Raw genomic sequence first — 45,418 nt, forward strand, 5'->3', positions numbered from 1 at the left:
CGGTAGAAGGCTATGTAGGACAATTATTGGTCTGCTTACGCCTTCCCCTTGCTAATCCAAAAAACCCTGGCCGCATCGGCCAGGGTTTCCGTTTACCATTTCTCGCTCATGATCTCCGCGCGTTTCCGCTCATACTCCTCATCCGTGATGAGCCGATCCTGCCTCATCCGCCCGAGCCGGCGCAACCGCGACTCCACGTCCTCCCGAAAGGGCTCGCGCTCCGGCCGCTGATCCAGATCGACTTCCCACTGCGGCACTCCGCGAGCGCTGAAGAAATTGACTGCATGCATGATGGTAATGCCGATCGCCACGAGGAGCCATAACACACCGAACCAACCGAATGCCCGCATAGGCAATATCGTCGTAATCCCGATAATAACGAAAATACCACCAACGATCATCCCTAACAGGGAAGCACCCTTGCTCGGCTTCACGCGACCTCTGACAAACATTTGCATCCCTCCCTTTTCCTACTTACACCCTCTATACGGGACGCCCTAAGAAAGGTTGCACCTTCGAGCCGCCTGCACGCCTACAACCGAGCCAGCACCTCCATCAGCCGCGCCGGCAAAGGCTCCCGCAGCAGCAGCTCCACCGCCCGGCGGTCCGCCCCATTCTGCTGCACGTAAGCAAGCAGCTGCGCCAGCCGCCTTCGCTTCGCGCTCCACCAGCGCGTACGCGACGTACTGCGTCTCCGGGCTACCCGCCCAGATGCCTCCCCCCACCGCCGAGCCTGAACGGTCGGCATCCGGCACAAACCCCTTCGTAAGGAACGCGAAGCTGCCGATTAGCTCCACCGGCGGATCCTCCGCATGGATGGCCAGCCCTTACCGCTAACCCGTCCAACAACCCATTTTGGTGAGCACCTTGACATAAATATTCCTTTACGAGTATATTCGGAGTATGAACGCACTTACATTCAGCGCTCTAGCCGAGCCGAACCGTCTGTCTATTGTTGAACTTTTGCGCAAAGGCCCCCTTCAGGTGGGGGAAATCGCCGATCGACTGGAGCTTCACCAGCCTCAGGCCTCCAAGCATCTCAGGATACTTAGCGATGCCGGCCTAGTCGAAGTGCAGCCGGTCGCCAACCGCCGGATTTACAAGCTTCAGACCAAGCCGCTTCGCGAGCTGGACACATGGCTCGACGATTTCCGCCGTTTGTGGGAAGAGCGATTCGACCGTCTGGACGATTACTTGCTCGAACTGCAAGCCCAGGAGAAACCTCCGGGAAACACGGAATAACACAACGCGGCAGCTGTACGCCGGTAACCGGTACGGTCCAACCATCACAAGAGAAGGGAGGTCGTTCTTATAGACCTGCGTGGACGCACGCAAAAAGGACATCAGCATCATGCTGATGTCCTTCTTTTTGACGCTGTAACTCGTCTGGAATCACATTTATTGAAGCTTCGGCAGCAACTCGTCCAACTGCTGAAGCGTAATGCTGCAGCCTTCGATCATGCCTACCTTTACCGTCCACTGCAAAGCCTCTGCCGTCTGGAAAGCGAAGCGGAGCGCCAGCTTCGTCGTACTCGCATCCAGCTCGCTAAGCGTAATCGTACCCAGCTGTTCCGGAATATCTTCGGTTGGATTAGCGTCGGCATCGGCGAACAAAGCGGTGTAAACGATTTTCTCCGGCTCGACGATCTCCTGATAAATCGCACGAACCCAATGCTCCTCTCCTTCCGGCGAACGCATGCAATAATGCCACATCCCGCCCGTACGCAGATCGATCTTGCATACCGGTATCGTGTAGTCGCCCGGCGCCCACCAGCGGGACACATACTCCGGTTTGGTGAATGCGTCGAACACCAGCTTCCGAGGCGCTTTGAAAATTCGCTCAATCACGAAATCCTTCTCATTCACCTGATGCGTCATATTGCCGTTGGCACTAGTAGTCATCACAAATTCCTCCCTTTTATTCGGTTTGGTCTTGCTTACGAATCGAATATACCCCAACGGGAATATTCGTGTCAAGGCTCCCGACGAATAAATATTCCTTGACAAGAATATTCCGTCCGAGGTATATTCCACTCATAAATAGTGGACGTAAGGAGATACATGTATGAACAAACAAAAAGCAAAAACGATCGCTTACTGGGCAACGACGATCTTAGGTCCATTCAGCTTTGTCATTGGCGGAACGTTTTTCCTCCTCCACGGGGAGCAGCAAATTTCAGTCTTGGAGACGCTGAACTACCCGGAGTATATGCTGACGATTCTCGGGTTTTGGAAGCTGACCGGCGCCATCGTATCCGTCCTTCCCCGTCTGCCTCGGCTAAAAGAATGGGTCTACGCCGGCTTCTTCTTCGAGCTGTCAGGGGCCGCGATCTCGCACGCCTACTCGGGAGCCGACTTGTTCACCATCATCCAGCCGATCGTATTCCTCATTCTCGTGATGGCTTCTTGGGCGCTTCGTCCGGCCAGCCGCAAGCTGTAGCAGCAGCTTACAGCTTGCAGCATCGCAGCACAAACAGCATCCCCGCGCTTGTCGTCAAACCGAGGGATGCTGTCGTTGCCGTTTCATGCGGCTTTATTTAGTTTACCGTCACCGTCAACAGCAAAATATCGCTGAAAAAAGACTGAGGCACATACAGCTTCTCGCCGATAATCACTGGAGCCGTCCCAAGCTGCACCGGCGCCATTTTATTGCGGGAGTAGCTGTCCTTGCCTTCGTACACGGCCGTCCATTGCGCGCCCTTGCTAAGCTCCGCCGAGCGCGTCGCCTCGACCCAAGTAACCGTAAAGCCCAACTGCTCGCCAGCCAGCCGCAGCGGCACCAAGGCTACGCCGTCGGACGACTTCTGCAGCTGATCCGCGGCAAGCACGATTTCCAGCTTCGCCACCTCCGAGCCAGTCGGCAGCGCGACTCGGAACTCCGGTGTGCCGGACACCCCGGGGGCGATGGAATATTTCGGGAACACAAGCACCGCCTCGCCGCCTTGCACATAGAAGCTTTGCGTATCGGAGATGCCTTTGTAGCCCATGTCGCCTTTAAAATATTTATCCGGATTCGCCGCGATTTGCGCACTCACTTCCTTATCGAGAATCGCTTTATAGTCGGCCCCGAACAAGTCGCTCAGCTCGATTTTTTTCGCTTCAGCCGTGTTCGTGTAGTTATATGTGTCCACGCGCGGCATGCCGGTCCCCGGCGTCTGCAGGTAAGTCGTGACGGTAAAAGAGATCCGATCTTTGTCGGCCGCTCCGCCGTCAGCCTTCACATCCGCTTTGACGAACAGCTCGTATTGACGCACCGGGAAGTTGTTAGCCACCGCATGCTCCGCCGTCGTTTTCGCTTCCGCCTTCGACTTCTCTATATCCTCCGAAGCCAGACTCTCAATCGCCGCATTCAGCTCGGCTTGCTTCTTCGCATCCTTCATGCCCGACAGCACCGGAATCGTCACATTCAGCTTCAGCTCCGGCGTCTCGGACTTGATCTCTTTAGACCCGAACTTCACGGCAGCTGCAGCAGCGTTTGTTGCGGGAAGCGCTACACGGAACTCCGGCGTACCGGTCGACCCTGGCGCGATCGAATATTTCGGGAACACCAGCACCGCCTCATCACCTTGCACATAAAAGCTTTGCGTCTCGGCGATGCCCTTGAAGCCCATATCGCCTTTAAAATAAGGATCCGGATTGGCAGCAATTTGCGCATTCACTTCTTTATCGAGAATCGCCTTGTAGTCGGCGCCGAACAGCTCGCTCAACTGCACGGGTTTCGCTTCCGCCGCATCCAGCACGTTATATGTATCCACTCGCGGCATCCCTGTTCCAGGTGTAGCCAAGTAAGTTGTCACCGTAAAGGACAGCCTGTCTGCGTTGTCGACCCCGCCGATCGATTTTACATCGCCTTTGACGATCAGCTCATACTGCCGCAGCGGGAAATTGCCGGCAACCGCATGCTCCGCCGCTTCCTTCGCCTCTTTCTTCGCGTTATCCAGGTCCTCCATGGCGAGCCGCTCGATCGTGTCGTTCAGCTGCGCCTGGTAACGCTCGTCCTTCATGCCGGATACGACCGGGATTTCCATATTGATTTTCAGCTCCGGCGTCTCCGATTTCAATTCCTTCGCCGTCACTTGGATGCTGCTGAGCTTGGCCGAAATCGGCATTACCGCGCTGATCGGAACCGCCGTCACCGCACCATTCCCCGCCGCCACATCCGCAAAAGCCCATTGCGCGCCTGACAGCAGTACCATACCCGCAACACCCAGTGTCAACAGCTTGAACGATTTTTTCATTTCGTATCTCCTCCTCTAATCCTTCTCTCTTTATCATTTCTTGGAAAATATCTCATCCACGGTTCAATTGTAGCAAGCGCCCTGGGACATTTGGTTACAAAGGAGTTACAATGTTTTTCATTTCCAGCAAACGGTTCGTCGGCTCTTGTTATCGGGTATAATGGAGGGGACAAGACAAAATCCCACATGATCAGATCAGGAGGCTATGGCAGATGCTGAAGCGTACGGTAGGGAGACTAAGGCATAACAGCAGCGTGGTGATGTTCGGGGCGGCCAGTTTGGGCCATGTGACGCAGGAGGCAGCGGACGCATCGATTGCGCATGCTTTGGCGCATGGGGTGAATCACTTCGACACGGCGGCGAGCTACGGAGAGGCGGAGCTGCGGATGGGGCCTTGGATGCCTCGCATTCGCGAGGAGATCTTCCTGGCGACGAAGACAGGCGAGCGGGGAAGGGAGGCGGCGACAAGAGAGCTTCACCAGTCGCTTGAGCGGCTGCAGACCGGGTTCATCGATCTGATCCAGCTGCATGCGGTCGGCGACATGGCGAACTTGGACGCTTGTACCGCCCCGGACGGCGCTCTGGAGGCGCTGGTGGAAGCCAAGGAGGAGGGGCTCGTCGGCGGCATCGGCATTACCGGACACGGCCACGCGGCTCCGGCGGTCCACCTCGAGGCGCTGCGCCGCTTCCCGTTCGACACAGTGCTGCTGCCGCTGAACTACTACATGTACTCGCTGCCGGACTATCGCGAGGGAATCGACCAGCTGCTCGAGGAAGCCGAACGGCAAGGCGCCGCAGTCCGAGCGATCAAGGCGATCGCGAAGGGCCCCTGGGCGCCCGGCCAAACCCGGACGCACGCCACATGGTACGAGCCGTTCGAGCAGCAGCAGGTAATCGACGCTTGCGTCCACTTCGTGCTGTCGTTCCCGGGCATTGCCGGGTTCGCTACCGCAGGGGACGTGGGGCTGTTCCCGCGGATCGTCGACGCCGCCGAACGTTTCGGCTCGATGACGGACGAGGAGGCGCAGACGATATTGCGCGGCATCAGCGGCTACGGGAGCCCGTTCGATGCTCCTACTTCGATTGCTTGAATTTCAGAATACAGCCATAGCAGCGTTATGAAAAACACCTTATTTCGCCGAAACAGGCTCTCTGCGCCAAAATAACGATCTCGCAGTGGCTGTCGATTCATTGGGGACACACCGTTTTATTCTACTTCTGTACAGTCCTCCGTTAATCGACAGCCTCTCGCATCACCTTATTGCACGGCTTGCTCTCCGCTCCACGCACAGGCGTCCACGAAAGCGCCGAACAGCGCGGCGCTCAGCCGATCGCCCGCCTCCATCTTCTCCGGGTGCCACTGCACCCCGAGGACGAATCGATGCGTCGGCGACTCCACCGCCTCTACGATCCCGTCTGCCGTCCGGGCCGTGATGAGCAACCCCGGCGCCGCCTCCTTCACCGCCTGGTGATGAAAGCTGTTCACCCGCTCCCCTAGCCCGCCTGCGAGGGTGGCCAACCGGCTGCCGGCTTCAATCGCGATGTGATGCGTCGGATAGCTCGCGACGGCTTTCTGGCTGTGCTTGAGCGGCGAGGGCGAGCATTGCGAGTGAATGTCCTGGTACAGCGTTCCGCCCAGCGCGGCGTTCAGCACTTGAATGCCACGGCAAATGCCGAACACGGGCTTGTCGAGCCTGACGAACTCGCGGATCAGCGCCAGCTCGGCCGCATCCCGCTCCGGCGTAATGTTGCCGAGCCCCTGAATCGGCTCCTCGCCGAAGTGAATCGGATCAATATCGGCCCCTCCCGACAGCAGCAGCCCGTCGAGCACGGCAGCGAGCTGAGCCGCGTCCTCCGTAGTGCCGCCCGAATATGGCAGCATCAGGGGCACCCCGCCCGAGCGCGAGACCCACTCCGCGTAGTCTTGCTGCAGGACCGATTGTTTGTCCAAGCTGGAGGGGGTGATCCCGATCAGTGGTTTGGCCGAACCGGTAAGCTTCGCCATACGTCGCATCCTCTCTTCCGATTTCTGATACTTCATTATAGAAGGGGACGAGCCCGGCTTTCAATAGCTTCGACCATCGAACGCCAAAAAGGAGCCCGTCAGGCTCCTCGCAATGCGCTATATTCGTGGCAGATCCCATGCTTGATCAGCCCTTGAGCTTGCTCGCGATCGAAATCATCCGTTTCGCTTGATAGCGAATCGCGCCGAGCACCGGCTCATCGATTTCTCCGCTATCTTTGGCCAGGACGCTTGCACCGTAAGGGTTGCCCCCGCTCTGGAACAAAATCGGGTCCGTATACCCCGGAGCTACCACGATCGCGCCCCAGTGGTACATCGTCGTGTATAGGGACAAGATTGTCGCTTCCTGACCGCCATGAGCATTGCTTGCGGACGTCATCGCCGAAACGACTTTGTTCGCCAGCTTGCCTTGGAACCAGAGACCGCCGGTCGTGTCCAGAAACTGCTTCATCTGCGAAGCCATGTTGCCGAAGCGAGTCGGAACGCTGAACAAAATCGCATCCGCCCAGTCGAGGTCGTCGAGCTTCACGATCGGAACGTCCTTCGTCGCCTCCACATGCGCTTTCCATGCCGGGTTGGCCGCAATCGCCGCTTCCGGCGCCAGCTCCTGCACACGTGCCAGCCGTACTTCGGCTCCCGCTTCCTTGGCCCCTTCCGCAGCGGTCTGCGCCATTTTATAGTTCGTGCCGGTCGAGCTGTAATACACGATTGCCAAATTAACGCTGCTCATTGTGTAGCATCCTCCTCGGGAAGTTGGGAATTCAACCGCGTAAGTATTTCCCATCGAGGACGGGTTATGTATGGCATACTGCGGACACAGAGGACCTTGATTGGTATACGTCTGAGCCTATTCGCCGTGCTTTTCGCGAGCGGAGTCTCCCTTTCTCGCCTTCCACTACTCCCTAGTCCGGAAAATTCGGACTAGGGATCGCCTCGCCGCCCGAAGAAGCCCCGTAGTCCGAATTGGCCGAATTGGAGAGGCGTTTTCCAGAGGGGGTGTGCGAAAACGGCTTCGCAAGCGGGAAAAATCGGACTAGAGCATGTTTTCTCCTTCGCTCCTGCCACGCAGTCAGGAAAATCGGACTACAGACAACGATGCTGCGAGGCGGCACCATTGATGCTGATGATGAGGCAACTTCTCAGATCAAAAAAACCGCCCTGCTCCCAGGACGGATACGCTCCAACCTAAACACCCGCTGCCATCGGCGCGCGCTCTTCCACCGCTGCTGCCTGCGGCTTCTCGCCCAGCTGCCCCCGGCTCAGCTCGAACGGCAGGCAGAGCGGCACACCGGACCGCGGATCGCGCAAAATATCCGCCTCGATGCCGAATACGGTCCGCAGCACATCCTTCGTCACTACTTCCTCCGGGGTTCCTTCCGCCACCACTTCACCTTGCACGATCGCCACGACATGGTCCGCATACCGTGTCGCATGGTTCAAGTCGTGCACGACCATGACGATCGTCCGACCCTCATCCTCGTTCAGCTTCTGCAGCAGCTTCAGCACTTCGAGCTGGTGGGCCATATCGAGGAACGTGGTCGGCTCGTCGAGGAACAAGATGTCGGTTTGCTGGGCCAGCGCCATGGCGATCCAGGCCCGTTGCCGCTGTCCGCCGGATAGCTGGTCCACGGGACGGTCGGCGAACTCGTCCAGGCCGGTCACCCCGATCGCCCAACCAACCGTATCTTTGTCTTCCTTCGTAAGCGAGCCAAAACCCCGTTGGTGCGGAAATCGACCGTAAGACACGAGTTCACTGACAGTCAGCCCCTCCGGCGCGATCGGATTTTGCGGCAGGATTGCCAGTTGCTTGGCTACATCCTTGGTCGTCTGCTGGTGGATCGACTTGCCGTCCAGGTAGACGCCGCCCTTCTTGGGCTTCATGATGCGGGCCATTGTCTTCAGGATAGTGGATTTGCCGGAGCCGTTGGCGCCGACGAGCGCCGTAATTTTGCCGCTAGGAATCGCGAGCGTCAAGTTCTGCACGATTACGCGCTGCTCATAGGCAATATCAAGCTCTCGGGTGTACAAACGGTCGTTCATTCGGTTTCTTCCTTCCCATGGGGTTCATCTATAGTTTCTGCAAAGAGGATACTTCATATTGCGGGTAAGCTTTCGGGATTGCAATTTCACAGCCGTAAATGTGAACCTCGTGCGACTGCCGGACTGTAGCCTCATAAACTTCCGCAACCGGGCTCTTCCCCGCCGCAGCCTCCACTTCGAGACGGACTCGGAACGACCCGTCCGCTTCCACCCGAGTCGTCCCCGACCTCGGCCGTTCCAGCCAGCCCCAGCCGTGTGCCGCCAGCAGCTCCCGGTCGACAAGCTGCTCCTGCGGCCCCAGGCCGCCCCAGCCTCGCAGATGAGGCGCAACTGCCGACGCGTCGCCTTCCCGCTTCACGATCGAGCGGACCGCCTCCGGGGTCAAACGCCCCCAGTATCGGCCGGCCGGGAACTCGATCGCCGTCGCAGCCATCCGGTGACCGCCGATATGGCTGACGCGCCATACGCGGAGCGTGCCTTCCGAACCCGTGGCATGTTGAACATACATATCGCGGAACGCTTGGTAGCCAAGCTTGCCGCAGCAGGCGTCGTGGCTGCCGTGCGTGCAGACGAACCATTCCGTCAAGCCCGCCCCCTCACGATCCATGCGAAATGCATCGAAGGCGTCCAGAGAGTCTGGCCCCAGATAAGCGGCGATTACCAGACCTGCCTGCTCCGTTGGCACCGAGTATGCGAGTCGCTCGTAGCTGGAGAAGGGGGCAGCGGGCTTCTTATAAAATATAAGCCGGGTCCGTCCTGCCGACGGCGGGTCGAAATCGGATGCAAAGGCCAGCAGCCGATATTTCACGTCCGACGGTACCTGAGCCTTCAACCAGGCAGCCAATCCCGCCGGAAAATGCTTCGAAGCTGCAGCGTCATGCTCCCAGGGAAGCGGCACCTCGACCAGCACATAGCGCTCATGCGATGAAGCCGTCCCGCCGAGATCTTCCCGGAGGGACGAAGAAACCGCCGCGCAAGCTTGCTGGGACGATGGAGGATCAATCAGCACTGAAATCCACCTCTTCTCGCTAATGTTGCTCTTAGTATAGCTGCAATCGGCTAATGTCCGCATCCATGAATTATCGCGATAATGAGAATCATTATCACGATAACAATATAGTACTATGATAATTTTTTCCCCGCCCTTTGTCAACCACGCAGAAGAAGGCCCTCCGAAGAGAGCCTTCCTTAAATTGCCCGAATTACAGCGTGATTTCAACCGAGTGCGTGGCCGCACTGACGCTGTTGATCGTCAGCAGCTTCGTCGTGCTGTTGTATGAATACTGGCCGCCGCTCAATGTAACGCCGTCGAGCTTAACTGCACTGACCGAAGGCGCGTATACTTGCGGCGAACCCGCGGTAGTGAGCGTGATCGTACCGGTCCAGGCGGTAGCCGAAGTCTTGCCGATCGCGATGCCGCCTCCGGCGGTCATACTCGCCAGCACTTGCGTGCCGTCGGTGAGCGTATTGCCGCTGATCGACGAGTTGACGGCCGCATAGCGCTCGTACCCGCCGCCCGTCAGCTTGCGGGCCATACATTGCGTAGCCGAGCAGCCGATCGTCAGGTTGCTCGCCGTTGTGACCGCAGCGTTCGTCGGGTTGACGAACACTTGGTCCGAAGCGCCGGTCAGCGTGATGACGAGACCGGTAGCCAAACCGTTCGTCGCCGTGCTGACCGTGTAAGGCGCTGCCTTGGCGATCGTCGTTCCGGCAGCCGTAAGCCGCACATAGTCGAGCGGGATGCTGTACCCGGTGCTGGAGCCGTTTTTGCCGGTCGCGGTCAGCTTGAGCGTATGCGTGCCGGCCGTCAGGCCGCGGTTCAAGTAGCTGCGCTCATCGGTGTCGACATAGCTGTCGTACAGATCGATGCCGGTCTGCAGCTGCACGCCGTCCAGCTCGACCTTGATCGTGCCGCCGCCCGCTACCTTAATAAAGCCGAGGCGCAAGTCATAGTTGCCATTCGAAGGAACGTTGATGTTGTATGTGATATAGTCGTTCACAGCTGTCGCCGCATAAGTGACGCCGCGATAGAACTTGGTCATGCCCGGGATGACCGGATCGCCCGAAGTGGCTGCTGCCGGCAGCAGCGTCTCGGCTTCGATGATGCCGGTGCGGTCGACCTTCGGACGGATCAGCGTCACGAACGATTCCGACGTAACGGTCGATGAAGGTTTGATGCTGCCCCATGTCCCGTACATTTCCGCGCCGCTATACTGCGTGTACGTGCGGGTAGCGCTGCTCGGACGCAGCAACTGAACGGCTGCCGACGCTCTCGCTTTCTCGATGACGAACGAGGAAGGCAGTGCCGAGCCTACGGTCAGCGGAGTGCCGCCTGATGTGAACACGCCGCCCTTGTCGGTGTGGAACAGCATCTCCGGCGTGCCCGCCGAAGCAAGCGCCACGTTGTCGACGATCAGGTTGTAGTCCGGCTTGACGGAGATGATCCGCCGTTTCCATTGGCTCACGTTCGGCGTTGTCGTGTAGGAGGCGGTGGCGTCGCCGATCCCGAGATCAAATACCGGCGAGGTGAAGAAGCCTATCGTACCTCCGCCAGACTTGTTCGATTGGCCGGTGCCGTTCACGAGCATCGTGTTGTGCCCGATCGAGCCGGTCGTCATCGCGGTAGTCGCCGCGCTGGCGTTGTTGAAGTACCCTGGATCGGTCAGCAGCCATTCGCCGCCGGCATTCAGGATGAAGCTATTGTCGTCCTGCTGGTTGTGGCCATAGTTCGAGTCGTCGGAGTAGAAGGCGAGCATCGTATCGTTGTCGGTCCAGCCCGTGCGGAACGATTGGTAGCCGATATCCGTGTAGCTCACAGAGAGCGGCATGCCCGCTGCAGTCGGCGTCGTCAAGGCGCCGGAGTCGTTCAGGTATACGAAGCGGCCCCAGTTCGCGGAGTCGGACAGCTGCTCCTTGACATAGTAGCCGGCAATCCCGTCCCCAGCGTTGGCGAGAATGAGCGCCGGGAGCGCAATGTTGCCCGCCGTGTCGGAATCGCTGAAGTTCGCGTTGCCGGTTCCTTGCGGTCCATTGAAATGAACGAGCCATTTTGCCAATCGACCCCCGATGAACGGATGTTCGAACGCGTCGTCTACACCGGTCACCCGTCGAACGAAATCATCGGCCGCGAAAATCGAGTTCAAGCCTACGCCCGTATAAAGGAAGCCTTCGCTCTTGCCCGAGCCGTTGAGCGTATTGAGGTAAGTGAGATGAATATTGTACGCCTGGCCCAAATAGCTGTCATAGGAATCACGCTCGCCGAGCCCGACGACGGCAGCCGTGGCGGTAGCGCCGGACACCGCATAGTAAATATTTTGATCGACGTAGGTCTCCAGATCTTTTTTCATCAACCGAATGCCCTTCTCATACATCGCCGTGAGCAGCTTCTCGCGCTCGGTCGGGGTGAGGAGGTCATACACCATATCATAAACCGCCGCTACGCCCCGCACGATATAGTTCGAGTCGAGACAGGAGAAGCCGCTGCCGCCGCCGAGACATGGGTATGCCGGATCGCTCCAAACATCCCAGTCGGCCAATGCCAAAGCATAATCGCGTGCTTTCTCTCCGTAAGCGTTGTCCTGTGTAACCACATAAGCGAGCGCCAGCGTCTCCATCCGTCCCTGAAGCTGGGAGCCGACGGCCGTCCAGAACGGATAGTGGCCCGACGTGTAGCCCGGCGGATTCTGATGCGGCTTCGGCTGCACCGGAGGCAGCGGATAGGTGACGGATACGCCGCCGGCATAGCTCACCGTATAGGACGACTCGGCCATATAGATGTCCGCTTGATCCTCCACCTTGCTCCAGATCGAGGCATAGGATTCCCCGTATTTATTCGGAGCGGTGTCCAGCGCCTTCGCTCTCAGCCCCGGCACGTCAGCCGCCGTAAAATACAGCCGCGGGTGGCCGGTCACGACCGGTGTGAAGGCGGGCGATGGCGCCGCATATTTCTGACGGACCGAGAAATCGTCGAAATACGACGTTGCCGTGCTCGCGGCCGGCGTGTACGCCATGACCATGAGATAGTCGGTGCCCGCCGGAGCCGTGCCGGAAACGGTAAGCTTCTCCCAAGTGCCGGTTGTGGTGCTGCCGATAAACTGAACGCCTACTCTAGTATCAGAAGCGTGGCCGACGGTGCTCTGGAAAAACTCCAGGTACAGTTGCCCCGCACCGGACGTATTCCGCACCCAAGCGGTCGCTTCATAAGTCTTGCCGGCGGAAGCGGGCAGCTTGATCGTCTTCATCCCGTAGGCGGCGGACGTGCTGCTGTCGACGATTTTCAAGCTCTTCGCGCCGCTGTGGGCGTAGTCCGTGCTCGCTGAATAAGTGCCCGCTGAATAAGTCGTCCAGTCGAGCGGCATATTCGCGCCGTCCGCATTCTCGATGCCGGCGTTGGCGATTTGCCCGACTTCGTCGATGCGGCGCATCGAGACGGCGTCGAAATAGACGACGCCTACGTTCGTCTTGGACGTATACATCATGATGCTGACCGTCGACGTACCTGCCGGCGCGACTCCACTCACCTTCACGTATTCCCAATCTCCAGTCGTCTTAGTAGTGGCGAACTGAACGCCGATACGCGTATTCGAGCTGTCCCAGAACTCAAGGTAGAGCTGGCCGGTTCCCGATTCCGCATAGACGGAAGCATACGCCTCGTATGTGGAGAACGAGTGGGCGCTTACTCTGTCGCTGACCATTCCGTAGGCGCCGTTATTGGAGGCGTCGTTGATCTTGAGGCTCTTCGTGCCGTCGATGCTGCGGGTCGTCGAGATCGATTGCTGCGTTCCCCACGTCCCCCCGAAGACGCTCCAGTTCGAAGGAGGAGAACCTGTCTCGAAGCCGTTGTTCGCGATGGTCACTTTGGCGGCATCACCTGCCGACGCCTCTTGCGGCGACACGGCCAGGGGCACGATGACGGCTGCGGCGAGAAGGGCGGTCATCGCGATTTTTTTATACATGTTTTTTACCGGTTTTAACAGCAGCACAAAAAAAACCTCCGATCATATGGATGATTGCAGGCCTGACTGGATGCTTCGGACCGAATTCCCCGTCCGGGAAAGTTTATGAGCTCCCCCCTTTTCCATTTGTTTGTGGGTCTTTCCTTTTTCTTGCTCCATTATTATATCACAAGCCCTTTGCAGCCGATGAGCCAAAATGGAGGGCGGACAAGGCCAGAAAAATAACGTTCCGCTTATGAATTTTCTCAGACGGGAGTCATGCAAGATCTCTTTTCCCCCCGATAGTCCCGTGCTAGAGTAAGAGAAGAACAATCCATTTGGATAAAAGGCAGGGTGGATGGATGACAAGACCGAATATCATATGCATTCTGATCGACGACATGGGTTGGAAAGACTTGGGCTGCTATGGCAGCTCCTTCTACGAAACGCCGAACCTGGACCGGCTCGCGGCGGAAGGGATGCGCTTCACCGACGCCTATGCCGCCTGCCCCGTCTGCTCCCCGACACGGGCCAGCCTCATGACCGGCCAGTATCCTGCCGTCGTCGGCATCACCAACTTTATCGGGACCAACCGTGCTCACCCCAGCAAAGGCAAATTGATCGACGTGCCGTACTTGAAGCAATTGCCGCTTGAGAAACGAACGATCGCCACCTCCTTGCGCGAGGAAGGCTATCAGACGTGGCATGTCGGGAAATGGCATTTGGGCGAGGAAGCCTACTACCCGGATCGGCACGGCTTCGACCTCAACATCGGAGGCTGCGGCTGGGGCTTGCCGATGAAGGGCTATTTCAGCCCCTACGGACTCACGACGCTGGAGGATGGACCGGAGGGGGAATATTTGACGGACCGCCTGACGGATGAGGCGATTCGGCTTCTGCAGGAACGAGACGCCGATCGGCCGTTTTTCCTGAACTTGTGGCACTATGCCGTGCATACGCCGATCCAGGCGAAGCCGGACGATGTGGAACGGTTCCAACAGAAAGCGACCGTACTGGGGCTGGACCAAATCAATCCATTCGAGGAAGGCGAGCTATTCCCGACAGAGCACAAGCGGCATCTGCGGGTTACCCGCCGTCGGGTGCAATCGGACCCGGCTTATGCCGCAATGGTCTATAATCTCGACTGGAACGTCGGCCGGCTGCTGGACGCACTCGAGCGGTCCGGCGCATCCGACAACACGCTAGTCGTATTCACGTCGGACAACGGCGGCTTGTCGACCTCTGAAGGATCCCCAACCTCGAATGCGCCGCTTCACGAAGGGAAAGGGTGGATGTACGAGGGCGGGACGCGGGAACCGCTACTGGTGCGCTGGCCCGACGTCGTACCGGCTGGCGTGGAGTGTTCCGTGCCGATTACGACTCCGGATTGGTACCCTACTTTTCTCGAGGCGGCCGGGATCGATCCCGCCGATTCCGGGACCAGGCTCGACGGCGTAAGCCTGCTCTCTCTATTGCGCCAGCCTGACGCCGCTTTGCAGCGTGACGCGATTTTTTGGCATTATCCTCACTACGGCAATCAAGGCGGGACGCCCGGCTCCTCCGTCCGGATGGGCGGCTACAAGCTGATTGAGTTTTTCGAGGACGGGCGGTTAGAGCTGTACAACTTGGCCGAGGATCTGGAGGAGCGGCACAATCTCGCGGCTGCGATGCCGGAAGTGGCCGCCCGCATGCAGCGAAGGCTCGCCCAGTGGCGAGCCTCGGTGGAAGCTTTGATCCCGGAGCCAAATCCGGATTGGCCGAGCAGCTGTAGTTGAGTCAACTGCCTGTTTAACGGCTCGTTCGCCTTTACATCGATGATGAGCCTGTTCCCGTCGCACGTGGAGCAGGCTTGTTCGCATTCGCCGCCCCGCTCGCCGGCGCAAGCAGCCCGCGCAGCATGAACACCGCGAGCAGCGCCGTTGCACAGCCGAGCACGCCGACGATGACGAAGCCTTGGCTTAGCGTCAGCAAGTCCCCGGCGAAGCCCATCACAAGCGGTCCCGCGAACATGCCAAGGCCGTAGATCGCCTGGTAGAAGCCCATGGCGGTCGCTCGTTTGCCGGACTCCATATGCTTGATGCTGAGCGACATCAGGACGGGCGAGGTGAAGCCGCGGCCGAAGCCGGAGATCGCCTGGGTCAGGATGAGCAGCCAGAGCGTGCCCGTGAACGGGATGGCAATCGTGAAAAGCCCGCTCAGCACGAAGCCGAGGATGATGATGTTCCGCTCGCCCAGCTTGCGTGCGAGCACTCTGCCGCCGAACCACGAAGCGAAAGCCGTCGGCACCGTGGAGAAGAACGTCAGCAGCCCCATATCCAGTTTGGTCGCCCCTAGCGATTGCGCGTAGACGGGGGTGAACCCGAATACGGTTGCGAACGTCAACAGCTGGAACAGGATGGAGAGGGACGAGACGGTCAGCAGCAGCCGGTCGCTGGCTACTTCCCTCACCCCTTTCATCGTAATGCGCGGCTGGTCTTTATCGAACTTTTCCACCAGGAACAGCGATCCGACCATCCCGATAATCCCGACGAATGAACCGATCAGGAAAGCCGACTCCCAGCCATATTGATCCGCAACCCAACCGCCGCTCAGAATGCCGAGCATCTGGCCGATGGCATTGTAGAATGAGATCGTCCCCATCGCCTGCGTCGTTTCCCCGCTCGGATAGTAGCTGGCGAACAAGATCGTGAAATCGACCCAAGTGGCCGCCGCCGCTCCTGCGATAATCCGAAGGAACAGAATCCAGGTCAAATCCTGCGTCATCAGGATGCCCGCGCCGGCAATCGCCGAGAATACCAGTCCGAGAATGATGAACAGCTTGCGCTTGTGGAACCGATCCGAAACGATCCCAACCGGGATGCGCAGCAGCATTTGGCTGAGCCCGTACATGCCGACGATCAAACCCGCCATTTTCGTAGATGCGCCCAGATCCATGACATATGCCGTCAAGATCGGCACGCATGTGTACATCGAGAACCAGAACAGCATCGTAACGGTACAAAATAATGGAATTCGGTATTGCGGTTTGTTGAGCTGCGCTTGCATACTTACGCCTCCGCTCTCTTTGTGGGTGCACAGCCTCATCTTACCGCCGCTCCGTCTCCTTCACAAGACCTTCATCATATTAACCTTATTGAAAATAAGAGGGGTCGAGCATCCGGTATGATAGTGGTATGATGGAACAGAACCTGCAAGAACGGCTCCCCGTTCCAGTCAAACGCAAGCAAGGAAGTGCATCCGGTGGCATTCTCGTGGAAACGCAATTTATTCGTCTTATGGATCGGCTCGTTTCTGGTCAGCATGGCCTATTCGATCTCAGTCCCGTTCATGTCCATCTATCTGGAGAAAGATCTCGGCGTTACAAGCCATCTGGAAGCTTGGACCGGCATCATCTTCGCCGCCACATTTCTGGCGGGTGCCTTGATCGCTCCGTTCTGGGGCTCGCTCGCCGACAAATACGGCCGTAAACCGATGATGCTCCGCGCAGGCTTCTGCCTGTCGATGTGCTACTTCCTCTATTATTTAGTAGACGGCCCTTATGAGATGCTCGCCGCTCGGATGCTGGAGGGGCTGCTCGCCGGGTACATTCCGTCCGCCATCGCGATCATCGCCACCAACACGCCGGAGAAACAAGTCGGCTACGCGCTCGGCATCATCTCTACCTCCAGCGCGGCGGCGGGCATTATCGGACCGCTCTTGGGCGGCGTCGTCAGCCATCTCGTCGGACCTCGCGACACGTTCGCCTTCGCCGGCATCATGGTGTTCGTCGCGTTCCTGATCGCCATCTTCTGGGTGAAGGAGCCGTCCTTCAACCGGACCAAGGCGAAGCGCTCGTCCGTGCTCTCGGATCTCAAGCAAGCCAGCCAGAACCGCAGCTTGATGGTAGCGCTCTTCATGGTGTTCGTGGTAACCAGCTCCGTCATGCTGCTGGAGCCTCTGCTCACGATCTATGTCCAGCAGCTCGGCACCGACGATTCGTCGGCATCGCTCTACGCCGGCATTATTTTCTCCGCGGTCGGCATCGCTACCCTGATCGCCGCCCCTTGGTGGGGCAAGTACGGCATGAAAGCCGGCTACGAGCGCGTGCTGTTCATCGGCCTACTCGGCGGCGGGGTCGGCAACCTGCTGCAGCTGTTCATCCCGAACCTGTTCGGCTTCGGGGCGCTGCGGTTCGGCTACGGGCTGTTCTTCGCCGCCGTCTATCCGGCGCTGAACGCCATCATCGCCGAGCGCACCGACCCGTCGTTCCGCAGCCGCGCGTTCAGCTTGAATTCGTCAGCCAACATGATGGGGCTGATGGCCGGTCCGCTGTTCGGCGGGTTGATCGCCACACAAGTGCCGATTCCGATCGTGTTTTTCTTGACCGGAGCCAGTTTGCTGGGGATGGCGATCCTCATGCGGCTGCCGCGATTCGCGATCGGGAATGCGCCGGCCCTCCGGACGGAGACCAGCTCCGCCGTGGAATGAGCCAGCCTGCGCCGTTAAGCCGTTTTCCCTTAGGGGAAGCGGCTTTTTTGCGCTAGACAGCAGGGCTTAAATATGGATAATTAGGGGTGACAAGCATCCGAGCAACTCCCTCATCCGATGGGGATCTTAGAAGAGGTAAGCATCCGTGGACATCGACAACCAAGCCCAAGCCGCCCTGCGTTCCGGCATCGGATCGAAGTTAATCAAGATTGCAATTGTAATCGCTTCCATCGGATTGATTTATGGGTGCGTCCACTTCTTCCTCGCCCTCGCGGAGAAACATCGCGCCGAGCAGGAGAAGCTGGGCCAGCTGATCGCCTCGCTCAATGCAGAGAAGCTTGTGCTGGATCGGCTGGAGAGCGAGCTGTTCACCCAGAACAAGGCGATGAGCGGCTTGAAGACCGAAATCGACGCCCTCAAGAAGGAGATTACCGCGTTCGAGAGCAAGCCGGTCCCCGGTGCCGCCGCGAATACGAAGTACAAGAACGACGTCGACGCCTACAACAAGCTCGCGGACCAGTACAACGCCCAGTCGAGCACGTACAATTTGAAGTACAAGGAGTACTCGAGCCAGATCGAAGCTTACAATGCGAAAGTAAACGAGGCGAACGGTCTGTCCAAGGGCTCGGGGTCGACCCGGACCGTTGTGGCGAATTGATGGATTCATTTCCACACCATCTCATTGTATAAGTTTCTTGTACATTATGATATGATTGCTGATGGCTTAGGTACAACCAATAGCAAATCCCTCAGCCGATGGGGAATTGAAAATGGTGAATTGTATGTATTTGAGAATTTCTACACAAATCGCATTATTGACAACTCTGTTATTTACATTCGCTTGGTTAGGTGTTGCGCTTCAAATTGAGTGGGTTTACAAAATGAAGTTTGTTGAATACTTAGGGATTTTGATGGGCGTCGGATTGTTCAATTTTTTCGTCTCCATACTTTCGTTGTCTAGGAAACAACCGAGGAGCGAAAGAAACCATGAGCAATAGAGCAGGTTCCTTTTTCGGGTTAATTGGATCACTTCTGCTAATAATCGGTTTTATTATGAGTCGATACGCTTCGGAAATACTCTCGAACATGGATATCTATCTTGACGAGGTTGTCGATTTTGCATTTAAAGTAATTGACATTTATCCATACTTTTTAATGAGTGCAGGTGTATTTATTTCGGTTTTTTTGATTAATTTTCTTAAAAAAATACGCTTACGCCGAATCAAAAATATATATGAACTAATTGAAGAAATGAGGGATGATCCCCTGAACCGAGCTAATGCATACAGTACTTGGTTAAAAGGAATGGGAGTTGCATCATTTGTGTTAGGTTTAATCTTAGGCATCTATCTATGGTCCCAAGACGAGTTGCCTGTGACCGAAACTTCGAGGCTCATGTTAGGTCTCATTCCAATACTGTACTCTTTCGTCGGCGGCATTTTTTTATTAGCCTTCGGAGAGATCATCAACCTGCTGCAACAAATAAAAGACAAAAAAGGAATCTGAATTTCTGCATAATTGAAATCGAAGTAAAGCCCATTTCCACTTGGGCTTTTATTTTCAACATAAAATCGAACATACATTCCTGTCTATCCACAAAGCTATTCACATATAACTTGAGGGATCAACTTGAACCTCGACTTATGCAAGCCTTTCTCTCTCGAATTGTGGATTGGACTTTGACCCAATGATTAATCGAAATCGTAACGCTGCTCCTTGAAGGGATCTCCATACATATGGTACCCATTCCGCTCCCAGAAACCCGGCTTATCCTTCGCCATAAACTCCAGGCCGCGCAGCCACTTGGCGCTCTTCCAGAAATACAGGTGAGGCACGACCATCCGCATCGGGTAGCCATGCTCGGGCGAGAGCAGCTCGCCATTGTGTTTGATGCCGAAAAAGCTCGTCTCCCGCAAGAAATCGTCCAACGGCAAATTCGTCGTCCACCCGTGCTCGGCATGCAGCATGACGTACCCGGCTTCGGGCTTCAGCTTCACCTTTTCCATCACGGTCGAGACCGCCACGCCCTCCCATACATTGTCCAGCCTGGACCAAGTCGTCACGCAATGGATGTCATTGTGGAATTCCCGCCGGGGCAGCGCCATAAACTCCTTGTAGCTGATCTTCACTTCCTCTTCCACTAATCCGAAAATGCGGAAATCCCACAGCCCCATATCGCGATAGTACGGCACTTGGCCATAATGCAGCACGGGGAAGCCTTGGGTGACGGTTTGCCCAGGGGGCACGCGGCTCGGATCAACGGGCGGATTCGATTTCGAGAACATCGGAAAAAACCTCCTTTTATCGCTCACAAACCTATCTTGGTTCCATTATAGCAAAAGTATTCCGCCGGTCGAAGACCGCAACAAAATCGTCCACTTGAACGGGCAACCTCAGAAAAGGTACAATATTAGTAGTGAAAGCGCATTTTTTGGATACTAGCCTAAACTTGGTCAGGAGGGATTTCCTTGAAAACGTTCAAGGAACTGCTGAACCGCCGGCGCAGCATATGGCTGACCTGGCTTCTATCCTATGTCACGATTTTGCTGCTTCCGATCTTGCTGAGCATTTTCGTCTACGCGGCTTCCAGCCGTACGCTCAAGAACGAGATCCACCAGGCGAACAATGCGTTGCTCAGTCAGGTGCGCGAATCGATGGACAACCACTTCCAGGCGATGGAGCGGTTGAATTTCGAGCTGACCTGGAATATCCGTATCCAAGACGTCCTCTACTCCAACAAATATTTGAATAGCCCGAACGACCGCGCTTACGATCTCTATACGGTAGCCCAAGACATGAAGCAGTATAAGAGCGCCTACACGTCAGTAGACTTTTTTTATTTGTATATGCCCGGCACGAATACGGTCGTTCTGCCCAGCATGGTACGCGAGGAAGAGTTTGCCTTCAACCTGCTGCACCGCCGTCCCGACTACTCGATCGAGCAATGGCAACAGGTCGTAGGACAACTGGACTTCAAAGGCTTCGTGCCGATGGTTCGATTGAACGACAGCGGGAAGGTGACGCCGACCGTCGCTTACGTCAGCACCTATTCGGCGGGTGGCGGCGATCCCGTCGCTACCAACGTTATCATGATCGATCAATCCCGCATCCTGGGCACGATCCAGAACGTCGAGCTGTTCAATAAAGGCCATGTGCTTATTCTGAATAATCGCGACGAGCCGTTGTTGTCGAATTCGGAGATGAACCTGCCGGCTGATTTTCCTTACCAGTCGCTGCTTGATACGTCAGGTTTTTTCTATTACGACCGCGGCGGCGAGAGATACGAAGTTTGGTACATGAAGTCCGGCAAGTCCGGGCTCAAATACGTCTCTATGATTCCTAGCAGCCTGTACTGGGAAAAAGCGACCTACATCCGTAACTTGACGCTCGTCAGCATCGTCATCAGCTTGATCGGCGGCGGGCTGCTCACGACGTTTTTCCTGCGGAAAAATTATAATCCGGTGCGCCGTCTCGTCCAGTCGCTGTCCGGCAAGGCGCCGCTCAACCTTGGCAAAGGCGTAAACGAATTCCGCTTCATCCAGCAGTCGATCGACAGCACGCTGTCGCAGATGGAGCAGCAGAAGCAGCTGCTGCGCTCCCACTTCATCACTCGGCTGCTGAAAGGCCGGCTCGATACCCATATTCCGATCGAGGAGTCGCTCGCCACATTCAAGATGAGCTTCGTCTCGGAACGTTTCGCCGTCATCCTGCTGTCGATCGAGCCGACCGGCCTTTATTACGAGCGCATCCAGGGACTCGATCCCGAGGAGAAGCGCAAGCTGCTGCTGTTCATCGTCACGAACGTGGTCGAGGAGATCGCCGGCCAGAATAACCGCGGCTATATTGCGGAAGTCGGCGAGACGCTGGCTTGCCTGATCAACTTCGTGCAGACGGACGAGGAGCAGCAGCGGGCGGATTTGAGGCGGATCGCGGAAGCTTCGCAGCAGTTCCTGCTCGAGCATTACCACATGCATCTGACACTCGCCATCAGCGGCATTCACCACTCTTACGCAGGCATTACCAAAGCCTACTCCGATGCCCTGGATGCGCTTGAGTATAAGCTGGTGCGGGGGACAAACGAGATTTTGTCGTACGAGGACATCCATCGGCAAACGAACGACTCCGAGGTCGGCTATTATTATCCGCTCCAGGTGGAGCAACAGCTTATTAATTTTGTCAAAACCGGCGATTACGAAAAAGCGAAGCAGTCGCTGAACGAAATTATCGCGCAAAATATTTACCGTCCCGGCGTGACCGTATCGGTTCCTTTTGCCCGCTGCCTTATGCTGAATCTGGTCAGTACCTTGATCAAGACGATCAGTGAGATCGGCAACCTGCAGGAGAGCTTCTTCGTGCAAAACCCGAAACGGATCGAGCGGCTCACAACGTGCGAAACGATTCAAGAGATGCAGCAGCAGATGAACGATCTGCTCAGGCAGGTGTGCGACTACACGAGCGCCAAGCGGCAGCAGAACATGCAGGAGACGCGCAAGAATGCGCTGAACGAGCTGATGGAGCGTATTATCGCCGTCATCGAGCGCAGCTACAAGGACCCGAACCTGAACATCTCGACGATCGGCAACGAGTTCGATATGAAGCCGACTTATCTCTCGAAGCTGTTCAAGGACCATACCGGGGAAGCGCTGCTCGACTACATCAACAAGTATCGGATTATGAAGGCCAAACAAATGATCGCCGAGCGGGGCAAAAACGTAAGCGACGTCTCCGGCTGCGTCGGCTTCAACGATGTGAATGCGTTCATCCGCACGTTCAAGAAGTATGAGGGCATCACGCCGGGCAAGTTCAAGGAGTCTCTGCAGTCGTAATGTTCCCTAACTATGAACTGAATTTCGCTTTAACCGCCCCCTCCACACAATTTGTGAACCTAAGTACACATTTGGCGAAGCCGGCTTCGCGAATTATGTACTTAGGTTCATAATCGACTGCTTTCCGAATCCCACCGATAACCAGACCGCTACCTTGCAAAATTACTGCCGTCGCCCCTCGCTTACCCCTCCCGGCCGTCCCATCTACAAAATCGCCAAAACCGCGCCGCTACGCGGAAAAGAGCCTCATTGTATGGCTCTTTTGTAGATGCGATTGTATATTTTGCATGCCGTTCAGGCGAAACTAAAGATCGAATTGGATATAATTGCGATTGAGAAAATGTAAGCGTTGCCATTATGCTGAAAGCACGAGGACGCAACAGCGAGCCTCGTCACGAAAACTCGGGAAACCGTTTCAAGGAGGTCTCACATGAGCAAAGCCAAATTCAAAATGTGGACTGCTGTATCGGCCATCTTAGTAGCAAACAGCTTCCTGGTAGCATGCTCAAGCAACGGCTCAGACAACAAAGGGGCATCGACTTCACCATCCGCTTCAGCATCCGCTTCGCCATCCACCGCGGCATCCGCGTCGCCTGCAGCCGCAACGAAGTACCCGATGCAGACGACCACACAAGTGACGTTCTGGCAAGAGCTCACAGGCAATCTCGTAGGCGTGAAATCTTCACAGGTGGACGTTCCATTTTATCAGAACTGGACCAAGGTCACCGGGGTGCCGGTCAAGTACATCACTGCGCCGCCGAACCAAGGCAAAGAAACGCTCAACGTCATGCTCGCTTCCGGCGACCTGCCCGACATGATCGACTACAACTTCCTCAGCTTCCCGGGCGGTCCTGAGAAGGCGATCAAAGACGGTTACATCTTAAGGCTGAACGACGTCATTGACAAATACGCGCCTAACCTGAAGAAATACCTGAAAGACCATCCAGAAATCGATAAAATGTCCAAAACGGACAACGGCAGCTACTATGCGTTCCCGTTCATCCGCGGAGACGAATCGCTGATGGTGTTCCAAGGACCGATCATCCGGAAAGACTGGCTGGATGAGCTCGGCCTGCAAGTGCCGACGACTATCGACGAATGGTACACCGTCCTGAAGGCCTTCAAGGAAAAGAAAGGCGCAACCGCACCGCTCTCCCTCGTCGGTCTGCCTAGACCGCTCAATGAATCCGGGGCCGGCGCATTCGTTGGCGCTTACGGCGTCACAAGGGACTTCTACTTGGATGGCAGCACGATCAAGTTCGGTCCGATGCAGCCTGGCTTCAAGGATCACTTGGCCAACATGCGCAAATGGTACTCCGAAGGCTTGCTCGACAAAAACTTGGCTACTGCCGACGTAAAGGTGCTCGACGCCAATTTCGTATCCGGCGCTACCGGAGCGACGGTCGGCAATGCAGGCGGCGGCATCGGCCGCTGGCAGCCGCTGGTTGAAGCGAAGGATCCGAAGGCCGTGCTAGTACCGGCTCCATATCCGGTGCTCAAGAAAGGCGACACGCCGAAATTCGGCCAGCGCGACGACCCCTTCACGCCAGGCGGGATGGTGGCCATCACTGCGAAGTCCAAAAACGTAGAGCTGGCAGCCAAGATGCTGGATTATGGCTATAGCACGGAAGGCGGCATGTTCTTCAACTTCGGTACCGAAGGCGTCAGCTACAAGCTGGAGAACGGCTATCCGAAGTACACCGACCTGCTGATGAAGAACCCGGATAAGCTCGTACCGGCTCAAGCGATGGCGCTGCATATCCGCGGCAACAGCGGCGGTCCGTTCATCCAAGACAAACGCTATATCGAGCAATACTTGGCCCTGCCGCAGCAACGCGACGCCATCAACATTTGGGCGAAGACCGACGCCGCCAAGACGAAGCTGCCTCCGATCACGCCGACTCCGGAAGAGAGCACGGAGTATGCCAAGATCATGACCGACATCGACACGCTCGTGGACGAAATGACGCTCAAGATTATCCTGGGCACCGAGCCGCTCGATTCGTTCGACAAATACGTGGACAAAATGAAGTCGCTCAAGATCGATCGCGCGCTGGAAATCAAAAAAGCCGCTTTGGACCGTTACAACAAACGCTAATCATCCGGGGGGAGGACGTCATCCGTCCTCCCCTTATAGTAGAGGAGGGATGACATGAGAGAAACCGTCACGATCAGGAGCGCAGAGCCCCAGGTGCGCAGCCAGAAATATTCCGCCCGTCTGCTGCGAGATCTGGTTTATAACAAATACTTGTATTTCATGATGATCCCGGTCATCGCGTATTATGCGATTTTTCACTATGCTCCGATGTACGGCGTTATCATCGCTTTCAAGGAATACACTCCGATCAAGGGGGTAACCGGCAGCGAATGGGTCGGCCTGCAAAACTTCAAGGATTTCTTCGACTCTTATTATTTCTGGCGCATTCTGAAAAACACGATCATCATCAGCGTACTCACCCTCGTGTTTGAGTTTCCGGCACCGATCATACTGGCATTGCTCATTAACGAAGTGCGCAATCGCGTGTTCAAGAAAGTGGTACAGACGATTACGTATATGCCTTACTTCATCTCCCTTATCGTCATCTGCGGGATGATCAAGACATTCACGAATGCGGACGGGGTGTTGAGCGATTTCTTCACCTTCTTCGGCTATGACGGCCTCCCTATGCTGCAGAAGCCGGAATTGTTCCGTCCGATCTATGTATTATCTGAAATTTGGCAAAAAATCGGCTGGGAGTCGATTATCTATATCGCCGCGCTCATGGCCATCGACCTGGAGCAGTATGAGGCGGCCCGCATCGACGGCGCAAGCCGGTGGAAGCAGATTTGGTACATCACGCTGCCCGGCATCATGCCGGTGATCATGATCATGTTTATTTTACGAATGGGCAATATGCTCAACGTAGGCTTCGAGAAAATCATTCTGCTCTACAACTCCTCCATCTACGACACGGCCGACGTCATTTCCTCGTTCGTGTATCGCAAAGGCTTGCTGGAGTTCGGCTGGAGCTACAGCACCGCCGTCGGCGTATTCAATTCCGTCTTCAACTTGATTCTGCTGATCACGGCGAATTATATCAGTCGCAAGGTGAATGAGAATAGCTTGTGGTAGAACTCGGAGGGGAAGGGAGGAAGGATTTCTATGAAGATGCAAATGACCTTCGGAGAACGAGTCTTCGATACGATCATTCACGTGCTGCTGGGGCTACTTATCGTCGTGACGCTCTATCCGCTGCTCTATGTGACCTTCGCTTCGGTGAGCGATGCGGGGCAACTGATTACACATAAAGGCTTTCTGTACAAATCGCTGGGCTTCAGCTTAGATGCGTACAGAGCCGTATTCAAAAACCCCGCCATTCTGACGGGATACCGCAACACCTTGTTCATCCTGTTCTTCGGCGTACTCGTCAACCTGTTCATGACGGCGCTTGGCGCGTATGTGTTGTCCAGGAAAAACGTCATGCTGAATAAGCTCTTCATTTTCCTGATCGTATTCACCATGTTCTTCAACGGCGGGCTGATCCCGTTCTACCTCGTTGTAAAAGGAGTGGGGCTGATCGATTCGCTGTGGGCCACGATCTTGCCGTTCGCTATCAATACGTTCAACCTGATCATCATGCGGACGGCGTTCCAGGCCGTTCCCGACAGCCTGGAGGAATCCGCCAAAATCGACGGCGCCAATCATATCACAATCATGTTCCGCATCGTCCTGCCGCTCTCGATGCCGGTTATCGCCGTCATGATCCTGTACTATGCGGTGGACAAATGGAACGGCTGGTTCTATGCTTCCATCTTCCTGAAGGATCACAACCTGTACCCGCTGCAGCTCACGCTGCGCCAGATTCTGATCTCGAACTCGACGGACAGCATGGCCACCGACGCTGCGGCCGCCGACCGGTTCCAGATCGGCGAGACGATCAAGTACGCGACGATTATGGTCGCTACGCTGCCTGTGCTGTTCGTCTATCCGTTCGTGCAGAAGTACTTCGTCAAGGGCGTTATGGTTGGGGCGTTAAAGGGGTAACCAGCTCCTGGTATAGTCGCGCGTAGGCCTTGGCCGAAGCTGCCCAACTGTAGTCGGTGCGGGCGATGTTGCGGTGCAACGCGGCCCAATGGTCCGTCTGCGCGTAGAACGACGCCGCGCGGCGGAGCGTGAACAGCAGGTCGTGCGCGGAGTAAGGGGCGAAGGTGAAGCCCAGGCCTTCGCCCGTGTACTCGTTGTAGGGCGGAACGGTGTCCTTCAGCCCGCCCGTCTCGCGCACGACCGGCACGGAGCGGTAGCGCAGCGCGATCAGCTGCCCCAGGCCGCACGGCTCGAAGCGCGACGGCATGAGGAACAGATCGCTGCCCGCGTAGATGCGCCGGGCGAGTCCATCGTCGAAGCCGATCGACGCCGACACTTGGCTCGGAAAGCGCGAGGCGTACGAGCGGAACAGCTGCTCGTAGCGAGGCTCGCCCGTGCCGAGCACGGCCAGCTGGAAGCCGTCGCGGACGACATCCTCCAGCACGGCCTCGACGAGGTCGAGCCCCTTCTGGTCGACGAGCCGGCTCACGATGCCGATCAGCGGCATGTCCTTGCCAGCCGCGCCTTCGCCGCCGTGCCCGCCGTGCCCGCCGTACCCGCCGTTATCCTGACGTTCCTGCAGCCCGAGTCCGCGCTGCAGGGACGTTTTGTTGTGCCGTTTCTTGGCGAGCGAGTCGCGGTAGGCCACGGCAAGGGCGGCATCGCGCATCGGATCGAACGACTCCGTATCGATCCCGTTGACGATCCCGATCAGGTCGCCCTGCCGCTCGCGCAGCACGCCGTCCAGCTTCTCGCCGTAGGCGGGCGTGAGAATCTCCTGCGCGTACGTCTCGCTCACCGTGGTGAGCTTGTCCGCGTACAGGAGACCGGCCTTCATACAGCTGCCGCCGCCGGCGAACTCGAGGCGCTCCCCGGTGAACCACTCATCGGGGAGACCGGCCAGATCCTGCAGTGTCTCCCTGGAGAAGACACCCTGGTACTGCAGGTTGTGGATCGTGTAGACGGTCTTCGCCGCTCTGCCGATGTCGCCGCCATAGCCTTGCTGCAGCAGCATCGGCACGAGCCCGGTCTGCCAGTCGTGCGCATGCACGACGTCCGGCGCGAATCCGCTGCTCGCGAGCAGCGGCAGCAGCTCGGCCACCGCCCGGCTGAAGAACACGAATCGCTCGGCGTCATCGCCATATCCATACAACCCGCTGCGGCGGAAATAAAATTCATTGTCGACTAAGTAGAACGGCACGCCGTCGACGTCCAACCGCTCGAGGCCGCAGTATTGGCGGCGCCAGCCGAGCTGGATCATGATGTAGCCGACATGCTCCGCTCGGTGCCGGTACGTCTCCGGGATGACGCCATACTTCGGCATAATCACTCGGACGTCGTCCCCCTTGGCCCTCAAAGCCTTGGGGAGCGCGCCGATCACATCGGCGAGCCCTCCGGTCTTGGCGAGCGGCGCCGCTTCCGACGCCGCGAACAACACGTTCATGGACCGCTCCCCTCTCCTTTAGATGATCCGGCGTTTCGCGGCAATGAACGGTGCGGATAGATCGCCCAGCAAATCGCGTCCGCGGCCGACGAGCACATCCTTGTCGAGGATGGCGTTCTCGATTGAGGCGTACTCGCCGATCTCGCAGTTCTGCATGATGATGCAGTTTTTGATCTTCGCGCCCTTCCGCACCTTCACCCCCCGGAACAAAATGCTGTTCTCCACCGAGCCCTCCAAGTGGCAGCCGTTCGCAATCAACGCGTTGCCGACGCTCGAGGAGCGGAGATATTTGGTCGGCGGCTCATCCTTGACCTTCGTATAGATCAACCCCGGGGTGAAGAACAAGTCCCGATACACCTCTGGGTTCAGCAGCTTCATGCTGTGCTGGTAGTAGCTCATAATCGTGTTGACGACGCCTAGATAGCCCTCGTACTTGTAGCCGTGGATCCGCAGACGGTCGACATTGCGCATGATCGCATTGCGAACGAAATGGTCATAGCCTTCGGACAGCGACACCTGCACGAGGTCGAGCAGCAAGTCCTTGCGCAGTACGAACACTTCCATCGAGACGTTGCTAGTGGCGAGCCGGCCTTGGTGGTCCTGCATCGCGGTGACACGGCCTTCGTCGTTCAGCACGAGGCGACGGCAGCGAGCGTTCGTCTGCTCATCGGTATCCTTGTACACGAGCGTCACATCGGCCCCGCTCTCGCGATGCGCGTCGACGACCTTCGTGAAGTCGATGTTGCATACCATATGGCTGCGTGCGACAATGACGTATTCGTCCGGACTGCGGTAGAAGTAATCCCGATGCCGGTGAAAATGGAACAGGTCGCCCTTCAGCATATCCTGCATCTCGTCGACGGCCGGAGGCAGGATGAACAGGCCGCTGCGTTTGCGGTCGAGGTCCCATTCTTTACCCGAGCCGAGATGGTCCATCAAAGAGCGGTATTTCGTATGCGCGAAAATCGCCACGTTCGAGATGCCGGAATTGACCATGCTCGACAGCATGAAGTCGACCAAGCGGTACCGCCCTGCGAACGGAACGGAGGCGACGCAGCGTCCGTAAGTCAGCTCTTCCATCTCTTCGTACTCGTTCACCAGGTTGATGACGCCCATCACTCTTCTCATACTTCCGCCCCCTGTTCCTTCGAGATCGTTGCGAAGCTGCCGATCAGCGTAATCTCCGCGTCGTCGCCTTCTTGTCCGATGACCGCCCCGTCCTCAACGACGCAGCCTTCGCCTATGATCGCGCGTCGGATGACCGCTCCCCGTCCGATTTTGACATTCGGCATGATGACGGAGTCGCGGATGACGCTGTTTTCCCCGATATGGACGCCGTAGAACAATACCGACCGGTCTACGTCGCCGAACACCATGCAGCCCTCGTTGACGAGCGACGTCTGCACCTTGGCCGTGTTCGCTATATAATGCGGCGGCTGGTTCGGGTTGGCCGAGTAGATGCGCCAGGCCCGGTCGTTCAAGTTCAGCCGCGGCTTGCTTTCCAACAAATCCATGCTCGCTTCCCACAGGCTCTCGATCGTGCCCACGTCTTTCCAATACCCATCGAACGGGTAAGCAAACATCCGCTCGCCTGCGTCCAGCATGGCCGGGATCAAGTCTTTGCCGAAGTCGTTGGACGACCCTTCCTTCGCCTCATCCTCCTGCAAATAACGCTTCAGCACCGGCCAACTGAACATGTAGACGCCCATCGACGCCAGGTTGCTCTTCGGCTGCTTCGGCTTCTCCGCGAATTCGGTAATACGCTTGGCCGCGTCGGTATTCATAATGCCGAACCGGCTCGCTTCCTCCCATTTCACTTCGATGACGGCGATCGTCGCGTCCGCCCCTTTTTCCTTGTGGTAGGCCAGCAGCTTGTCATAATCCATCTTATAGATGTGGTCCCCCGAGATGATCAGCACATATTCCGGGTCGTATTGCTCGATGAAGCCGATGTTCTGATAAATGGCGTTGGCGGTCCCTTTGTACCAGTCGCCTCCGCGTTGATTCACGTAAGGAGGGAGGACGGTGACGCCGCCGGACTTGCGGTCCAGCTCCCAGGGGCTGCCGATGCCGAGATGCGCATGCAGGGCGAGCGGCTGGTATTGCGTCAGGACGCCTACCGTATCGATGCCGGAGTTCGTGCAGTTGCTGAGCGTAAAATCGATGATCCGGTACTTGCCTCCGAAATGGACGGCCGGCTTTGCCAAGTTGCGCGTGAGGGCGCCGAGCCTTCTTCCTTCTCCGCCTGCCAGCAGCATGGCGACGCATTTTTTTCGCTGCATGAGGAGTCCTCCTTCTGTCTCTTGCGAGGTAGGTTTTCGTATGAACGGCGGTATTGCAGCGGGTTAGGACAATGAGGTGATTCCAGGTTCGATCTAAGATTCGTTTTCGGATAAAAATGAGGCTGGTTCGATAATCAAGCAGGTTAAAGCGGGAAGCGGAAACTCCAAGCTGTAGTCGCGCCCCTGCCATGTGGAGGCTTGAGCTTGCAAAACATGCTCGCCCTTCTCGGTGTAAGGCAGCGGCGAGGTGGAGAACACCCGGCGATACATTCCCGGGGCGGGAACGCCGATTCGGAACCCGGCATACTCGCGATTCGAGAAATTGCAGACGAACACAAGCGGGGGAGAGGCTCCTCGCGCTCGACGAACGAAGGAAACGACGCTCTGTTCGGCGTTGTTCGGGTCGATCCATTCGAAGCCTGCCGGATCGTCGTCCGCTTCCCATAGGGCAGGGTACGAGCGATACAGATGGGCGAGCGCCTGCATAAACTGCCGGAGGCTGCGGTGATGCGGGTAATCCAGAAGCATCCAGTCAAGCTGCCCGGCATCCTTCCACTCGTCGAACTGCGCCAGCTCGCCGCCCATGAACAGCAGCTTTTTGCCGGGATGCCCGATCCAGTAGGCTAGGAACAGCCGCAGCTGGGCGAACTTCTCGTCGTAGCTGCCGGGCATTTTGTTCAGCAGCGACCGTTTCCCGTGCACGACCTCGTCATGCGACAGGGGGAGCACGAACCGCTCGCTGTAGGCGTACATCATCGAGAAGGTGAGCAGCCGATGATGGTGGCGTCGGCTGTCGGGCGACAGCTCCATGTAGCGGAGCATGTCGTTCATCCAGCCCATGTTCCACTTGTAGCCGAAGCCGAGACCGCCGGCGTAGACGGGCATCGAGACGAGCGGATAGCTGGAGGAATCCTCCGCCATCATAAGAGCCGCCGGGTAGCGGCTATGCACGGTCTCGTTAAGCTTCCGCAAGAAGCGGACCGCCTCCCGGAGCTCGGACCCACCGTCCTCAGTATATGTGCGCATGGGCTCCGGCTTGTCAAAATTCCGATCGATCATGCTCGCCACCGCATCGACCCGCAAACCGTCGATATGGAACACATCGAGCCAGAACATCGCCCCCGAGAGGAGAAAGCTGACTACCTCGGACTTGGCGAAGTCGAACGCCAGCGTGCCCCACAGCTCCTTCTCGGCCAGCCGCGGATCGGCCGGCTCGTAGAGCGGCGTCCCGTCGAACAGTCGCAAGCCGTGATCGTCTTTGCAGAAGTGGCCGGGCACCCAGTCGAGGATGACGCCGATGCCTCGTTCATGGGCCCGGTTGACGAGCTCCATCAGTTGCTCCGGAGTACCGTAGCGGCTCGTGGCGGCGAAATACCCGGTCGCCTGATACCCCCATGAGGCGTCCAGGGGATGCTCCGTGAGCGGCAAAATTTCGATATGCGTAAAGCCCAGCTCCACAACGTAATCGACCAATTGGACGGCTAGCTCGCTGTAGGAGTAAAACTGCTCGCGCCCCCGGTTCCTCCAGGAGCCGAGGTGGACCTCATAGATCAGCATCGGCCGCTGGTGATGGTCCCAGGGCGTCGCGCTACGGCTGCGGCTGCGCCAGTCGCCGTCAGTCCAGACGAACCGGTCGAGCCGGCGCACGACGGACGCCGTACCGGGTCGCAGCTCGGCGTGGAAGGCGAACGGATCGGCCTTCAGCCTCTTCTCGCCCTGCGGCGTGACGATCTCGTACTTGTAGGCCGTTCCTTCGCCCAAGCCGGGCACGAAGGCGAACCAGACGCCGGTGTCGCCGAGGCGTTCCATCGGCTGACGGTCGCCCTGCCAGCCGTTGAACTCTCCGGCTACGCTAACGCTTGCTGCGTTCGGCGCCCAGACGGCGAAACGAACGCCATGGGCGCCGTCCCAGACGCCATAATGCGCGCCTAGCACTTTGTAAGCTTCATAGAGCTCGCCTGTGTTGAACAAATACAGGTCTTTCATGTCAACTAAATTCACATTCACAAACATTTCACCCCTTATTTTGAGTGATTGTTCGGATTTTCCCCTATTTTATCATATTCCCCTCCCCGAATGTAAGTTAATATCACATTTACATTAACATTATTTTTTTGAATTGTCGTAAAATTTATTGACGCGCCGTGTCCTCCTTCGCATAATAGAACTCATAGAAGGCGATACTATATTCATAGACTAGCATCATAATCTCGCTTTTTGAGCGTTGGGGGTTTTTCTTATGTTGCAAGAGAGCTACAAGGTGCTGGATCGGCTGCGCTTGCCCGGCGACGTGTATATCGCGAGCCCTTCCCATGATTACAAATACGTCTGGATCCGCGACTGCGTCTACATGTCGTACCCGTACCTCAACAAGGCGGACGTTTGTTACGAGAAGACGTATCACCGATTGTTGGACTTGTTCTTAATGTATGAGTGGAAGATCAACATCTTGTGCGAACATAAACCTACTTGGGAATGGGAATATATTCATGCCCGCTACACGACCGACCTGCTCGAGATCCATACGCAGAATTGGGGCCATGTGCAGCACGATATGATTGGGGCATTCCTGTTCGGGATCGGCATGGGACTAAAATTCGGCAAACCGATGCTCCGCAGCGACCGCGATCGCATCATCGTGCAGAAGCTCGTGCGCTACCTCGACAATGTGCAGTATTGGTGTGATCCGGACAACGGGATGTGGGAGGAAAATCGCGAGGTGCACGCCTCCTCCGTCGGCGCCTGCGTCGCAGGGCTCAAGGCGGTGGAAGGCATCGTCGACGTGCCGGAGCGTATGATTACGCTGGGGCTCGACTCGGTGTTCGGGCTGTTCCCGCAGGAAAGCGCCACGAAACGGGCTGATTTGTCGTTGCTTAGCCTCGTGTACCCATACCGGCTGTATACCGGGCTGCTCGGCGAGATGATCGTCGCGAACGTCGAGAAGCTGCTGCTCCGCGAGCGTGGCGTTATCCGTTACGAAGGCGACAGCTATTACAGCACGCTGGAGAGTATGCACGGCCGCAGCCTGGCGCCGGAGCTCTACTACGGTACCGAGGCGGAGTGGACGTTCGGCTTGCCTTGGCTGGCGCTGTGCTACATGGAGCTCGGCTACCCGGAGAAGGCGTTTGAGCTCGTGGCGCGCACCGAGGCCGTCATGACCGAGCCCGGCGTGCTGCCGGAGCTGTTCTACAGCGGCACGGCGACTCCGAACGCGAACACGCCGCTCGGCTGGAGCTCGGCGATGTACATCCTCGCCAAAGAGCGGATGACCGGCGTCAGCGCCAGCAGCGTGGGGGCTTAATGGGCAGGTAACGGACTCCCGCTGCACAATAACGCTACGATATCACCTTATTATCCGGATTTTTTGGTTTCGCGGAAAATAAGGTGAGGCGTAGCGCTATTCGGCTGAAACGAAGGCTTTCCGCAACAGATTGAAGGCCGAATAAGCGGATGCGGTAGATGCGTAGCGTTATTTTTCGTGATATACCTAATTTTGATTAAATAGCGCCGTCACACAGCAGTATTCGCTCAGGCAGCTGCCCCACCATCCGCCACATCCGCCAAGCAGACCAAATTTCTCCCTTCTTCACCTCCCACTCACCGCCACATCCACCCTGCAGACCATAGCCAATCGCTCCCACACCAAGTAGACTTATTTCATATTCCCCCCGCGCCCAGCAATTCAATATGCACTGAAGTATATATTCTATGAATCAAATTTCCCTCAAAATAGTGAAGCATGTGCATCTATGAACCTAAGTTCACTGTTCAGGAAGCTGGCTTCTCGGATTATGTACTTGGGTTCATAGATTAGCGAGAGCTGTGACTGCTTGCGAATATCGGTTCATAAGAAGCGCACTTAGGTTCATTTAATCAGACCAGTCCCTCCACTGCTAAACATAGAAAAACCGTCCGACTAAGCCGAACGGTTTGTTTCGTTAGTGGTGTGTTAGCGTACTTCGTACAGCGACGAATCGCTCAAAAACGGCGTCAGTTCACCAGGCGACAACATCACCAGGCGATGGAGCGCCCGCGTACAGACGGTGTAGAACAACCGGCGCTCGCGCTCTTGGCTGTAGCAGGCGGCGCTGGCATCGTACACGATGACCCCGTCGAATTCCAGCCCCTTGGAGAGGTAGGACGGGATCACGACGATGCCTCGTTTGAACGTCTGCGTATATTTCGTGACTAACTCCAGCTCCTCCGCGGATCCACTGGCTTGCTCGTCGCGTTCCGCATCGCTGTCGCCTTCACCGCTCACAGCCTCGCCTGCACCTGCGCCGACTCCTGCACTTGCACTTGCACCTGCTCCTGCTCCTGCTCCTGCTCCTGCTCCAGCTCCTGCGTCTGCCCCCGCGCCGGCTCCTACACTTGCATTCGTACCTGCTCCTGCATCAGCATCCGCTCCCTCATTCCCACTAGCCATGCCCGCAGTGCCCGTCTTCGCCTTCGGCACCGCCAGCGCTATGGCGCCGCCTAGTGGCTTCACGCTCAGCCGGAGCCCCGGCTCGAGCTCGAGCATCTCCGGCTGCATGCATTCGTGCTCTCCGGTCTGCCACTCACTCTCGTCCTCGCCCTCGCCGGCGACGACATCGGCCGCCAACAACCGCTTGATCGCGCCATACGCTTCGTCCGCCTCCCGGGCGGTCTTGCAAATAATCGCGATCGAAGCCGACCCGGCCGCGCGCAGCTCGGCGATCTGCTGCACCGCCGTCTCCGCGAGACGCTCGCGGTCCGGCAGGCGCAGCAGGAGCGGCCGATCGCCGCTGCGGCTGAACGGCTCGATGTCCGTCCGCTTCACGATGGACGTCGTCAGCTCGACAATCTCGCGCGTCGAGCGGTAGCTCTTCGTCAGCTCGAACAGCAGCGTGGACTCCTCCGGGAACATCTCCTTCAGCTGCATGAGGCTGTTCCCGCTGGAGAACGTATGCGCGAGAATCGCCTGCTGGAAATCACCAAGCAAGGTCATGCCCCCGCGCGGATAAATCTTGCGGATCATATGGAGCTGGAACGGAGAATAATCCTGCGCCTCGTCGATCATCACATGCCGCACCGCATGATGCTGCTCAATGCCGACGAACGCCTGGCGCAAATACATCAGCCCGATCGCATCCTCATAAGGCAGCGCCTCCGCTTCAAGCCCCCTGAGCGTTTGCTCCCTTACCGCTTGCGCTTGCGCCTCCGCTTCTGCCCTCACTCCCGCCTCTGCCTTCGACTCCGCTTCTGCCTTCGCTCCCGCCTCTGCCCCTGCCTCCGCACCCGAGCCTAACGCCTCGCAAGCGCCGCCCGACGCATACCACTGCCGGTACAAGCCGACATAATCGATAAACGTCAACGCCTCCATATCGGCGCGCATCCGCTTAAAGTTCCCTTTCACCTTCGCCTTGGCCATCTCCATCAGTTCCTCGTCCGCGCCCAAGTATTGATTTTGCTTCAGCAAATTGTTGTACACCCTGGAGATGTACGCTTTTTGCTTCGCCTTCAGCTCCCCTTCCAACCACATCTTAATATTTTCCACACGCTTGCGGATGCTCATCCCGGCGAACTTCTCGTACCATAGCTCGTTCAATTGCTCGACCGGCACGACGGTTTGGTTCTTGAACCCGAGCGGCTTGAACAGCATCCCCGCCTGCTCCAGCGAAGCCAAATATGCCTCCAACTGGTCGACAAAGGCGAGCGACGACTTCCAATGAATCGCCCGCACCCGCGCCTGCGCCTCCTGATCATCCGGACCTGCCGCGAGCAGCGCCTCCAGCTGTGAAAAAGGATCCTCCACCGGATAGCTCGGCCCGAGCGCCGCTTCCAACAGCTGTTGGAACGTCATCTGCCGCAAGTTTTCTTCCCCCAGCTCCGGCAGCACATTGGACACGTAGTCACCGAACAGCCCGTTCGGCGACAGCAGCAAAATATCGTCCGCCTTCCACGTATCCCGGTACCGGTACAGCATGTACGCCGCCCGCTGCATCGCCGCCGACGTCTTACCGCTTCCGGCCGAGCCTTGTACGATGACCGTCCGGTGCCGGGTGTCGCGGATGATGCGGTTCTGCTCGCGCTGGATGGTGGTGACAATGCTCTTCATCTTATCGTCCGCGTTCTGACCGAGCATCAGCTGCAGCAGCCGGTCTCCGATATGGAGGCCCGTGTCAAACATCTGCTTGAGCTCGCCGCGCTGAATCCAATATTGCCGTTTAAGCTCGATCAACCCTTTCAGCATGCCGTCCGGCGTTTCATATTGAGCGTCCCCCAACTGGTAGTCATAGAACATCGAAGCGACCGGCGCCCGCCAGTCGTAGACAAGCACTTGCTCGCCGTCCCGATCCAGCAGCGTCGACTTGCCGATGTAGATTTGATCCAGTTGCACGCTCCCTTGCTCCCGAAAATCAATCCGTCCGAAATATGGCGTATCCGACAGCAGCAGCAATCGGCGATGGTTGGCAAACGCATGCGAATAAACGAGCTCCTGCCGATTCAGTTCACGAGAGTGATGGCTGAAATCGATGATCGATTCCAAGAGCTCGTTAGGGTCGAACGCCAGCTCGCCAAAATGCTGACGCGCTTCGATAATGTCCGTCTTCCGGCTTCCCAGCACCCGCTCCCATTGCCCCAGCTGTTCCCGAATCACTTGCTCCGTTCGCTCCAGCCGATCCGTCTCCAGCTTCCAATCGTTCGATTCCATGCTGTATGCCTCCTTCAAGGTCCGCGCGCCGTCCCAAAAATGATCCCCCACTCCGGTACAAATGCTGCAATCGAGAAGGTTGACAGCAATTGTCTTCTATGATAAGATATTATTAGGAACAGTTTACGGACGATTATTTAACAAGCCAATAACAGATTGATTGTATCATAAAGGGGCCACTGCGGCAACCTTTTATTGTTGTTTCATGACTTAATTAAGATAGACCTGACTGGATGCACACCCCATCAGGTCTTTTACATTCTATAACCGCTTCTGCATGCAATAGCTTTCCTCACAATGGACATACGGCCCATACCGATCAATCGGCGTGTAGCCGAACTTGCGATACAAGCGGACCGCCTCCTCCAGCAGCTCGCCTGTCTCCAGCCGAACAATGGAGTACCCTTCCCGCCGGGCGTGATCCTCCAGAAAACGCAAAATGCCCGAAGCGACTCCACGTCCCCGATATGCCGGGTCGACGTAAAACCGTTTCAGCTCCAGCATCCCGGGTTCCCCAAGCGGCCTCAGCGCTCCGCAGCCTACCGGACGATCGCCGTCATACGCCGCAGCGAACACGACTTCGCCTCCCTGATGCGCCGCCTCCAGGTCCAGACCGAATATCGCTTCCGCCGGATAGATCGTTTGCAGCTCCGCATCCAGCCGATCGATCAACGCCGCCAACGAGGGATCGTTTACCCCTACCCATCGGATTTCAATGGACCTGCTCCCGCTTTCCGCCACCTCCACCTGCACCTTCCTTTTTACACTAAAAACAGGATTATGTTTAGCCCGTCTTGCATATTCTAGGGATGTCCGACAACCTCGAATTTTGCTTCAACTCGTAGCATAAATAAAACTTTTGCGCTAGAGCCAGATGACATATTTCTACATCTTCAAACGCTACCTTCTGTGTGGTATGATACCATATAGCATGAGTTTCACAGGAGGCATCCATGAAAGCAAAACCTATTTTAATCATCACCAGTCTACTAGTTTTCCTAGCCTTATTCGGCGCCAGTGTATGGCAAGAATCGCCCATGCTGCTCTATATAGCCAGCGCGCTGCCGATCTTCATCGTGCCGCTGCTACCGGATCTGCGGACGACCCAGAGGCTATCCGAGCATAACCACTCGACACAAATCGTCAAACTGACCGATGGCGAAGGCGCCCAGTCCGAATGGCTCGTGGTCAACATCAAGCCGGACACGATCTACTGGAACAAAAAATGGCTGATCATCCCGACCGCAGACGCTAAGCCGGTCGATCAAGGGCATACCGATGATTATACCGTATCCTTGACGGTTTTGAAATACGATATCCGAGCCAAACGAAGCCGCTCCGGCAAAATCGCCGTGAACCTGCCGAATCTTCAGCAGCGGATGGCCGGCCTTAGCTTCACTACGGATGAGGTGAATCGCCTGATGATCCGGATGGAGGATGTCCAGGAATGGATCGCCACTCCGGCGCCGGCCGCGATTCCCGCCCTCAGCAGCAACAGCAGCGTCGAAGTCCAGCTCTAGCATGACGAAAGCTGCCGCCCCTTGGGGGATGGCAGCTTTTTCACATTTAGGCGTAATAGCCGGCGGCTTCTTGAATGATCCTCTGCATCGGCAGCTGATACGGACACAGCTGCTGGCATAGAGGCTGCTCCTTGCAAGGCTCATAGTCCGCGCAGGATAAAATCTTCTCTTTGTTCCGCTGATAGAATCCGTCGCCCTTCGGCAGCAGGCCGAACTTCTCGCGCACGCGGCTCGAGATCATCACGTCCGGAATCTGGATGCCGACCGGACACGAGCAATAGTTGCAGCGGCGGCAATTATGCGTGCCGAGCTCCGCCGCGAGCAAGTCCAGCTGCTCCGCTTCCGCCGCGCCGACTTCCTCTTCTATCGCCGCAAGGTTCATCTTCACTTCCTCGACGCTGACCATGCCCGAGATGATCACATGCACGTTCTTGCTATACGGATAGCGAATCGCCGTATCGACCGGCTGAATGAACCCGCCGGACAGCGGCTTCATCGCGACCATCCCCATGTCCAGCTCGCGCATCTTGGGGATCAGCTCCCGACCCGCGAAAGGCTGCGCCAAATTCAAATGAAACAGCACCTGATCGAACTGTCCCTTGGCGATCCACCTCGTGAGCAGATCCGGCCGATGGCCGCTGATGCCGATATGCCGCACCTTGCCGGCGGCTTTCGCCTCGAGCGCCGCTCGGTACGCGCCGTCCGGCTCCATCGCCTGCTTGAACTCGTCCACATAGTTCACGTAGTGGATTTGCAGCAGGTCGACGTAGTCGGTCTTCATCCGCTCTAGGCTGCGCTCGATCTCTTCCTTCGCCGAGGCGTAGTCGCGTTTGCCGGTCTTCGTCGCCAGGAAATACTCGCTCCTGCGATGAGAGATCGTCTCGCCGATAATCACTTCGCTGTTCTTATACGCCGCTGCGGTATCTATATAATTGATGCCATGGTCCAGCGCATAGTTCAAAGCGTCGCCCGCCTGCTCCAGGGACACGCTGTGCAAATTCATCGCCCCGAATCCGAGCGACGATACGTTGTAGCCGATTTTGCCGAAAGTGCTGTAGCGCATATCCGTCTCTCCCCTGTCCCGTCTGTCTTTTCCTTCTACATTGTACCACATTGAGCCCGGCTTCGGATCGCGGATACCATTTCTTAACTTGGAGGAAGCGTGATGAAAAATGTAGTGCCTTCCCCTTCCACGCTGTCCACACCGATAACGCCTCCGTGGTTTTTGATGATCCGATAGCAAACGGCCAGTCCCAGGCCGGTCCCTTCCTCTTTCGTCGTAAAAAAAGGGTCGAACAACCGCGCCATCGTATGATGATCCATCCCGATGCCGTTATCCTGCAGCATAATGCGAATTTTGCTCCCATGCTTGTCCGCGGAAATGCGAATGATCCCTTTGCGCTTTTGGGGCGACCGTTCGACGGCGTCGAGCGAGTTTTTGACCAAATTCAGAAACGCTTGCTTCATTTGCTTGACATCGATCAGGACGGTTAACTGGGGGTCGATCGGTGCCAGCTCGATATCGCAGCCTTTAAGCAGCGCCTCGCTCTCGAAAAGCAAGCAGACTTCCTTGAGCAGAGCGGAAATATGGATTTCCTGCTTGTCCGGCGTCGAGGGTTTGGAGGAGTTGAGAAACTCGTAAATGATTTCGTTCGCGCGGTCGATTTCATCCAGAATGATCTTGGAGTACTCTTCCTTGCCCAGCGCCTTCAGGTGGGGGCGGAGCAGCTGGATGAAACCGCGAATGGAGGTCAGCGGATTGCGGACCTCGTGCGCGATGGAAGCGGCGATTTTGCCGAGCAGGGCGAGCTTGTCGTTCTGGTAGGCGGACTGCTCGATCCGTTTGAACTCCGTGATGTCCTTCACACTGATGAGGATATCCCCGTCGAGCTCATCCCCGTATGTAGTCGTCACTAGGTAGTGCCGGCCGGAATCGTCGATGACTTCCTGGAAGCGGAGCCTGTAGATGTACATTTCCCGGAACAGCTTGTAAATCAGCTTGCGATAGGTGCGGGTAAGCCCCCGATGGCTGATCAATTGGCGAAGGCTGCAGCCGAGCAACGATTTGCGGGAGACGTTGAGAAACTTGGCCATCTGGACGTTGACGAACGATACCGTGCCTGCGCAATCGAACAGGATAATGCCACAGTCCAATTGCTGCAGGACATCCTCATATTTGCTGCTGACTGCTTGTACTTGCTGTATGGAGCCGTCTGCCATCCGCCGCTTCCGGTAAGCGATCACTTCCGTCAAAAACCGAGCCGCCTGCTTGTAAATGTGCAACGCGGTATCCGGAGGCGCTTCGGCGACAAGCGCTTGCAAGCATTCGCCATGAAGCTCCACGATCTCCTCTGTCCGCATCTCCTGCAACACCTGGCTCAAGCTCATCTGCGAAGCCGAGTGAAGGGCAACGCCACCGTCGGTAAACACATTGTGCTCTAAAGCCCGATTGTAGGTTTCTTTCTTTTGCGGCATACCCTGCACCTTCTTCTTCGCTCAATTTCTACCAATTCAACAGTATCATAGTGCCAATCGACAGAGTCCGTCAATCGCGAATAAACTGGAAGTTTGTCGAACGAAGAGAGCCTTTCCTCCTGGGAGGAAAGGCCCTGTTTGCCCCTGCTGGAGGGAGGTTTTAGCGCTGTGAGCTGGTGGGAGTCCATCCGCGGAAAAACAATGAATTTGTATTGTTTGATCGTTCATTGTCGTTCGTGTTTCGATCCGAACCATTCGTCCGCCGGTCGTCGACCCGCTCATTCCCGCGTTTGTTGTCTTCCGCCTTCTTCTGTTCTTCGCGCTTCCGGTCTTCCTCGCGCTTCTTGGCCTCGGCAAGTTTCTTCTCTTCTTCGCGTTTCTTTTCCTCCTCACGCTGCTTCTGCTCGGCGGCGCGGCGCTCCTCTTGCTTGCGCTGCTCCTCCGCTTTCTTGGCCTGCTCTTCCCGCTCACGCTGGCTTAGCTGCGACTGGGAGCCGGTCTTCTTGTCGTCTTCGCGATTATTCCGGGAATTGTCCCGGTCATTGCCGCGATTGTCGTTACGATCGGTATCGTCGCGGTTCTGGAGAAAGGAGACGACCCGGTTGTCCTCCGGTTTGTTCGCCTCCGGCTTTTTGGTTGGCGTCGGCGTCGGCGTCGGCTTGGCGCTGGACTTCGGCGTCGAGCTCGGCGAGGTAGACGGCTTGGTAGACGGCTTGGTAGATGGCGACGGCGACGGGGAATTCAAGCTTTTCCCGTTGTTCTTGTCGTTGCTCTTGTCATTGCTCTTGTCGTTGTTCTTGTCGTTGCTCTTGTCACTGCTCTTGTCGTTGCCTTTGCCGTTATTGCCGGCATTGCCCTTGCCGTTATTGTTGCTGCTCGCCTGCTCCTTCACCTTCGCATCGAGCTCGCCTTGACGCTCATCCTGAAGCAGCTTCGACCATTCTTCCTTCTTCGGCACCTTCTTCGTGTCAATCAGCTTGTCGAGCCCGCCCTGCTCTTGGGCAATCTTGTGGATCGACTGCGTCTTGATCTCATCGATCGTCACCGAAGTTCCGTTGCTCTTCGCATTCAGGTAGATGGAATATTTCCCGGTGGACACGCCTTGCGAGATTGCCGCTTGGCGCACCTCCGTCGGCGTCACGATCGCTGCGACATGGATCGCTTCCTGGGCTGCCGCGTGATTCGTCTGGATGTGTGTCTCTACTTGTTTCTTCACATCGTCGCTCACGACCAGGTCGTCAATCTCCGCTTCCTCGTAGGCCTTGGTGCTCGTAATGATGATGTCGCCTACACCGGAATCGAATAGCCCTTTCCGTTCCACCCGGTTCAGCAGCTCTTCGGTGACGGTGTCCAAGCTTTTCCCCTTGTAGCTTAAGTTTTGAATGAGTTCCTTTCCGTCGTCGTTCAGTCCCTGTACTTTCTGTACGTTCTTCTTAACGTCGATGCCCAGCTCCACACTGGGATTGATGTCCAGCGTGACATAGGCGACTACCGGGTCCATGCCCCCGATCTTCGGAGTGATGCCGTTAAACAGCACGATGCAGAGCAGGATGGCGGCCGTCATGCTGGAAGCAAGTGTTAGAAAAGGACGCCTCCATCGATTCAGCGGGTGGGCAAATACGATTTCCTCGCCGACTTCGCAGGTCCGGTTGCTGCGGGGGATCTTCATAAACCGGCCTTCCGGCGTTAGGACAATCAGGTGCGCTTGTGTCATTTCCATGACGATTCCTTTGTTCAACTTGTTCACTCCTTCCCGGAATACGGATTTGGGATGCGCAGGTAGTCTTTGAGATACGGATAGGGCCCGCTGATAATCAAAGCAACGGCAATGAGAAATTTACGATTGCGTTCCAGCGTCTTGCGGGACACTTGCACGACGTCGAGCAGCTCTTTGATCGGAAGCACCTTCTTGCTGAGCACGACCTGCATCATCTTATTGTCGGCCGCCAATGTGCCGGCAATCTCGAACAGCACCTCCCGAGAATCGCTATGCTTGGGGGAGGCGTCGACCAGCTCGGCGAACGAGATGCCGAACTCCAGCAAGCAATTGCTGAAGTCGACGATTTCGCTGCGCCGTTCCTCGACGGTTCGGTTTTTCTCGTATTGCTCGATGGCCTGATGGATCTCCACCGGGTTCACCGTACTGTCTTCCTCATCCTCCACTTCGAACGAACTGTAGGGGATCTGCTGAGAGAACCGCTGCTCCTTCCGCACATAGTCGATCAGCCGCCGGCGCATAACCGTCTCGGCAAAGCTGAGAAAGGAGCGTCCCGACTCGGGCGAGAATTGGTTGATCGCTTCGTTGAAGGCACCCAAGGCGATACTGAATTCATCGTCGCGGGAAGGGTCTATGTATCTCTTGCAGAATCTACTTGTCACTTTGGCTACAAACGGCTGATAATCGGTGATGAACTGATTGCGAAGCCGTAATTCACCCTCCTGTATGCGCATGACTTTGTTCTCCGGCGTCTCCGGAAGTCCAGAAGGATGGTGAGACTGGCGTTTGCCCAGAAATCGCTTGAAAAGTACCAGTAACAACCGTTCCACCTCACACTACATGTTTCGAGTAGGCCTTTTGCAATAGGGGGGTCGCCAAACCCGATTCTTGTATTATACCACATCCGCCTACCCCGATGACGTATGCAGGGGGATAGGCTCGAATCGTGTCGCGGCGCAAAACCCTTCTGGCAATTGGCCCCAATGTATTGACGCACGTTTGCAACGTTTTGTTGCGGTCCGTTTTGGCGGCTTCTCACCAGTATGAAAATGCCTCTACAATCCATTCACCATCAGCTAAACCGCTTAATCAGCACTCCCACGTAAGCAAGCCAAACTTGACCGCAACAAAAAGACGCCTCCGAAGAGACGTCCTTACACATCCTATCATCTACCGTCCTGCACTAACCGCCAGCCTCACTTCGACCCGGCCGACTTCGCCTTGTTGCGCAGCTTGGCGCGCCTCTGGCTGAGCACGGACAGCCGCTTCTTCAGCTCATTCTCCCATTCGGTGTCGTTCAGAGCCTTGGCCGCCATCAGCAAATCGAGCGAGATGTCGATCTGGTTGCGCACTAGCTCGAGCGGATCCTCGTCTTCATTGCTGACGCAGTTCTCGTACAAAGCCGCTCCGTGCCGATCCTCGACATACTCGTCGAAGTCGATCTCCGCCGCCCCGTCGCCATGCGCATACTCCGCCAAAATCTCGTACTCCATCTCCACCAGATGATGCACCTCGACCCGATGGCAAACCGGACAGAACAACAGCGGCACATTGTGGATATGAGTGTGTATATGCTTCAAGGTACCTTTCGTACCAATCATGCTCGCCCCGCAACAGAAACTCATCGCCGTTCAACTCCTTTCCCGGATATACCGGAGCTCTCGTCGATTCGATTATTAATCCCTATTCGCCGGAATACCCGTTAATTCCTCCCGCGAAACGGGTCCCTCGACTTGGTTTTTCGTCAAACTTCTATATAATCATAGATAATTCGACTTATGGGAGGGAGTAATACAATGGTAATTAAAATCCCGCGCGAGCAAAAGCAGCAAATGTTGGCCGTGCTGTGCGACGATTTCGAGCAGCGCTTCGGGGAGCCGCTAGGGTCTCTGGCCGCCGAGGAATGGCTGGATACGATCATCCGCGAGCTGTCGCCCCACATCTACAATCAGGCGATCGCCGACGCCCAGTCCGTGCTGATGGACCGGATGGCGAGCCTGGAGGACGAGCTGTACGCCCTGCGCCAGCCGATCCGTACAAGGATGGGCTAATGCCGCTCCGCAAGCGATGGGTGTGCGAGGCGGACCCACCCCCGCTTTACAAAGCGTGTTCTATCCGATACACTGAATGCAATTCAAAGTTGCAGCCGCGAAGCACGCGCTGTTGGGTTTCCCGTCGATCGGGGAGCCCACAGTGCGTGCTTTTTTGCGTTCGGCGTCGGCTGTGTCGGTAGAAAACTTGTGATACAATGGGAGGAAACGAACATGGAAGCTGTGCAGTTGAGGGAAGAGTCGGCTCCGTACACAACATCGCCCCGATTGAACCCGAAGAATGATTTTCTGTTCAAGAAGCTTTTTGCCGAGGAGGCTGGCAAGCCGCTGCTGATCAGCCTGCTCAACGCTATCCTGCGGCGGGACGGGAAGGCCCGGATCGCGGACGTGACGATATTGGAGAATCGGGTACTGTCCCGCGAATGGATCGATGACAAGGAAGCGTCTTTGGACGTTCTTTGCGAGACCGATTCATCGGAGCGTGTGAACATCGAGATGCAGATCCGCCGCTTCAAGCGCATGGATCAGCGTAGCCTGTTCTATATGACCCGGCTATTCGCCGACACGATCGGCGCCGGCCAATCGTATATCCGGCTGAAGCGGACGATCGGCATTAATCTGCTGGACCATGACTACCTGCCGCTGGGGAAGTTCCATAGCAT

The 45,418-nt window shown here is 56.8% G+C and carries 37 protein-coding genes; 15 read left to right on the plus strand and 22 right to left on the minus strand.

What is annotated here, in order from left to right:
- Nucleotides 1–92 precede the first annotated feature (92 nt).
- Nucleotides 93–452, minus strand: a complete 360-nt coding sequence (locus PKO02S_RS17710) for an SHOCT domain-containing protein (protein WP_127585174.1) — start codon at nt 450–452, stop codon at nt 93–95.
- Between the two features lie 80 nt (nt 453–532).
- Entirely contained in the window at nt 533–748 is a 216-nt protein-coding gene (locus PKO02S_RS17715; protein ID WP_127585175.1) for a hypothetical protein, read from the minus strand.
- A gap of 155 nt (nt 749–903) precedes the next feature.
- Between PKO02S_RS17715 and PKO02S_RS17720 the strand changes: the two genes are divergently transcribed.
- On the plus strand, nt 904–1,242 hold the full coding sequence (locus PKO02S_RS17720) for an ArsR/SmtB family transcription factor (protein WP_127585176.1): 339 nt from the start codon (nt 904–906) through the stop codon (nt 1,240–1,242).
- Nucleotides 1,243–1,398: 156 nt separating this feature from the next.
- On the opposite strand, the gene PKO02S_RS17725 is transcribed toward PKO02S_RS17720, so the two are convergent.
- Nucleotides 1,399–1,902 (minus strand): SRPBCC domain-containing protein, encoded by a 504-nt coding sequence (locus tag PKO02S_RS17725; RefSeq protein ID WP_127585177.1) that lies wholly within the window; start codon nt 1,900–1,902, stop codon nt 1,399–1,401.
- Nucleotides 1,903–2,065: 163 nt separating this feature from the next.
- Here PKO02S_RS17725 and PKO02S_RS17730 point away from each other — a divergent pair, with 163 nt between their 5' ends.
- Nucleotides 2,066–2,440, plus strand: a complete 375-nt coding sequence (locus tag PKO02S_RS17730) for a DoxX family protein (RefSeq protein WP_127585178.1) — start codon at nt 2,066–2,068, stop codon at nt 2,438–2,440.
- 97 nt (nt 2,441–2,537) lie between these two features.
- Here the strand turns inward: PKO02S_RS17730 and PKO02S_RS17735 are convergent, their stop codons facing one another.
- The gene (locus PKO02S_RS17735) at nt 2,538–4,238 is read right to left on the minus strand and encodes a DUF3298 domain-containing protein (RefSeq protein WP_127585179.1); all 1,701 of its coding nucleotides are present in this window, start codon (nt 4,236–4,238) and stop codon (nt 2,538–2,540) included.
- Between the two features lie 212 nt (nt 4,239–4,450).
- Here PKO02S_RS17735 and PKO02S_RS17740 point away from each other — a divergent pair, with 212 nt between their 5' ends.
- Complete coding sequence (locus PKO02S_RS17740) at nt 4,451–5,329, plus strand: aldo/keto reductase (protein WP_127585180.1); 879 nt, start codon at nt 4,451–4,453, stop codon at nt 5,327–5,329.
- A 167-nt stretch (nt 5,330–5,496) separates the two neighbouring features.
- Here PKO02S_RS17740 and PKO02S_RS17745 read toward each other — a convergent pair whose 3' ends face one another.
- The 5 genes from PKO02S_RS17745 to PKO02S_RS17765 form a co-directional block, all read right to left on the minus strand.
- A complete protein-coding gene (locus PKO02S_RS17745; protein ID WP_127585181.1) occupies nt 5,497–6,243 on the minus strand; it encodes a gamma-glutamyl-gamma-aminobutyrate hydrolase family protein in 747 nt (248 codons plus the stop codon).
- A gap of 145 nt (nt 6,244–6,388) precedes the next feature.
- Nucleotides 6,389–6,991, minus strand: a complete 603-nt coding sequence (gene wrbA / locus PKO02S_RS17750) for an NAD(P)H:quinone oxidoreductase (RefSeq protein ID WP_127585182.1) — start codon at nt 6,989–6,991, stop codon at nt 6,389–6,391.
- A 455-nt stretch (nt 6,992–7,446) separates the two neighbouring features.
- Entirely contained in the window at nt 7,447–8,301 is an 855-nt protein-coding gene (locus PKO02S_RS17755; protein ID WP_127585183.1) for an ABC transporter ATP-binding protein, read from the minus strand.
- A gap of 28 nt (nt 8,302–8,329) precedes the next feature.
- On the minus strand, nt 8,330–9,310 hold the full coding sequence (locus PKO02S_RS17760; protein ID WP_164821524.1) for a ferredoxin family protein: 981 nt from the start codon (nt 9,308–9,310) through the stop codon (nt 8,330–8,332).
- Between the two features lie 193 nt (nt 9,311–9,503).
- On the minus strand, nt 9,504–13,283 hold the full coding sequence (locus PKO02S_RS17765; RefSeq protein ID WP_127585185.1) for a heparinase II/III domain-containing protein: 3,780 nt from the start codon (nt 13,281–13,283) through the stop codon (nt 9,504–9,506).
- Between the two features lie 314 nt (nt 13,284–13,597).
- Here PKO02S_RS17765 and PKO02S_RS17770 point away from each other — a divergent pair, with 314 nt between their 5' ends.
- Entirely contained in the window at nt 13,598–15,010 is a 1,413-nt protein-coding gene (locus tag PKO02S_RS17770) for a sulfatase (RefSeq protein WP_127585186.1), read from the plus strand.
- A gap of 31 nt (nt 15,011–15,041) precedes the next feature.
- Here PKO02S_RS17770 and PKO02S_RS17775 read toward each other — a convergent pair whose 3' ends face one another.
- The gene (locus PKO02S_RS17775; protein WP_164821525.1) at nt 15,042–16,280 is read right to left on the minus strand and encodes an MFS transporter; all 1,239 of its coding nucleotides are present in this window, start codon (nt 16,278–16,280) and stop codon (nt 15,042–15,044) included.
- Nucleotides 16,281–16,475: 195 nt separating this feature from the next.
- Here PKO02S_RS17775 and PKO02S_RS17780 point away from each other — a divergent pair, with 195 nt between their 5' ends.
- The 3 genes from PKO02S_RS17780 to PKO02S_RS17790 all read left to right on the plus strand — a co-directional run bounded on the left by PKO02S_RS17780 (nt 16,476) and on the right by PKO02S_RS17790 (nt 19,208).
- Nucleotides 16,476–17,702 (plus strand): MFS transporter, encoded by a 1,227-nt coding sequence (locus PKO02S_RS17780; protein ID WP_127585188.1) that lies wholly within the window; start codon nt 16,476–16,478, stop codon nt 17,700–17,702.
- Between the two features lie 145 nt (nt 17,703–17,847).
- Nucleotides 17,848–18,360 (plus strand): hypothetical protein, encoded by a 513-nt coding sequence (locus tag PKO02S_RS17785; RefSeq protein WP_127585189.1) that lies wholly within the window; start codon nt 17,848–17,850, stop codon nt 18,358–18,360.
- A 329-nt stretch (nt 18,361–18,689) separates the two neighbouring features.
- On the plus strand, nt 18,690–19,208 hold the full coding sequence (locus PKO02S_RS17790) for a hypothetical protein (RefSeq protein WP_127585190.1): 519 nt from the start codon (nt 18,690–18,692) through the stop codon (nt 19,206–19,208).
- 185 nt (nt 19,209–19,393) lie between these two features.
- On the opposite strand, the gene PKO02S_RS17795 is transcribed toward PKO02S_RS17790, so the two are convergent.
- Nucleotides 19,394–19,987: a sulfite oxidase-like oxidoreductase gene (locus PKO02S_RS17795; RefSeq protein WP_127585191.1), complete on the minus strand. Its 594-nt coding sequence runs from the start codon at nt 19,985–19,987 to the stop codon at nt 19,394–19,396.
- Between the two features lie 183 nt (nt 19,988–20,170).
- Here PKO02S_RS17795 and PKO02S_RS17800 point away from each other — a divergent pair, with 183 nt between their 5' ends.
- From PKO02S_RS17800 to PKO02S_RS17815, 4 genes are all read left to right on the plus strand, one after another.
- The gene (locus PKO02S_RS17800; RefSeq protein WP_127585192.1) at nt 20,171–22,528 is read left to right on the plus strand and encodes a helix-turn-helix domain-containing protein; all 2,358 of its coding nucleotides are present in this window, start codon (nt 20,171–20,173) and stop codon (nt 22,526–22,528) included.
- 430 nt (nt 22,529–22,958) lie between these two features.
- The gene (locus PKO02S_RS17805; RefSeq protein WP_127585193.1) at nt 22,959–24,626 is read left to right on the plus strand and encodes an extracellular solute-binding protein; all 1,668 of its coding nucleotides are present in this window, start codon (nt 22,959–22,961) and stop codon (nt 24,624–24,626) included.
- Nucleotides 24,627–24,680: 54 nt separating this feature from the next.
- Nucleotides 24,681–25,640: an ABC transporter permease gene (locus PKO02S_RS17810; protein ID WP_127585194.1), complete on the plus strand. Its 960-nt coding sequence runs from the start codon at nt 24,681–24,683 to the stop codon at nt 25,638–25,640.
- A 30-nt stretch (nt 25,641–25,670) separates the two neighbouring features.
- Nucleotides 25,671–26,552 (plus strand): carbohydrate ABC transporter permease, encoded by an 882-nt coding sequence (locus PKO02S_RS17815; RefSeq protein WP_127585195.1) that lies wholly within the window; start codon nt 25,671–25,673, stop codon nt 26,550–26,552.
- On the opposite strand, the gene PKO02S_RS17820 is transcribed toward PKO02S_RS17815, so the two are convergent.
- The 4 genes from PKO02S_RS17820 to glgB all read right to left on the minus strand — a co-directional run bounded on the left by PKO02S_RS17820 (nt 26,527) and on the right by glgB (nt 32,324).
- Entirely contained in the window at nt 26,527–28,035 is a 1,509-nt protein-coding gene (locus PKO02S_RS17820; RefSeq protein WP_127585196.1) for a glycogen synthase, read from the minus strand. The two genes, PKO02S_RS17815 and PKO02S_RS17820, sit on opposite strands and share 26 nt — an antisense overlap.
- A gap of 18 nt (nt 28,036–28,053) precedes the next feature.
- A complete protein-coding gene (gene glgD, locus PKO02S_RS17825) occupies nt 28,054–29,163 on the minus strand; it encodes a glucose-1-phosphate adenylyltransferase subunit GlgD (protein WP_127585197.1) in 1,110 nt (369 codons plus the stop codon).
- Nucleotides 29,160–30,317 (minus strand): glucose-1-phosphate adenylyltransferase, encoded by a 1,158-nt coding sequence (locus PKO02S_RS17830; RefSeq protein ID WP_127585198.1) that lies wholly within the window; start codon nt 30,315–30,317, stop codon nt 29,160–29,162. The genes glgD and PKO02S_RS17830 overlap by 4 nt, the downstream gene beginning before the upstream one ends.
- Nucleotides 30,318–30,410: 93 nt before the next feature.
- Entirely contained in the window at nt 30,411–32,324 is a 1,914-nt protein-coding gene (gene glgB / locus PKO02S_RS17835; RefSeq protein WP_246067106.1) for a 1,4-alpha-glucan branching protein GlgB, read from the minus strand.
- Between the two features lie 232 nt (nt 32,325–32,556).
- On the opposite strand from glgB, the gene PKO02S_RS17840 reads away from it, so the two are divergent.
- Entirely contained in the window at nt 32,557–33,618 is a 1,062-nt protein-coding gene (locus PKO02S_RS17840) for a glycoside hydrolase family 15 protein (protein WP_127585200.1), read from the plus strand.
- Between the two features lie 648 nt (nt 33,619–34,266).
- Here PKO02S_RS17840 and helD read toward each other — a convergent pair.
- Nucleotides 34,267–36,993 (minus strand): RNA polymerase recycling motor HelD, encoded by a 2,727-nt coding sequence (gene helD / locus PKO02S_RS33310; RefSeq protein ID WP_174819921.1) that lies wholly within the window; start codon nt 36,991–36,993, stop codon nt 34,267–34,269.
- A 261-nt stretch (nt 36,994–37,254) separates the two neighbouring features.
- Nucleotides 37,255–37,734: a GNAT family N-acetyltransferase gene (locus tag PKO02S_RS17850; RefSeq protein ID WP_246067107.1), complete on the minus strand. Its 480-nt coding sequence runs from the start codon at nt 37,732–37,734 to the stop codon at nt 37,255–37,257.
- 212 nt (nt 37,735–37,946) lie between these two features.
- Here PKO02S_RS17850 and PKO02S_RS17855 point away from each other — a divergent pair, with 212 nt between their 5' ends.
- Nucleotides 37,947–38,513, plus strand: a complete 567-nt coding sequence (locus tag PKO02S_RS17855; protein WP_127585201.1) for a hypothetical protein — start codon at nt 37,947–37,949, stop codon at nt 38,511–38,513.
- A 46-nt stretch (nt 38,514–38,559) separates the two neighbouring features.
- On the opposite strand, the gene PKO02S_RS17860 is transcribed toward PKO02S_RS17855, so the two are convergent.
- The 5 genes from PKO02S_RS17860 to PKO02S_RS17880 all read right to left on the minus strand — a co-directional run bounded on the left by PKO02S_RS17860 (nt 38,560) and on the right by PKO02S_RS17880 (nt 44,330).
- Nucleotides 38,560–39,576: an aldo/keto reductase gene (locus tag PKO02S_RS17860; RefSeq protein WP_127585202.1), complete on the minus strand. Its 1,017-nt coding sequence runs from the start codon at nt 39,574–39,576 to the stop codon at nt 38,560–38,562.
- Between the two features lie 83 nt (nt 39,577–39,659).
- Complete coding sequence (locus PKO02S_RS17865) at nt 39,660–40,988, minus strand: ATP-binding protein (RefSeq protein WP_127585203.1); 1,329 nt, start codon at nt 40,986–40,988, stop codon at nt 39,660–39,662.
- Nucleotides 40,989–41,148: 160 nt separating this feature from the next.
- Complete coding sequence (locus PKO02S_RS17870) at nt 41,149–42,726, minus strand: anti-sigma factor domain-containing protein (RefSeq protein WP_127585204.1); 1,578 nt, start codon at nt 42,724–42,726, stop codon at nt 41,149–41,151.
- Between the two features lie 5 nt (nt 42,727–42,731).
- A complete protein-coding gene (gene sigI, locus PKO02S_RS17875; protein ID WP_127585205.1) occupies nt 42,732–43,526 on the minus strand; it encodes an RNA polymerase sigma factor SigI in 795 nt (264 codons plus the stop codon).
- Nucleotides 43,527–43,901: 375 nt separating this feature from the next.
- Nucleotides 43,902–44,330, minus strand: coding sequence for a hypothetical protein (locus PKO02S_RS17880; protein ID WP_127585206.1), 429 nt, complete (start codon nt 44,328–44,330; stop codon nt 43,902–43,904).
- A gap of 171 nt (nt 44,331–44,501) precedes the next feature.
- On the opposite strand from PKO02S_RS17880, the gene PKO02S_RS17885 reads away from it, so the two are divergent.
- Both PKO02S_RS17885 and PKO02S_RS17890 read left to right on the plus strand, forming a co-directional pair.
- Nucleotides 44,502–44,756, plus strand: coding sequence for a DUF2164 domain-containing protein (locus PKO02S_RS17885; protein WP_164821526.1), 255 nt, complete (start codon nt 44,502–44,504; stop codon nt 44,754–44,756).
- Between the two features lie 213 nt (nt 44,757–44,969).
- On the plus strand, nt 44,970–45,418 hold a 449-nt coding region (locus PKO02S_RS17890; protein WP_127585208.1), incomplete at its 3' end, for an Rpn family recombination-promoting nuclease/putative transposase.

Origin of the sequence: Paenibacillus koleovorans NBRC 103111 (assembly GCF_004000845.1) — a bacterium.
Lineage (GTDB): Bacteria > Bacillota > Bacilli > Paenibacillales > NBRC-103111 > Paenibacillus_AA > Paenibacillus_AA koleovorans.

What these genes read in the sequence shown, in the direction of transcription:
- PKO02S_RS17710 (WP_127585174.1), bottom strand. Translation starts at nt 452, where the DNA reads ATGTTTGTCAGAGGTCGCGTGAAGCCGAGCAAGGGTGCTTCCCTGTTA.
- PKO02S_RS17715 (WP_127585175.1), bottom strand. Translation starts at nt 748, where the DNA reads ATGCCGACCGTTCAGGCTCGGCGGTGGGGGGAGGCATCTGGGCGGGTA.
- PKO02S_RS17720 (WP_127585176.1), top strand. Translation starts at nt 904, where the DNA reads ATGAACGCACTTACATTCAGCGCTCTAGCCGAGCCGAACCGTCTGTCT.
- PKO02S_RS17725 (WP_127585177.1), bottom strand. Translation starts at nt 1,902, where the DNA reads ATGACTACTAGTGCCAACGGCAATATGACGCATCAGGTGAATGAGAAG.
- PKO02S_RS17730 (WP_127585178.1), top strand. Translation starts at nt 2,066, where the DNA reads ATGAACAAACAAAAAGCAAAAACGATCGCTTACTGGGCAACGACGATC.
- PKO02S_RS17735 (WP_127585179.1), bottom strand. Translation starts at nt 4,238, where the DNA reads ATGAAAAAATCGTTCAAGCTGTTGACACTGGGTGTTGCGGGTATGGTA.
- PKO02S_RS17740 (WP_127585180.1), top strand. Translation starts at nt 4,451, where the DNA reads ATGCTGAAGCGTACGGTAGGGAGACTAAGGCATAACAGCAGCGTGGTG.
- PKO02S_RS17745 (WP_127585181.1), bottom strand. Translation starts at nt 6,243, where the DNA reads ATGGCGAAGCTTACCGGTTCGGCCAAACCACTGATCGGGATCACCCCC.
- wrbA (WP_127585182.1), bottom strand. Translation starts at nt 6,991, where the DNA reads ATGAGCAGCGTTAATTTGGCAATCGTGTATTACAGCTCGACCGGCACG.
- PKO02S_RS17755 (WP_127585183.1), bottom strand. Translation starts at nt 8,301, where the DNA reads ATGAACGACCGTTTGTACACCCGAGAGCTTGATATTGCCTATGAGCAG.
- PKO02S_RS17770 (WP_127585186.1), top strand. Translation starts at nt 13,598, where the DNA reads ATGACAAGACCGAATATCATATGCATTCTGATCGACGACATGGGTTGG.
- PKO02S_RS17775 (WP_164821525.1), bottom strand. Translation starts at nt 16,280, where the DNA reads ATGCAAGCGCAGCTCAACAAACCGCAATACCGAATTCCATTATTTTGT.
- PKO02S_RS17790 (WP_127585190.1), top strand. Translation starts at nt 18,690, where the DNA reads ATGAGCAATAGAGCAGGTTCCTTTTTCGGGTTAATTGGATCACTTCTG.
- PKO02S_RS17795 (WP_127585191.1), bottom strand. Translation starts at nt 19,987, where the DNA reads ATGTTCTCGAAATCGAATCCGCCCGTTGATCCGAGCCGCGTGCCCCCT.
- PKO02S_RS17805 (WP_127585193.1), top strand. Translation starts at nt 22,959, where the DNA reads ATGAGCAAAGCCAAATTCAAAATGTGGACTGCTGTATCGGCCATCTTA.
- PKO02S_RS17810 (WP_127585194.1), top strand. Translation starts at nt 24,681, where the DNA reads ATGAGAGAAACCGTCACGATCAGGAGCGCAGAGCCCCAGGTGCGCAGC.
- PKO02S_RS17815 (WP_127585195.1), top strand. Translation starts at nt 25,671, where the DNA reads ATGAAGATGCAAATGACCTTCGGAGAACGAGTCTTCGATACGATCATT.
- PKO02S_RS17820 (WP_127585196.1), bottom strand. Translation starts at nt 28,035, where the DNA reads ATGAACGTGTTGTTCGCGGCGTCGGAAGCGGCGCCGCTCGCCAAGACC.
- glgD (WP_127585197.1), bottom strand. Translation starts at nt 29,163, where the DNA reads ATGAGAAGAGTGATGGGCGTCATCAACCTGGTGAACGAGTACGAAGAG.
- PKO02S_RS17830 (WP_127585198.1), bottom strand. Translation starts at nt 30,317, where the DNA reads ATGCAGCGAAAAAAATGCGTCGCCATGCTGCTGGCAGGCGGAGAAGGA.
- PKO02S_RS17840 (WP_127585200.1), top strand. Translation starts at nt 32,557, where the DNA reads ATGTTGCAAGAGAGCTACAAGGTGCTGGATCGGCTGCGCTTGCCCGGC.
- helD (WP_174819921.1), bottom strand. Translation starts at nt 36,993, where the DNA reads ATGGAATCGAACGATTGGAAGCTGGAGACGGATCGGCTGGAGCGAACG.
- PKO02S_RS17855 (WP_127585201.1), top strand. Translation starts at nt 37,947, where the DNA reads ATGAAAGCAAAACCTATTTTAATCATCACCAGTCTACTAGTTTTCCTA.
- PKO02S_RS17860 (WP_127585202.1), bottom strand. Translation starts at nt 39,576, where the DNA reads ATGCGCTACAGCACTTTCGGCAAAATCGGCTACAACGTATCGTCGCTC.
- PKO02S_RS17865 (WP_127585203.1), bottom strand. Translation starts at nt 40,988, where the DNA reads ATGCCGCAAAAGAAAGAAACCTACAATCGGGCTTTAGAGCACAATGTG.
- PKO02S_RS17880 (WP_127585206.1), bottom strand. Translation starts at nt 44,330, where the DNA reads ATGAGTTTCTGTTGCGGGGCGAGCATGATTGGTACGAAAGGTACCTTG.
- PKO02S_RS17885 (WP_164821526.1), top strand. Translation starts at nt 44,502, where the DNA reads ATGGTAATTAAAATCCCGCGCGAGCAAAAGCAGCAAATGTTGGCCGTG.